The 57221-nt window shown below is 70.3% G+C and carries 50 protein-coding genes, 1 tRNA gene and 2 pseudogenes (1 of these 53 running past the window's edge); 21 read left to right on the forward strand and 32 right to left on the reverse strand.

Going from position 1 to position 57221, the window contains the following annotated elements:
* From ABT004_RS11410 to ABT004_RS11425, 4 genes are all read right to left on the reverse strand, one after another.
* Window positions 1–974 (reverse strand): hypothetical protein (locus ABT004_RS11410; protein WP_351334293.1); only part of this gene is annotated, 974 nt, incomplete at its 3' end.
* A 159-nt stretch (window positions 975–1133) separates the two neighbouring features.
* Window positions 1134–2099: an ABC transporter substrate-binding protein gene (locus tag ABT004_RS11415; protein ID WP_351334295.1), complete on the reverse strand. Its 966-nt coding sequence runs from the start codon at window positions 2097–2099 to the stop codon at window positions 1134–1136.
* 89 nt (window positions 2100–2188) lie between these two features.
* Entirely contained in the window at window positions 2189–2857 is a 669-nt protein-coding gene (locus ABT004_RS11420; RefSeq protein ID WP_351334298.1) for an ABC transporter permease, read from the reverse strand.
* Window positions 2854–3603 (reverse strand): ABC transporter permease, encoded by a 750-nt coding sequence (locus tag ABT004_RS11425; protein ID WP_351334301.1) that lies wholly within the window; start codon window positions 3601–3603, stop codon window positions 2854–2856. Before ABT004_RS11425 ends, ABT004_RS11420 begins: the two co-directional genes overlap by 4 nt.
* Window positions 3604–3799: 196 nt before the next feature.
* Between ABT004_RS11425 and ABT004_RS11430 the strand changes: the two genes are divergently transcribed.
* The 7 genes and pseudogenes from ABT004_RS11430 (at window position 3800) to ABT004_RS11460 (ending at window position 9188) form a co-directional block, all read left to right on the forward strand.
* On the forward strand, window positions 3800–4954 hold the full coding sequence (locus tag ABT004_RS11430) for an ABC transporter ATP-binding protein (protein WP_351334303.1): 1155 nt from the start codon (window positions 3800–3802) through the stop codon (window positions 4952–4954).
* Between the two features lie 150 nt (window positions 4955–5104).
* Window positions 5105–5971, forward strand: a pseudogene (locus tag ABT004_RS11435) (phosphatidylglycerol lysyltransferase domain-containing protein); the annotation flags it as partial.
* An 86-nt stretch (window positions 5972–6057) separates the two neighbouring features.
* A complete protein-coding gene (gene folP, locus ABT004_RS11440; RefSeq protein ID WP_351334306.1) occupies window positions 6058–6921 on the forward strand; it encodes a dihydropteroate synthase in 864 nt (287 codons plus the stop codon).
* Window positions 6918–7439, forward strand: coding sequence for a nuclear transport factor 2 family protein (locus ABT004_RS11445; RefSeq protein WP_351334309.1), 522 nt, complete (start codon window positions 6918–6920; stop codon window positions 7437–7439). Before folP ends, ABT004_RS11445 begins: the two co-directional genes overlap by 4 nt.
* Window positions 7440–7675: 236 nt before the next feature.
* Window positions 7676–8035 carry a dihydroneopterin aldolase gene (folB, locus tag ABT004_RS11450; protein WP_267070060.1) on the forward strand — a complete coding sequence of 120 codons (360 nt, stop codon included), beginning with the start codon at window positions 7676–7678 and terminating at the stop codon, window positions 8033–8035.
* Complete coding sequence (folK, locus tag ABT004_RS11455; protein ID WP_351334313.1) at window positions 8032–8631, forward strand: 2-amino-4-hydroxy-6-hydroxymethyldihydropteridine diphosphokinase; 600 nt, start codon at window positions 8032–8034, stop codon at window positions 8629–8631. Before folB ends, folK begins: the two co-directional genes overlap by 4 nt.
* A 74-nt stretch (window positions 8632–8705) precedes the next feature.
* Window positions 8706–9188 carry a DUF3180 domain-containing protein gene (locus tag ABT004_RS11460; RefSeq protein WP_351334316.1) on the forward strand — a complete coding sequence of 161 codons (483 nt, stop codon included), beginning with the start codon at window positions 8706–8708 and terminating at the stop codon, window positions 9186–9188.
* A 51-nt stretch (window positions 9189–9239) separates the two neighbouring features.
* Here the strand turns inward: ABT004_RS11460 and folE are convergent, their stop codons facing one another.
* From folE to dacB, 6 genes are all read right to left on the reverse strand, one after another.
* Window positions 9240–9845: a GTP cyclohydrolase I FolE gene (gene folE, locus ABT004_RS11465; protein ID WP_351334317.1), complete on the reverse strand. Its 606-nt coding sequence runs from the start codon at window positions 9843–9845 to the stop codon at window positions 9240–9242.
* Between the two features lie 120 nt (window positions 9846–9965).
* Window positions 9966–11981, reverse strand: coding sequence for an ATP-dependent zinc metalloprotease FtsH (gene ftsH / locus ABT004_RS11470; RefSeq protein ID WP_351334474.1), 2016 nt, complete (start codon window positions 11979–11981; stop codon window positions 9966–9968).
* Between the two features lie 223 nt (window positions 11982–12204).
* Window positions 12205–12765, reverse strand: a complete 561-nt coding sequence (gene hpt, locus ABT004_RS11475) for a hypoxanthine phosphoribosyltransferase (RefSeq protein ID WP_351334320.1) — start codon at window positions 12763–12765, stop codon at window positions 12205–12207.
* Between the two features lie 43 nt (window positions 12766–12808).
* Window positions 12809–13807, reverse strand: coding sequence for a tRNA lysidine(34) synthetase TilS (gene tilS / locus ABT004_RS11480; RefSeq protein WP_351334322.1), 999 nt, complete (start codon window positions 13805–13807; stop codon window positions 12809–12811).
* A gap of 224 nt (window positions 13808–14031) precedes the next feature.
* Window positions 14032–15180: an Rv3626c family coenzyme F420 biosynthesis-associated protein gene (locus tag ABT004_RS11485; protein WP_351334325.1), complete on the reverse strand. Its 1149-nt coding sequence runs from the start codon at window positions 15178–15180 to the stop codon at window positions 14032–14034.
* 89 nt (window positions 15181–15269) lie between these two features.
* Window positions 15270–16766 (reverse strand): D-alanyl-D-alanine carboxypeptidase/D-alanyl-D-alanine endopeptidase, encoded by a 1497-nt coding sequence (gene dacB / locus ABT004_RS11490; RefSeq protein ID WP_451192128.1) that lies wholly within the window; start codon window positions 16764–16766, stop codon window positions 15270–15272.
* Window positions 16767–16822: 56 nt separating this feature from the next.
* On the opposite strand from dacB, the gene ABT004_RS11495 reads away from it, so the two are divergent.
* Entirely contained in the window at window positions 16823–17314 is a 492-nt protein-coding gene (locus ABT004_RS11495; RefSeq protein ID WP_351334330.1) for an inorganic diphosphatase, read from the forward strand.
* A 122-nt stretch (window positions 17315–17436) separates the two neighbouring features.
* Entirely contained in the window at window positions 17437–19104 is a 1668-nt protein-coding gene (locus ABT004_RS11500) for a threonine/serine exporter family protein (RefSeq protein WP_351334332.1), read from the forward strand.
* A gap of 18 nt (window positions 19105–19122) precedes the next feature.
* On the opposite strand, the gene ABT004_RS11505 is transcribed toward ABT004_RS11500, so the two are convergent.
* Entirely contained in the window at window positions 19123–19836 is a 714-nt protein-coding gene (locus ABT004_RS11505; protein WP_351334334.1) for a DedA family protein, read from the reverse strand.
* A 141-nt stretch (window positions 19837–19977) separates the two neighbouring features.
* A complete protein-coding gene (locus ABT004_RS11510; protein WP_351334336.1) occupies window positions 19978–20736 on the reverse strand; it encodes a MerR family transcriptional regulator in 759 nt (252 codons plus the stop codon).
* 223 nt (window positions 20737–20959) lie between these two features.
* On the opposite strand from ABT004_RS11510, the gene gad reads away from it, so the two are divergent.
* The gene (gad, locus tag ABT004_RS11515; RefSeq protein WP_351334338.1) at window positions 20960–22387 is read left to right on the forward strand and encodes a glutamate decarboxylase; all 1428 of its coding nucleotides are present in this window, start codon (window positions 20960–20962) and stop codon (window positions 22385–22387) included.
* Between the two features lie 52 nt (window positions 22388–22439).
* Here the strand turns inward: gad and ABT004_RS11520 are convergent, their stop codons facing one another.
* On the reverse strand, window positions 22440–23030 hold the full coding sequence (locus ABT004_RS11520; RefSeq protein WP_351334341.1) for a PadR family transcriptional regulator: 591 nt from the start codon (window positions 23028–23030) through the stop codon (window positions 22440–22442).
* 365 nt (window positions 23031–23395) lie between these two features.
* On the opposite strand from ABT004_RS11520, the gene ABT004_RS11525 reads away from it, so the two are divergent.
* A complete protein-coding gene (locus ABT004_RS11525; RefSeq protein ID WP_351334344.1) occupies window positions 23396–23638 on the forward strand; it encodes a DUF397 domain-containing protein in 243 nt (80 codons plus the stop codon).
* Between the two features lie 59 nt (window positions 23639–23697).
* Here ABT004_RS11525 and ABT004_RS11530 read toward each other — a convergent pair whose 3' ends face one another.
* The gene (locus ABT004_RS11530; protein ID WP_351334346.1) at window positions 23698–24207 is read right to left on the reverse strand and encodes an ATP-binding protein; all 510 of its coding nucleotides are present in this window, start codon (window positions 24205–24207) and stop codon (window positions 23698–23700) included.
* 256 nt (window positions 24208–24463) lie between these two features.
* Between ABT004_RS11530 and ABT004_RS11535 the strand changes: the two genes are divergently transcribed.
* The 3 genes from ABT004_RS11535 to ABT004_RS11545 all read left to right on the forward strand — a co-directional run bounded on the left by ABT004_RS11535 (window position 24464) and on the right by ABT004_RS11545 (window position 27454).
* Entirely contained in the window at window positions 24464–25360 is an 897-nt protein-coding gene (locus ABT004_RS11535) for a Sco1979 family transcriptional regulator (protein WP_451192135.1), read from the forward strand.
* Window positions 25361–25456: 96 nt separating this feature from the next.
* Window positions 25457–26914, forward strand: coding sequence for an aldehyde dehydrogenase family protein (locus ABT004_RS11540; protein WP_351334349.1), 1458 nt, complete (start codon window positions 25457–25459; stop codon window positions 26912–26914).
* Between the two features lie 12 nt (window positions 26915–26926).
* Window positions 26927–27454: a hypothetical protein gene (locus tag ABT004_RS11545; protein ID WP_351334352.1), complete on the forward strand. Its 528-nt coding sequence runs from the start codon at window positions 26927–26929 to the stop codon at window positions 27452–27454.
* Between the two features lie 11 nt (window positions 27455–27465).
* On the opposite strand, the gene ABT004_RS11550 is transcribed toward ABT004_RS11545, so the two are convergent.
* Both ABT004_RS11550 and ABT004_RS11555 read right to left on the reverse strand, forming a co-directional pair.
* Window positions 27466–29844: an FUSC family protein gene (locus ABT004_RS11550; RefSeq protein WP_351334354.1), complete on the reverse strand. Its 2379-nt coding sequence runs from the start codon at window positions 29842–29844 to the stop codon at window positions 27466–27468.
* A gap of 42 nt (window positions 29845–29886) precedes the next feature.
* Complete coding sequence (locus ABT004_RS11555; protein WP_351334357.1) at window positions 29887–30228, reverse strand: ArsR/SmtB family transcription factor; 342 nt, start codon at window positions 30226–30228, stop codon at window positions 29887–29889.
* A 143-nt stretch (window positions 30229–30371) separates the two neighbouring features.
* Here ABT004_RS11555 and ABT004_RS11560 point away from each other — a divergent pair, with 143 nt between their 5' ends.
* Window positions 30372–31484, forward strand: coding sequence for a Gfo/Idh/MocA family protein (locus tag ABT004_RS11560; RefSeq protein WP_351334360.1), 1113 nt, complete (start codon window positions 30372–30374; stop codon window positions 31482–31484).
* A gap of 22 nt (window positions 31485–31506) precedes the next feature.
* Here ABT004_RS11560 and ABT004_RS11565 read toward each other — a convergent pair whose 3' ends face one another.
* Both ABT004_RS11565 and bla read right to left on the reverse strand, forming a co-directional pair.
* A complete protein-coding gene (locus ABT004_RS11565; RefSeq protein ID WP_351334362.1) occupies window positions 31507–32655 on the reverse strand; it encodes a DUF2786 domain-containing protein in 1149 nt (382 codons plus the stop codon).
* A gap of 39 nt (window positions 32656–32694) precedes the next feature.
* Window positions 32695–33603, reverse strand: coding sequence for a class A beta-lactamase (bla, locus tag ABT004_RS11570; protein WP_351334365.1), 909 nt, complete (start codon window positions 33601–33603; stop codon window positions 32695–32697).
* Window positions 33604–33812: 209 nt separating this feature from the next.
* Between bla and ABT004_RS11575 the strand changes: the two genes are divergently transcribed.
* Together ABT004_RS11575 and ABT004_RS11580 are read left to right on the forward strand one after the other, a co-directional pair.
* Window positions 33813–34655 (forward strand): nitrilase-related carbon-nitrogen hydrolase, encoded by an 843-nt coding sequence (locus ABT004_RS11575; RefSeq protein WP_351334368.1) that lies wholly within the window; start codon window positions 33813–33815, stop codon window positions 34653–34655.
* Window positions 34656–34929: 274 nt separating this feature from the next.
* The gene (locus tag ABT004_RS11580; RefSeq protein WP_351334370.1) at window positions 34930–36624 is read left to right on the forward strand and encodes a bifunctional 3'-5' exonuclease/DNA polymerase; all 1695 of its coding nucleotides are present in this window, start codon (window positions 34930–34932) and stop codon (window positions 36622–36624) included.
* 34 nt (window positions 36625–36658) lie between these two features.
* Here the strand turns inward: ABT004_RS11580 and ABT004_RS11585 are convergent.
* Window positions 36659–36727: pseudogene (locus ABT004_RS11585) on the reverse strand (Uma2 family endonuclease); the annotation flags it as partial.
* A 137-nt stretch (window positions 36728–36864) separates the two neighbouring features.
* Window positions 36865–37287, reverse strand: coding sequence for an ATP-binding protein (locus ABT004_RS11590; protein ID WP_451192142.1), 423 nt, complete (start codon window positions 37285–37287; stop codon window positions 36865–36867).
* A gap of 127 nt (window positions 37288–37414) precedes the next feature.
* Between ABT004_RS11590 and ABT004_RS11595 the strand changes: the two genes are divergently transcribed.
* On the forward strand, window positions 37415–38527 hold the full coding sequence (locus tag ABT004_RS11595; protein WP_451192180.1) for a PP2C family protein-serine/threonine phosphatase: 1113 nt from the start codon (window positions 37415–37417) through the stop codon (window positions 38525–38527).
* Window positions 38528–38615: 88 nt separating this feature from the next.
* Here ABT004_RS11595 and ABT004_RS11600 read toward each other — a convergent pair whose 3' ends face one another.
* The 6 genes from ABT004_RS11600 to topA form a co-directional block, all read right to left on the reverse strand.
* The gene (locus ABT004_RS11600) at window positions 38616–39284 is read right to left on the reverse strand and encodes a VanZ family protein (protein WP_351334376.1); all 669 of its coding nucleotides are present in this window, start codon (window positions 39282–39284) and stop codon (window positions 38616–38618) included.
* 330 nt (window positions 39285–39614) lie between these two features.
* Window positions 39615–39688: transfer RNA gene (locus ABT004_RS11605), tRNA-Thr, on the reverse strand.
* Between the two features lie 94 nt (window positions 39689–39782).
* Window positions 39783–41360, reverse strand: coding sequence for an alpha/beta hydrolase (locus tag ABT004_RS11610; RefSeq protein WP_351334378.1), 1578 nt, complete (start codon window positions 41358–41360; stop codon window positions 39783–39785).
* A gap of 142 nt (window positions 41361–41502) precedes the next feature.
* Complete coding sequence (locus tag ABT004_RS11615; protein ID WP_351334380.1) at window positions 41503–42708, reverse strand: DNA polymerase III subunit delta'; 1206 nt, start codon at window positions 42706–42708, stop codon at window positions 41503–41505.
* Window positions 42709–42860: 152 nt separating this feature from the next.
* A complete protein-coding gene (gene tmk / locus ABT004_RS11620) occupies window positions 42861–46049 on the reverse strand; it encodes a dTMP kinase (RefSeq protein ID WP_351334382.1) in 3189 nt (1062 codons plus the stop codon).
* A gap of 104 nt (window positions 46050–46153) precedes the next feature.
* A complete protein-coding gene (topA, locus tag ABT004_RS11625; RefSeq protein ID WP_351334385.1) occupies window positions 46154–48994 on the reverse strand; it encodes a type I DNA topoisomerase in 2841 nt (946 codons plus the stop codon).
* A 387-nt stretch (window positions 48995–49381) separates the two neighbouring features.
* Here topA and ABT004_RS11630 point away from each other — a divergent pair, with 387 nt between their 5' ends.
* Complete coding sequence (locus tag ABT004_RS11630) at window positions 49382–49990, forward strand: TM2 domain-containing protein (RefSeq protein WP_351334387.1); 609 nt, start codon at window positions 49382–49384, stop codon at window positions 49988–49990.
* A gap of 4 nt (window positions 49991–49994) precedes the next feature.
* The gene (locus tag ABT004_RS11635; protein WP_351334389.1) at window positions 49995–50411 is read left to right on the forward strand and encodes a DUF2752 domain-containing protein; all 417 of its coding nucleotides are present in this window, start codon (window positions 49995–49997) and stop codon (window positions 50409–50411) included.
* A gap of 22 nt (window positions 50412–50433) precedes the next feature.
* Here ABT004_RS11635 and ABT004_RS11640 read toward each other — a convergent pair whose 3' ends face one another.
* The 6 genes from ABT004_RS11640 to bldG all read right to left on the reverse strand — a co-directional run bounded on the left by ABT004_RS11640 (window position 50434) and on the right by bldG (window position 56903).
* Window positions 50434–50631: a hypothetical protein gene (locus tag ABT004_RS11640; RefSeq protein WP_351334392.1), complete on the reverse strand. Its 198-nt coding sequence runs from the start codon at window positions 50629–50631 to the stop codon at window positions 50434–50436.
* Between the two features lie 118 nt (window positions 50632–50749).
* A complete protein-coding gene (locus tag ABT004_RS11645) occupies window positions 50750–52276 on the reverse strand; it encodes a DUF7059 domain-containing protein (protein ID WP_351334395.1) in 1527 nt (508 codons plus the stop codon).
* 194 nt (window positions 52277–52470) lie between these two features.
* Window positions 52471–53052 carry a small secreted protein gene (locus ABT004_RS11650; RefSeq protein ID WP_351334398.1) on the reverse strand — a complete coding sequence of 194 codons (582 nt, stop codon included), beginning with the start codon at window positions 53050–53052 and terminating at the stop codon, window positions 52471–52473.
* A gap of 270 nt (window positions 53053–53322) precedes the next feature.
* A complete protein-coding gene (locus ABT004_RS11655) occupies window positions 53323–55734 on the reverse strand; it encodes a sodium-translocating pyrophosphatase (RefSeq protein ID WP_351334400.1) in 2412 nt (803 codons plus the stop codon).
* Window positions 55735–56014: 280 nt separating this feature from the next.
* Window positions 56015–56446 carry an ATP-binding protein gene (locus ABT004_RS11660; RefSeq protein WP_351334402.1) on the reverse strand — a complete coding sequence of 144 codons (432 nt, stop codon included), beginning with the start codon at window positions 56444–56446 and terminating at the stop codon, window positions 56015–56017.
* Window positions 56447–56561: 115 nt separating this feature from the next.
* Window positions 56562–56903, reverse strand: coding sequence for an anti-sigma factor antagonist BldG (gene bldG, locus ABT004_RS11665; RefSeq protein WP_125514212.1), 342 nt, complete (start codon window positions 56901–56903; stop codon window positions 56562–56564).
* A gap of 84 nt (window positions 56904–56987) precedes the next feature.
* Here bldG and ABT004_RS11670 point away from each other — a divergent pair, with 84 nt between their 5' ends.
* Window positions 56988–57221, forward strand: partial view of a DEAD/DEAH box helicase gene (locus tag ABT004_RS11670; RefSeq protein ID WP_351334405.1) — the 5' end (the start) only. 2223 nt of this gene lie beyond the right edge of the window; only the first 234 of its 2457 coding nucleotides appear in the window; its start codon is at window positions 56988–56990; its stop codon lies beyond the right edge, outside the window.

The following is a 57221-nucleotide window of genomic DNA, read 5'->3' on the forward strand; positions in this document are numbered from 1 at the left end:
TGAAGCGCCGACCTCAGCTCGCCCATGTCGATCTGCTCCGTCTCGTCATGCGCGGTCAGGTCGATGACCTGCTGCTCGCGCTCGGCGTCTTCGGGAGCCTCGGAGGCCTCGGTGTCGTCGGCGCTGCCACTGTCCTCGGCCTCGACCCGGGGCTGCGACCCGGCCTCCGGTTCGTCCGCCTGGTCGACCTCGGCCGCGACCTCCGCCGCCAGCTCCTCCCCCACGACATCCGCCAGGTCTTCCTGGCCGTGCACGGAGCGCCCCGCGCCGAAGAAGTCGAAACCGCCCTGGGGGACCTTTCGCACGGGTGCCGCGGGTACGACCATCGCGGCGGCAGGCACGGTGTAGTGGCCGGCCGCCGCCTCGGACTTCCCCCGCGAATCGGCCTCCTCCGTGGTGGGCGCCGCCGGTTCGGGCCGCGCGAGATGCTTGAGCGCGGCATTGGCCCGCCGGTACATCTCCGGGGTCGGCGGGCCCGGCACGGCCGGGGACACGGGCGGCAGCGCCTTCGCCGGGGCGGCGGCCTCTATCGCGAGCCGGCGCCGTCCCTCGAGCGCGCTGGCCCGCTCCGTCTCCGCGTTCGCATACCGCCGCAGCAGCGCCGCGTGCTCGCCCCGCAGCGCGGCGAGTTCGGCCCGCTTGGCCCGCAGCTTGCCCTCCAGGCGGGTGCGCAGCTCACGCGACTCGTCGAGATCGCCCTCCAGCTCCGCCACGGCCTCCTCGTGCCGCCACCGCTCGCTCGCGGCACCGCGCGTCAGCTCGGCGACCCGCTTGCCGGCGAGCCGGTCCCAGCGGCGCATCACCACGGCACCGACCACCGCCGCCGCGGCGGCCGCCGCGGCGACGCCCCTCAGGACGAGCGGATCCTCGGACAGCCAGGCGGCCCCCGCACAGACGAGAGGCACACCGGCGATCACCGTCGGAGGCAGAAGGCGGTGCAGGGGCGGAGAATGGCGGTGGCGTCCACGTGGCATGGCCAGAAACTTACCGCGCGTAGGCAAATCGCGAAGCCCCGCCCGGCAAAATTCGGACACACCTGTCACAGAAACCACCTAACTCTCGTGCCCACAAGGTCACTTAGCGCCCTGAGGCCCTCTCGGCAGGAGCCAATCGGCGGAGCCCAAGTTTCAAGATCATTTCGCGACGAGACCCTTGGCTTCCAGATACTCCTTCGCGACATCGCCTTCCTTCTGCCGCTCGGCGTCGACCTTCCGGTTCAGCTCGACGAGATCATCGGTCGTGAGCGTCTTCGTCAACTTCCCGAGGGCATCGGCAATCTTCTTGTCGCCCGCATCCTTGGTGTTCACGACCGGAACGATGTTGTCCGCGTTCTGCAGCTTCTTGTCGTCCTTCAGAAGAACGAGCCCGAAGTTCTCCAGCGTCGCGTCCGTCGTGGTCGTCAGGACCAGCTGGTCCGTGCCGTTCTTCACCGCCTGCTTCGACTGCGTGGTACCGACGCCCTTGGGGTCGATTCCCGTGACATCGATCCCGTACGACTTCTTGAGTCCCGGCGCGCAGAACGGCCGGGTCTCGCATTCGTCACCGGCCGCGATCTTCACCTTCTGGCCCGACTTGCCAAGATCCGAAAGAGTCTTCAACTTGTGCTTCTGGGCGAAATCCTTGCTCACCGCGAACGCGTTCTGATCAACGGCCTCTCCCGCGTCCAGAACCTTCAGCCCCTGCGGCTCGGCCAGCTTGCGCAGCGCGGTCACCGTGGCGTCGACATCGCTCGACGCGACCGGCTTCGCCTTCGGCCCGTTCTCCTTCAGGTTGAGGAATTCGGCGAGCGTCGCCGCGTATTCGGGCACCACGTCGATGGCGCCCTTGGCGAGCTGCGGTTCGTAGATCTCGCGGTTCTCCACCGTCTTGACCGACGCGTCGTACCCGGCGTCGGCCAATATCTGCCGGTACAGCTCACCGAGCACCTTGGCCTCGGTGAAACGGGCGGCGCCAATGACGACCTTGCCCTTCCCGCCACCACCCGACGCGCCCGCATCGTCCTTGCCCTCGAGGCTGTCGCCACCGCACGCGGTGAGCCCCGCGGTCAGCGCACCCACGGTCACGGCCGCCAGGGCCACTCGACGCGTTCTGCTGTTCATCGCTCTCCTCGTCGCACTGCCGGAACTGACAACAAACACAAGTCCTCGGGCCCATGGCCCAGTCCCGCGGCCCGGTCCCGGACCATGGGTCACGCCCGCCTCCGCATGGGGTCGAAGGCCCACCCCACCGCGACGAACAGGCCCTCCGCGGCCAGCGCGAGCGCGGCCACGAGCACCGCCCCGGCGACCACCTGCGGCGTGTCCTGAAGGTTGAACCCCGCCGTGATGATCCGGCCGAGCCCGCCCTCACCGGCCATCGCCGCCAGCGTCGCCGTCGCGATCACCTGCACCCCCGCGGACCGCAGCCCGGTCATCACCAGCGGGTACGCCAGCGGAAGTTCGACGCGGGCGAAGACCTGGCGGCCGCTCATGCCCATACCGCGCGCGGCCTCCACCACCGACCGGTCGACCTCGCGCATCCCCACGTACGCGTTGGTGAGCAGCGGCGGCACCGCGAACAGCACCAGCGCGATCAGCGTCGGCACATCGCCGTGCCGGCCGAGCGGGGTGAGCGTGAGCAGTACGAGGACGGCCAGCGTCGGAACCGCCCGCCCCACGTTCGAGATGTTGATGGCGAGCGCGCCGCCCCTGCCCTTGTGTCCGAGCCACAGGGCCAGCGGCAGGGCGATCAGGCAGGAGACGGCGAGCGCGACACCGCAGAAGTACAGGTGCTCGGCGAGGCGGTGCCACACCCCCTTCTCCCCTTGCCAGTTGGCGCTCGTGGCCAGCCAGTCCCAGGCCCCCGATATCGCGTTCATGCCACCTTCTCCGGCTCGGCGCGCGCCACGTCGTCGCGGCCGCGGAGCCCCCGTATTCGGAACCCGCCCCGCACCGGCGCCCCCACCCTCGTCCACGGCGTCAGCCACCGCTGCACGCCGAGCAGCAGCAGGTCCGCCAGGACCGCGAGCAGCACGCACAGCACGGACGCGGTGAGCACCTGCGCCTTGAAGTCGCTCTGCAGGCCACCCACGATCAGCGTGCCGAGCCCGCCGTAGTCCACGATCGAGCCGACCGTCGTCATCGCCACCGTGGAGACCGTCGCGATCCGCACTCCGGCGAGCATCGCCGGGAGCGCCAGCGGAAGTTCGACCTCCCACAGCAGCCGCAGCGGGCCGTACCCCATCCCGCGCGCGGCCTCTCTCGCCTCCTGCGGGACCGCCTGCAGGCCCGCCAGCATGTTCCGCACGAGGATCGTCAGGGAGTAGAGCACGAGCCCCGTGATCACCAGCGCGACCGAGAGCCCGAACAGGGGCAGCAGCAGCGAGAACATCGCGAGCGAGGGGACCGAGTAGAGCACCGTAGTCACGCCGAGCACCGGCCCCGCGAAGGCGCGTGCGCGCCGGGCGAGCAGCGCGAGCGGGAAGGAGATAAGGACGCCGATGACCACCGACGCCGCCGTGATGCCCAGATGCTGGACGGTCGCGTCGACCAACTCCTGACCGCGGGTGCGCACATACTCCCCGCACACCCAGTCATTGGCCACGAGACAGCTCTGCTCGCTCACGCCGGCCACCTCCCCCGATTCCCCGAACGTATGTCAGCCGGCCGCACAGCCGCACGCACGTTTTCCAACTGCCGACGACCCTAGCCCGGCCCACTGACAATGGCCGAGGCCCGGGGGAGGGACGCAACACGGCCTTCACATGACTGCCTCACCGGGGCATCCACAACCGGGCCGTGTCCCGGCAGAATGGGGTCCCATGATCCGGTTCGAGCACGTCAGCAAGCGGTACGCGGACGGCACCACCGCCGTCGACGATCTGTCCTTCGAGGTGAACGAGGGCGAACTGGTCACGCTCGTCGGCCCGTCGGGCTGCGGCAAGACCACGACGATGAAGATGGTGAACCGGCTCATCGAACCCACCGCGGGCCGGATACTCCTCGACGGCGACGACATATCCGGGGTCGACCCGGTCCAACTGCGCCGCCGCATCGGCTACGTGATCCAGCAGGTCGGCCTGTTCCCGCACAAGTCGGTCCTCGACAACACCGCGACCGTGCCGCACCTGCTGGGCGTGAAGCGCGCCAAGGCCAGGGAACGGGCGGCGGAGTTGCTCGACCTGGTGGGCCTGGACCCGAAGGTGTTCGGCGAGCGCTACCCCGAGCAGCTCTCCGGCGGGCAGCGCCAGCGGGTGGGCGTGGCACGGGCCCTGGCGGCCGACCCGCCCGTCCTGCTGATGGACGAGCCGTTCGGCGCGGTCGACCCCGTGGTGCGCGAGCACCTGCAGACCGAGTTCCTGCGCCTGCAGCAGACGCTCGGCAAGACCGTCCTGTTCGTCACGCACGACATGGAGGAGGCCGTCCGCCTCGGCGACCGTATCGCCGTCTACGGAGATGGCCGTATCGAGCAGTACGACACCCCGTCGGCGGTCCTGGGCACACCCGCCACCGACTACGTGGCCGACTTCGTGGGCGCCGACCGCGGCCTCAAGCGCCTCTCCGTGACGCCCATCGAGGAGGGCGACCTGGAGCAGCCGCCCGTCGTGCACCTCGACGACCCGCTGCCCAAGGAGCTCGACGCCCGCTGGGCCGTCGTCCTGGACCACGACAACAACCTGCACGGCTGGATCTCCGCCGAGCACGCACGCGTGGGCACCGGCTCCGTGCGGGAGCACGCGCGCCGCATGGAGGCCTGGCTGCCCGTGGGCGCCCCGCTCAAGCAGGCGTTCGCGACGATGCTCCAGCACGACGCGGGCTGGATCGCGGTCATCGACGAACAGAGCCAGGGCCGCTTCCTCGGCGTACTCACCCCGGCCCGCCTACACGAGGCCCTGCGCCGCTCCACGGCCGCGGACTCCCGCGACATCACGCGCGCGGAGGTCGACCTGGAGACGGTGGAGCAACTCCTCCCCTGAGTCCGCTGAATCCTATGAGTCCGCCATGTCCGCCGTTCACGAGTGAACCCGGGTCGCTCCGCTTCCGTCCTACAGGTCGTACGTCACGGATGCGGCATTCGCACCGTGTTCACATGCCTCGCGGAGCGAGCGGCAGGAGGAGACGTGGGGATGCGTCGGATCGCGGACGCCTGTCTCCTGGCCGGTGGCGCGGACATCGCGGCCGGTGTCCTGCCACGGCTCACGCGCAGCCGCACGGGCGCCGTCACGGAGGCGCTGCCGGGTCCGCTCGGCCCGTACGCCGCCGCCCTCACGCTCGGCAGCGGCGTTCTGCTCGTCCTGCTCGCGCGCATGCTGCGGCGGCGCGAGCGGCGGGCCTGGTGGGCGGTGACGGCACTGCTGCCGCTCGGCGCTGCCGGGCAACTCGCGTACCGGGACTCGCTCGTGGGGGCCGTCGGCGTCGCCCTGTCCCTGGTTCCGCTGTGGCTCCTGATACGCGACCGGAAGCGGTTCGACGCGCCGCCCGACCCCCGCGGCCGATGGCGCGCCCTGGCCAACTTCGTGCTCCTGGGCGCCGGTTCACTGCTGATCGGCCTCGCCGTGGTCAGCGCGCACCCGGAGCGGCTCGTCGGCGGCCCGAGCATCGTGGACCGCCTGGAGCACGTCCTGTGCGGTCTGCTCGGCATGGAGGGGCCGCTCGTCTACGTAGGCGGCGCGGCGCACACGGTCGCCCTCTCGCTCGGCGCCCTCGGCCTGATCACCGCACTGACCACGCTCTACCTCGCGTTCCGCCCCGAGGACCCGGCCGCCCGAGGCAAGGGGATCGTGTTCTCGCCCAGCGGCAAGGCGGCGGTCCACTACCGGGTCGTCTCGGGCGTGATGCTGGCCAAGGGCGACCCCCTGGGTGACGTAGAGGCCTGGCCGGGAGCCATGGAGCGCTTCATGGACGAGGCGCGGACCCGCTCCTGGACGCCGGCCGTCACGGACTGCTCCGAGACGGGGTGCGCGGTCTGGACCCGCGAGACCGGACTCACCGCGCGGCCCCGCCACGAAAGCGGCGGCACCTTCCAGGGCCGCCGAAGCCGCGAGATCCGGCCCGCCGCGAAGGGCCTAGGCTTGAGGCCATGAGCACGTCGCAGGTCCGCCGTGGCCACGTAGCCAACCTCCCCGTTTGGGACCGCTGCGCGGTCATGGGCGTCGTCAATGTGACGCCGGACTCGTTCTCGGACGGCGGCCGCTGGTTCGACACGACCGCCGCGATCAAGCACGGCCTCGACCTGGTCGCCGAGGGCGCCGACCTCGTGGACGTCGGCGGCGAGTCCACCCGCCCGGGCGCCAGCCGTGTCGACGAGGACGAGGAGCTCAGGCGCGTCATCCCCGTCGTACGAGGACTGGCCTCCGAAGGCGTGACGATCTCGGTCGACACCATGCGGGCCTCCGTCGCCGAGCAGTCCCTCGCCGCGGGCGCCTCCCTGGTCAACGATGTGAGCGGCGGCCTCTCCGACCCGGAGATGGTCCCGGTCGTCGCCGCCACGGGTGCGCCCTTCGTGGTGATGCACTGGCGCGGCCTCCTGGCGGGCACCAATGTGCCCGGTACGTACGAGGACGTCGTCTCCGAAGTCGTGAACGAGCTCCACGCGCGCGTGCGGGCCGCCATCGAGGGCGGCATCGCCCCCGACCGCATCGTCGTCGACCCGGGCCTCGGCTTCTCCAAGAACGCCGAGCACGACCTCTCCCTGCTCGCCCACCTCGACCGGCTGCACGCGCTCGGCCACCCGGTCCTCGTCGCGGCCTCCCGCAAGCGGTTCCTCGGCCATGTACTGGCCGGCGAGCAGGGCGCGCCGCCGCCCGCCCGCGAGCGCGACGCCGCCACCGCCGCCGTCTCCGCGCTCGCCGCGCAGGCGGGCGCCTGGGCCGTGCGCGTCCACGAAGTGCGGGCCACCGCCGACGCCGTCCGCGTGGCACGCGCGGTCGAAGGAGCCCAGTGACCGAGGCCGACGTCCTAGCCGTCGACACCGCCAACCGCACCTACTACGAAGCCGTCGAACGCGGCGCCTTCGAGGAACTCACCGCCCTGTGGCTCGCCCCCGAGGACGTCGACTACGACGAGGACGCCGACCCGGACGAGGCCGAGGACACCTCCGTCAGCTGCGTGCACCCCGGCTGGCCGGTGCTCACGGGCCGGGGCGAGGTGCTGCGCTCGTACGCGCTGATCATGGCGAACACCGAGTACATCCAGTTCTTCCTGACCGACGTGCACATCAGCGTCGTCGCCGACACCGCCCTGGTGACCTGCACGGAGAACATCCTCAGCGGCGGCCCCGCCCCCAAGGAGGGCGACGAACTCGGCCCGCTCGTCGGCCAGCGCGTCGTCGCCACCAATGTGTTCCGGCGCACCCGCGACGGCTGGAAGATCTGGTCGCACCACGCCTCCCCCGTGCTCGCCGAATCGGATGCCGAATCCGACGAGATGGGCGACGCGGAGGACGGCGACTCACCCGCCTGAGCGGGTAGGCGTCCCCACGGAGCCCGTGATCCTCATGTGGGGTTGGGCTCTCGACCGCCTGGGTATGGGCGGCTACCAGCCGAGAGCGCAGGCTGCGGCGGGTGTGCCGGGTGGGATCAGTCATAGCCCCCGCGGACCGGTGCTGTCAGTGCTCGCGGGTAGATTCGATCGAGGCCGGGACATCGACCGCACATCGATGTGACCGGCCTTCAACGACGACAGCAGGAGTGATTCGCGTGGATCGTGTCGCGCTGCGCGGCCTCAAGGCCCGTGGGCACCATGGCGTTTTCCCCAAGGAACGCGAGGAAGGCCAGACCTTCATCGTGGACCTGGTGCTCGGCCTGGACACACGAGCGGCCGCGGCCGACGACGACCTGGCGAAGACCGTGCACTACGGCATCGTGGCGGAGGAGGTCGTGGCCGTCGTCGCGGGCGACCCGGTGGATCTCATCGAGACCCTCGCCGAGCGCATCGCCCAGACATGCCTGAAACACGAAGGCGTCCAGGAGGTCGAGGTCTGCGTCCACAAGCCGGACGCGCCGATCACCGTGCCCTTCGACGACGTGACCGTCACCATCACCCGGAGCCGAGTATGAACAAAACTCCGTTCGACCCGACCGTCCAGCCGGTCCCGACCGCCGTGGTGGAGCAGGTCGACGCAGCCGACACCACGCTCTCCAACCCCAAGCGCGCCGTGATCTCCCTCGGCGCGAACCTGGGCAACCGCCTGGAGACCCTCCAGGGCGCCGTCGACGCCCTGGAGGACACCCCCGGAGTCCGCGTCAAGGCCGTCTCGCCCGTGTACGAGACGGATCCCTGGGGCGTCGCCCCGGACAGCCAGCCCTCGTACTTCAACGCCGTCGTCGTCCTGAAGACGACGCTGCCGCCCGCCTCGCTCCTGGAGCGCGCGCACGCCGTCGAGGAAGCCTTCCACCGGGTGCGGGACGAGCGCTGGGGCGCCCGCACCATCGACGTGGACATCGTCGCGTACGCCGATGTGGTCTCGGACGATCCTTACCTCACGCTCCCCCACCCGCGCGCCCACGAGCGGGCCTTCGTGCTCGTCCCCTGGCACGACGTGGAGCCGGAGGCCCAGCTTCCGGGGCACGGCGCGGTCACCGAACTGCTCGACTCCGTGACCCGCGCGGGCGTCGCGCCGCGCGTCGACCTGGAACTCCGCCTGCCCGAGTAATCGTTAGGGTCTACCGGACACGATTAACGGCCACGGGCAGCTGGGCCAAGACGGACGAGGGGCGACCAACCGGGATGAAGCAACTGCGCATCAGGACACTGGTCGGCCTCTTCGCCGTCGCCGGAGTGCTGTCCTGGGCGGGCGCCCGCCTGTGGGACTCGCTGGGCACACTGCCGAAGGTCCCGCTGGCCGCGCCCATCGTGCTCGCCGTGATCGCCGTCGTGCTGCTCGCGACGGCCCTGTCCCTGCGCTCCCGGCTGCGCGCGCAGCGGGAGCGCCGCCCCGAGGCCAAGGGCGTCGACCCCATGATGGCGGCGCGCGCCCTGGTCTTCGGTCAGGCCAGCGCCCTCGTCGCGGCCCTCGTGACCGGCATGTACGGCGGCACCGGCGTCTTCCTCCTGGAGTCCCTGGACGTCCCGGCCCACCGCGACCAGGCGATCTACGCCGGACTCTCGGTACTGACCGGGGTCGCCGTCGTCGCGGCGGCCATCTTCCTGGAGCGCGTCTGCAAACTCCCGGAGGACGAGGACCCCGAGCAGGCGGCACCGGCCGCCTAGGCGCTGCCGCTCGCCCCGAACCGCGCATCAGCGCATCAGCGCATCAGCGCATCAGCGCCCGATGATCAGGCTCATCGCCTCGCTGCGGGTCGCGGGGTCGCGCAGCTGGCCACGCACCGCGGACGTGATCGTCTTCGCGCCGGGCTTGCGCACCCCGCGCATCGACATGCACATGTGCTCGCACTCCACGACGACGATGACGCCGCGCGGCTCGAGGATCTCCATCAGGGAGTCCGCGATCTGCGTCGTCAGCCGCTCCTGCACCTGCGGGCGGCGGGCGTACACGTCGACCAGCCGGGCCAGCTTCGACAGGCCCGTGATCTTGCCGTCGGCGGACGGAATATAGCCGACGTGCGCGACGCCCACGAATGGGACCAGATGGTGCTCACAGCTCGACTGCACCTCGATGTCCTTCACCAGGACCATCTCGTCGTGCCCCAGGTCGAACGTCGTCGTCAGGACGTCCTCGGGCTGCTGCCACAGGCCCGCGAATATCTCCTTGTACGCGCGGGCGACCCGCCCCGGAGTCTCCCGGAGGCCCTCGCGGTCCGGGTCCTCGCCGACCGCGATGAGCAGTTCACGCACGGCGTTCTCGGCCCGCTTCTCGTCGAACTCGCCGATCGAGCCCTCACCGTCCAGCGTCACCGGGTCGGTCATCTGGTGCCTCTTTCTCTACTCACATCGCCGCGCGGCAGCGCAAAGGCCGCGTCCCCCACACCGTAAAGCGTGGGGGACGCGGCCTGCATTCCGGGTCTGGCCTGCCCAATGAGGGCCGGTTCAGCTCTCGGGGCGCTCTTCCTTCACCGTGTCCACCGGGGTGGTGGTCTCGATGGCGGGCGCCGTTCCGTTCGCACCGTTCGTCAGTGAGAGCTCCTTGGGGGAGAGCACCGGCGGGCGGGTCGAGGGGGTACGGCGGTTGGAGCCGGTCCACGCGGGGCGGGCCGGGCGCTTCACGATCGGAGTGAAGATCTCGGCGATCTGCTCCTTGTTCAGCGTCTCCTTCTCGAGCAGCGCGAGGACCAGGTTGTCGAGAACGTCGCGGTTCTCGACGAGGATCTCCCAGGCCTCGTTGTGCGCGGTCTCGATGAGCTTCTTGACCTCTTCGTCGACGAGCGCGGCGACCTCTTCCGAGTAGTCGCGCTGGTGACCCATCTCGCGGCCCACGAAGGGCTCGGAGTTGTCACCGCCGAACTTGATCGCGCCGAGCCGCTCGGTCATGCCGTACTGCGTGACCATCGCGCGGGCCGTGCTGGTGGCCTTCTCGATGTCGTTCGCAGCGCCCGTGGTCGGGTCGTGGAAGACGAGCTCCTCGGCCGCGCGCCCGCCCAGCATGTACGCGAGCTGGTCGAGCATCTCGTTGCGCGTGGTCGAGTACTTGTCCTCTTCCGGAAGCACCATCGTGTACCCGAGCGCGCGGCCACGGGACAGGATCGTGATCTTGTGGACCGGGTCGGAGTTCGGCGAGGCCGCCGCGACCAGGGCGTGACCGCCCTCGTGGTACGCGGTGATCTTCTTTTCCTTGTCCGACATGATCCGGGTCCGCTTCTGCGGGCCCGCGACCACACGGTCGATCGCCTCGTCGAGCATCTGGTTGTCGACCAGCTTCCGGTCCGAGCGGGCCGTGAGCAGCGCGGCCTCGTTCAGCACGTTGGAGAGATCGGCACCGGTGAAGCCCGGCGTACGGCGGGCGACGGCCGACAGGTCGACGTCCGGAGCGACCGGCTTGCCCTTCTGGTGAACCTTGAGGATCTCCAGACGGCCCTGCATGTCCGGACGGTCGACCGCGATCTGGCGGTCGAAACGGCCGGGACGCAGCAGCGCCGGGTCGAGGATGTCGGGCCGGTTCGTGGCGGCGATCAGGATGACGCCGCCCTTCACGTCGAAGCCGTCCATCTCGACGAGCAGCTGGTTGAGCGTCTGCTCGCGCTCGTCGTGCCCACCGCCGAGTCCGGCACCACGGTGCCGGCCGACCGCGTCGATCTCGTCGACGAAGACGATCGCCGGAGCGTTCGCCTTGGCCTGCTCGAAGAGGTCGCGGACACGGGAGGCACCGACACCGACGAACATCTCGACGAAGTCGGAACCGGAGATCGAGTAGAACGGGACGCCGGCCTCACCCGCGACAGCACGCGCGAGCAGCGTCTTGCCCGTTCCGGGCGGGCCGTACAGGAGTACGCCCTTGGGGATCTTGGCGCCGACCGCCTGGAACTTGGCCGGCTCCTGGAGGAACTCCTTGATCTCGTAGAGCTCCTCGACGGCCTCGTCGCTGCCGGCGACGTCGGAGAACGTCGTCTTGGGGGTGTCCTTGGTGATGAGCTTGGCCTTGGACTTGCCAAACTGCATGACCTTGGAGCCGCCGCCCTGCATCTGGTTCATCAGAAACAGGAACACGACGACGATGAGCACGAAGGGCAGCAGCGAGAGCAGGATGCCCACGAAGGGGTTCTGCTTCGACGGGGAGACGGTGTACCCGTCAGGGATCTGCTTGTCCTCGAACTTGGCCTGGAGACTCTTGGCCACGTCGACGCCCTGGTCGCCGATGTAGCTGGCCTGGATCTTGTTCGAGCCGTCGACCTTCTGGTCGCCCTTCAGCTCGACCTTGATGGTGTCTTCATCGCCGGTGGTCAGCTTGGCCGATTCCACCTTGTTGTCGTTGATGGCCTGAATTACCTGGCCGGTGTCCACTGTCTTGTAGCCGCCGGACGAACCGACGACCTGCATCAACACGACCACGGCAAGGACGGCCAGCACGATCCACATGACCGGCCCACGGAAGTATCGCTTCACGTCCATCCATACGGAGCGGAGCCGCCCCGTCCCTCCTGCCATAGTGAGTTTGATAAGGCTGTTTGCAGCTGTTGGTGCTGTTGTAGCTATTTGAAGAACTGTTCTTCGGACGGTACCCCAGCATTGTCACCCGAAGCCGCAGGGGATGACCGGGAATCTGCCCTTCGCATGCTCCAACGGCGGGGACCCCGTGAGGGTTCCCGTCCCCGCGATCAGGACTGACGACTCCTCAGCCGCCATAGACGTGCGGCGCGAGGGTGCCGACGAACGGCAGGTTCCGGTACTTCTCCGCGTAGTCCAGGCCGTAACCGACCACGAACTCGTTCGGGATGTCGAAGCCGACCCACTTCACGTCGATGTCGACCTTGGCCGCCTCCGGCTTGCGCAGCAGCGTGCACACCTCGAGGGAGGCGGGCTCGCGCGAGCCGAGGTTGGTGAGCAGCCAGGACAGCGTCAGACCGGAGTCGATGATGTCCTCGACGATCAGGACGTGCTTGTCCTTGATGTCGGTGTCGAGGTCCTTGAGGATCCGCACCACGCCGGAGGACTGGGTGCCCGAGCCGTACGAGGACACCGCCATCCAGTCCATGGTGAGCGGGGTGGACAGGGCACGAGCCAGATCGGCCATGACCATGACGGCGCCCTTGAGGACCCCGACGATCAGCAGGTCCTTGCCCGCGTACTCCGCGTCGACCTTCGCGGCCAGCTCCGCCAGCTTCGCGTCGATCTCTTCCTTGGTGATGAGCACCGACTCTAGGTCGGTGCCCATGTCTTTCGCGTCCACCCGCATCACTTTCGGTCGTCCCACCGGCCGCCGCGACGTGACCGTCGAGTCAGCCTTGCCGGATGACCAGTCTGCCACCCTGCCGCTGAGCGAGAACTTTGCCCGGCAGATTGATCTCTCCCTGGCCCCGCCACCCCGTGATCAGGCGGTCGACCTCCTCGATGTGCCGGGCGAACAGCGCACCGGCCGGGGCGCCGGCCTCGATGGCCGTCCTGCGCAGGATTCTGCGACGTACGGCGGGCGGCAGCGCGTACAACTTGGCGCATTCGAGGAGCCCCGCCGCGTCCCGTACGGACTCGGCGGCGTCCCTGGCCCAGGTGTCGAGCGCGTCGGCGTCGTCACGCGACAGCTGGGCCGTACGGGCGAGAGCCTCGACGACGCCCTTGCCGAGCGCCTTCTCCAGGGCGGGCAGCCCCTCGTGCCGGAGTCTGGACCTGGTGTAGGCCGGATCAACGTTGTGCGGGTCGTCCCAGACAGGCAGGTGCTGGACGAGGCAGGCCTTGCGGGCGGTCTGCCGGTCGAGCGTGAGGAAGGGCCGTCGGTAGCGGCCGCCGGTGCCCGACATCGCGGCCATCCCGGACAGGGAGCGGATGCCGGAGCCGCGGGCGAGGCCGAGCAGGACCGTCTCGGCCTGGTCGTCGCGGGTGTGGCCGAGCAGGACGGCGGCGGCGCCGTGGCTGTCGGCGGCGGCGTCGAGGGCGGCGTAGCGGGCGTCGCGGGCGGCGGCTTCGGGGCCACCGCCGCGGCCCACGTCGACGGCGACGGACTCGACGGGCTTCAGGCCGAGGGCACCCAGGCGCAGGACGACGTCCTCGGCCCGGGCGTCGGAGCCGGGCTGCAGGCCGTGGTCGACGGTGATGCCACCGGCGCGGATGCCGAGTTTGGGGGCCTCGAAGGCGAGGGCGGAGGCGAGGGCCATGGAGTCGGCTCCGCCGGAGCAGGCGACGAGCACCACGGGCTCGGCGTCCGGCTTGGAGTCGTTCAGGATGTCGTGGAGGACGCGGCGGACCGCCAGGCGTATCGCCGCGACCGCAGGATGGGGACCCATGTCCGGTTCCCTTCATTCCGTTGTCTGGGGGGTGGGCGCTGCTGGACAACTCGAACCGGACCAGCGCCGGCTGACCCGGCTCAATCGCTCAACGGTGACCGGGTGAGATCGGTCACGCAGAGTGTGTCGATGGTGACAGAGCCGAGCGGTTCCCCGAGCATTGCACGCCAGCCCACGGCCTACGGTCCCTCGGATGGGTGATCCTGGGCAATTATGGGCGTGCCTTACGGGGCTTCGTGAGCGCCGTCCGACTTGTTGTGCACCCGCGCGACCCAGTCCGCCGGTTTGGCGATCTCCGCCTTCGTCGGCAGCGTGTTGGGAGATGTCCACACGCGGTTGAAGCCGTCCATGCCGACCTCGTCGACGACGGCCCGTACGAACTTCTCGCCGTCGCGGTACTGACGCAGCTTGGCGTCGAGACCGAGCAGCTTGCGCAGGGCCAGGTCGAGCCGTGAGGCGCCCTTCTGCCTGCGCTGTTGGAACTTCTCGCGGATCTCCTCGACGGACGGCACGACGGCCGGGCCCACGCCGTCCATCACGTAGTCCGCGTGCCCTTCGAGCAGCGACATCACGGCGGTGAGGCGGGCCAGGATGTCGCGCTGCGCCGGGGTCTGCACGAGCTCGACGAGTGAGCGCCCACCGTCGTCCTCCTCGCCCTCGGGGCGCCCTCCCGCGAGGGATTGAGCCGCTTCCCGTACGCGCTCCAGGAACGTCGTCGGGTCGACCTCGGTCTCCTCGAGGAATGACTGGATCTCGCCCTCCAGGTGGTCGCGCAGCCAGGGCACGGCCGTGAACTGGGTGCGGTGCGTCTCCTCGTGGAGGCAGACCCAGAGCCTGAAGTCGTGTGGTTCCACGTCGAGTTCGCGCTCCACGTGCACGATGTTCGGCGCTACGAGCAGGAGCCTGCCGCCGCCGTTCGGCGCGGCGGGCAGCTCGCGCGTGGCGGGGGCGAAGGTCTCGTACTGGCCGAGGACGCGGGAGGACAGGAACGAGAGCAGCATGCCGAGTTCGACGCCCGTGACCTTGCCGCCGACCGCGCCGAGCACCGCGGGCCCGGGACCGGAACCGCGCCGCTCGTTCATCTTGTCGAGCAGGGGCCGCAGGACCTCGCGGAAGCCCGCGACGTTGGCCCTCACCCAGCCGGGCCGGTCGACCACGAGCACCGGGGTGTCGTGGTCGGGGTCGGTCGCCATGCGCGTGTACGCGCGTACGTGCTCCTCAGAGGCCTTGGCGTGCCGCCGCAGTTCCGCGACCACCGCCCGGGCCTCGTCCCGACTGACCTCGGGGCCTGGTCGCACAAGTCGCGTCGCCGTCGCGACCGCCAGGTTCCAGTCGACCATTCCCGAAGATGCAGCACCGCCGAGGCTCGTCATGCGTCAACGGTACGTGACCCCTCGCGTACCGGTAGAGGGGTTGAGCCCGGAGTGGCGCCCCACTTCGGCCCCTCGGAACCCTTAAGGGTTCATCTGCAGCCGCAGTTGGCGACCGATGAGGCCAGGCGGTCGAGGCCGCCCTGGGCGGCCTTGGGGTCCGTGGCGCCCTCCGTCATGAAGGCGAAGACGAGGAGGCGGCCGTCGGCGTCGACGACCGTGCCCGCGAGCGTGTTCACGCCGGTGAGGGTGCCGGTCTTGGCGCGGACCAGGCCCGTTCCCGAGGCGTCGGCCGCGTCCTCGTAGCGGCTCGCGAGGGTTCCGGTGAAGCCGGCGACCGGCAGGCCCGTGAGGACGGAGCGCAGCTCGGGGCGGGACGGGTCGGCGGCCTTGGCGAGCAGGCCGGTGAGCAGGTCGGCGGAGACCTTGTCGGCGCGGTCGAGGCCGCTGCCGTCGGCGAAGTGGGTGTCATCGAGCGGCAGCCGGAGCTTTCCGAGCTGCTTCTTGACGGCCTTGCCCGCGCCGTCGAAGTCGTGGCTCGTGCCCACGGCGATCGCGGTCTGCCGGGCGAGCGCCTCGGCGATGTCGTTGTCGCTGTGCGTCAGCATCCGCTCGACGAGCGCGGAGAGCGGCGGCGAGGACACCTTCGCGAGCTTCTTCGCCGTGCCGGACGCCTTGCCGGAGGCCGGGTCGCCCTTGATCTTGATGCCGCGGTCGCCGAGCAGGTCCGCGAACTTCTTCGCCGCGGCCGCCGCCGGATCGCCCTCGCGCGTGGCCGGTCCGCTGTCGGAGTCGTCGGTGCGGGCCTCGTCGGCCATCAGCGAGGTGACCCGGGCGAGGTTCTCGTTGGGGCCGATGGGGTGGATGTCGGGGCCCGCGTACAGCGAGGTGTCGTACGTGAGGGTCACCTCGGTGGTGTCCCGCTTCTTCAACGACTTGGCGGTCTCGTCGGCGAGCGTGCCCAGGTCGGCGGCGCCGTAAGGGTTCTTCGCGCGGGCGGTCAGGGTCGGATCGCCGCCGCCCACCAGGATCAGCTTCTTGGAGTCCTTCTCCAGGGCCGTACGGGTGGCGATGCGGTGGTCGGGGCCCGCGGCCGAGAGGGCGGCCACCGCCGTGGCCAGCTTCGTCGTGGACGCCGGGGTGAGGGTGTCGCCCGATGCCCTCCCGTAGAGCCGCTTTCCGGTGACGGCGTCGACGACCGCGGCCGTGCGCCGGCCGCCGAGCGCGGGGCCCTTCAGGAGTGGGTCGAGCACGTCGGCCAGGGCACTCTTCGTGGGGCCCGGCACGGCCGCGCCGGGGGCCGCGAGCACCACGGGCGCGCTCGGCGCCGCCTCGGCCGCACCTCCGTGATCTGCGCCACCTCCGGCCTCCGAGGAGGCGGCCCGGTCGGCCTCGGCCTTACGCTGACCCGAAGCGTCCCAGGGACCGGCCGCGACCGCCACGACGGCCGCGAGGGCAAGCCCCACCGCCGTCGCGCCCACCGTGACGTGCTTGGTCTTGGATCCGGCAACAGTCTTCGCCGCACTCTTCACGAGCTGCGAAGCCTTCGGCTCCGGCACCGCGGACCAGCCCCTTTCGCGATCACACATCTGCGTAGGGGACACTTAACCACCAGACGTTTGTGTTGATCATTGAGGAGCCACCGGTGGAGTTCGACGTCCTGATCGAGATCCCGAAGGGATCGCGGAACAAGTACGAGGTCGACCACGAGTCCGGTCGTATCCGCCTCGACCGTCGTCTGTTCACGTCGACCGCCTACCCCGCGGACTACGGCTACGTCGAGGACACCCTCGGTGAGGACGGCGACCCGCTGGACGCCCTGGTCATCCTGGACGAGCCGACGTTCCCCGGCTGCCTCATCAAGTGCCGCGTGATCGGCATGTTCCGGATGACGGACGAGGCCGGCGGCGACGACAAGCTGCTGTGCGTCCCGGCGACGGACCCGCGGATGGAGCACCTGCGCGACATCCAGCACGTCTCGGAGTTCGACCGCCTGGAGATCCAGCACTTCTTCGAGGTCTACAAGGACCTGGAGCCCGGCAAGTCCGTCGAGGGCGCCGACTGGGTCGGCCGCACCGAGGCCGAGGCCGAGATCGAGCGTTCCTACAAGCGCGCGCAGGACAACGGCGGCCACTGAGCCCCCAGCGTTCACATCCGGGCCGCCCCCCTGGGGCGGCCCGTTCGCGTATCTGTGCGCATACTGAAGCGTACGTACGGTGCAGGGATACGCAGCGATGTGAAGGGCGAGGAACGACAGAGGTGACGGAGCGGGAGTCCGAGGCCCCCGAGGACCGCAAGCCGCAGTCCGACGAGGCGCGCAGCGCGTTCACGCAGCCGATCGGGATCATCACGCCGCCCCCGGTGGTCGACGAGGAGTCGTCGACCACTTCGGAGTTCGCGGTGCCCAATGGGCTGAACGTGCAGGCGCCGGAGCCGGTGGACACGGAGAGCTCGGCGTTCACGCGGCCGCGGACGTACAGCGTCCGTGAGTCGTCCCCCGCGTTCACCCCGCCGCACGGCATCCCCGTGGTCAGACTGACCAAGGAGGCGCCCTGGCAGGACCGGATGCGCACCATGCTGCGGATGCCGGTCGCCGAGCGGCCCGCCCCCGAGCTGGTCCAGAAGCACGACGAGGAGTCGGGGCCCGCCGTTCCGCGCGTGCTCGACCTGACCCTGCGTATCGGGGAGCTGCTGCTCGCGGGTGGTGAGGGCGCCGAGGACGTGGAGGCGGCGATGTTCGCCGTGTGCCGGTCCTACGGGCTCGACCGCTGCGAGCCGACAGTAACGTTCACTCTGCTGTCGATCAGCTTCCAGCCGTCCCTGGTGGACGACCCGGTGACGGCCTCGCGCACCGTGCGGCGCCGCGGCAGCGACTACACACGCCTCGCGGCCGTGTACCGGCTCGTCGACGACATGAGCGACGAGGAGACCGACGTCTCCCTGGAGGAGGCCTACCGGCGCCTCGCCGAGATCCGCAGGAACCGGCACCCCTACCCGGGCTGGGCGCTCACCGTGGCGAGCGGCCTGCTCGCCGGGTCCGCGTCGATCCTGGTCGGCGGTGACGTGCTGGTGTTCGTCGTGGCCGCGATCGGCGCGATGCTCGGCGACCGGCTCGCGTGGCTCTGCGCGGGGCGCGGGTTCCCGGAGTTCTACCAGTTCACGGTGGCCGCGATGCCGCCCGCCGCGATCGGCATCGCGCTGACGCTCGCGCACGACTACGTAGACGTGCGGGCGTCCGCGGTGATCACCGGTGGGCTCTTCGCGCTGCTCCCCGGGCGGGCGCTCGTCGCCGGTGTGCAGGACGGCCTGACCGGCTTCTACATCACGGCCGCCGCACGCCTCCTGGAAGTCATGTACTTCTTCGTGGGCATCGTCATCGGCGTCCTGATCATGCTCTACGTAGGCGTGCAGCTGAACGCGCAGCTCGACCCGGAGGAGGCGTTGCAGAGCCCCGACCGGCCGGTCTGGCAGATCCTCGCGTCGATGTCGCTGTCGCTCGCGTTCGCCGTGCTGTTGCAGCAGGAGCGGGCGACGGTGATCGCCGTGACGCTCAACGGCGGGGTCGCGGGCGCGATCTTCGGGGCGCTGCACTACCAGGGCGGGATCTCGCCGGTGGCCGCCACGGCCGCGGCGGCGGGGCTCGTGGGCCTGTTCGGGCAGCTCTTCTCGCGGTACCAGTTCGCTTCGGCGCTGCCGTACGTCACGGCCGCGATCGGCCCGCTGCTGCCCGGTTCGGCGACGTACTTCGGGCTGCTGGCGATCGCGCACAGCGATGTGAACTCCGGGCTCACGTTCCTGTCCAAGGCGGCCGCGCTCGCCCTCGCCATCGCGATCGGCGTGAACCTCGGTGGCGAGATCTCCCGCCTGTTCCTGCAGGGGCCGGGCGCCGCGGGACGGCGCGCGGCCAAGCGCACGAGGGGCTTCTAGCGTTTCCCGGGTGTGGTTCTAGCGCTTCGCGTGCCGGCGGCGCGGCGGGGCGGGCGGGGCCTCGCCGGGTCCGCCGCCTACCCCGGTCTCGTCGGCCTGCGCGGCCGTCTTCTTCGACTTGCCGCGGGCCCGCAGGAACTCGATCGCGATCGGCACCACCGAGAGCAGGACGATCAGGATCAGGATCGCCTCGATGTTCTTGTGCACGAACTCGATGTTGCCGAGCCACGAGCCGAGCAGCGTCACACCCGCGCCCCACAGCACGCCGCCGATCACGTTGAACGTGAGGAACGAGCGGTACTTCATGCCCGAGACGCCCGCGATGATCGGCGTGAACGTACGGACGACGGGCACGAAGCGGGCCAGGACCAGGGACTTCGGGCCGTACTTCTCGAAGAACTCGTGCGCCTTGGTGACGTTCTCCTGCTTGAAGATCCGGGAGTCCGGGCGCCTGAAGAGGGACGGGCCGACCTTCCTGCCGAACATGTAGCCCGCCTGGTCGCCCAGGATCGCGGCGAGACAGATCAGCCCGACCGCCCCCCACAGCGGAAAGTCCAGCTGCTTCGACGTGATCAGCAGGCCCGTGGTGAAGAGCAGCGAGTCGCCCGGCAGGAAGAAGCCGATCAGCAGACCCGACTCGGCGAACACGATCAGCAGCAGACCCCAGATGCCGAACGTGTTCAGCAGATAGTCCGGGTCCAGCCAGCTTGGTCCTAGAGCAAGCGTCATCACGGGTCCGGACTCCTGAGGGGCTTCGGTGGCAAAGGCAGGGCAAGGCAATGGCGGTGCAAAGTTATCAACGCCGGTTGACCCTGCCAGGTTCCAGTGGCCCCCTCAGGATGCACTGTGCGGAAACTGTGGCAAACCTGTGGTTCAGCCGTTCCGTACGGAGTTGGCCTGGATCGCGGTGCTCAGGTGGTCGGCGACGCCCTCGCCCAGGGCGTCGTAGTACGCCTTGAAGCGCTCGTCGGCCACGTACATGGCGCCGAGGCAGGCGTGCATCTCGTGCGGGCAGTCGTAGAACCAGCGCGAGATCTGGTCGCGGTGCTCCTCGGCCAGATCCATGGCGCGCTCGCCGTCCGCCGGCTCGCCGGCCGTGACGAGGGCCACGTAGCGCGCGAGCCAGTCGTCGTTCTCGGCCTTCATGCGCAGCCAGTCCTCCTTGGAGTACGTCGCGGCCCGCCGCTGCGACTCGGCGTACGCCGCCGTGTTGCCCCAGCGCTGCTCGGTCTCCTCGTCGTACTCCACGGGGTCCTTGTCCCCGAAGACCTCGAAGCGCTCTTCCGGTGTGAGCTGGATGCCCATCTGCTGTGCCTCCATGGCGTGTTCGACGGCCTCTGCCATCTTCTGCAGCTTCTCGATGCGGACGGTCAGCAGTTCGTGCTGGCGCCGCAGGTGTTCGCGCGGGTCGGTCTCCGGGTCGTCCAGCAGGGCCTGGATCTCGTCGAGCGGGAAGCCGAGCTCCCGGTAGAAGAGGACCTGCTGGAGCCGGTCGAGGTCGGCCTCGCCGTACCGGCGGTGTCCGGCCGCGCTGCGCTCACTCGGGGCGAGCAGGCCGATCTCGTCGTAGTGGTGCAGGGTGCGCACCGTGGTCCCGGCGAAGCGGGCGACCTGACCCACGGAGTAGCTCATCCGCGGAACCTCCCTTCTCGTACGTGATTCGGCTACGTGATTCAGCTTGGGGCCTCACGTGACGTGAGGTGCAAGTCGATTCCTTCGGCCGATTCTCGGGGTGTTATGCCTTTTATGTCCCTCTAGAGTGGTTCCGTGGCTGGCCGTGACGCCTGATGCGCCTCGCGTCATGGCTCGGGTCACCGATCGCGTCAACTGCCCTTTTGCGTAAAGGAGTTGCCCCATGTCACCGCTGCACCAGAGCCCCGCCGACCGGTACGGCAAGCCCGACGAGCGTCCGCTCTCCGTCAACCCCTTCTACGGGGAGGCGAATCCGACGGCCGTCATGACGGACGCCCCTCCCAAGCACCGGCTGCCGCAGGGGCCGCTCGCGCCCATGACCGCGTATCAGTTGGTCCGTGACGAGTTGATGCTGGACGGGAACGCGCGGCTCAACCTCGCCACCTTCGTCACCACGTGGATGGAGCCGCAGGCAGGCGTCCTCATGGGCGAGTGCCGGGACAAGAACATGATCGACAAGGACGAGTACCCGCGGACGGCGGAGCTGGAGCGACGCTGCGTCGCCATGCTCGCCGATCTGTGGAACGCGCCCGATCCGTCCACCGCCGTGGGGTGCTCGACCACCGGGTCGAGCGAGGCGTGCATGCTCGCCGGGATGGCGCTCAAGCGGCGCTGGGCACTGCGGAACGCGGACCGCTACCCGTCGCGCGAGGCCCGCCCCAACCTCGTCATGGGCGTGAACGTGCAGGTCTGCTGGGAGAAGTTCTGCAATTTCTGGGAGGTGGAGGCGCGCCAGGTGCCGATGGAGGGCGAGCGGTTCCACCTCGACCCGGCCGCGGCCGCCGAGCTGTGCGACGAGAACACGATCGGTGTCGTCGGGATTCTGGGGTCCACCTTCGACGGTTCGTACGAGCCGATCGCCGACCTGTGCGCGGCCCTCGACGAGCTGCAGGCGCATACGGGTCTCGACATCCCCGTGCATGTGGACGGGGCGTCGGGAGCGATGGTGGCGCCGTTCCTCGACCCGGATCTGGCCTGGGACTTCCGGCTGCCGCGGGTGGCGTCGATCAACACGTCCGGGCACAAGTACGGGCTCGTCTACCCGGGCGTCGGGTGGGCACTGTGGCGCGACGCGGAGGCCCTGCCGGAGGAACTCGTCTTCCGGGTCAACTACTTGGGCGGGGACATGCCGACGTTCGCGCTGAACTTCTCGCGTCCCGGGGCGCAGGTGGTCGCCCAGTACTACACGTTCCTACGTCTCGGGCGGGAGGGCTACCGGGCCGTTCAGCAGGCGACACGGGAGGTGGCGCGCGGGCTCGCGGAGCGGATCGAGGCGCTCGGCGACTTCCAGCTCCTCACGCGGGGCGACGAGTTGCCGGTCTTCGCGTTCACCACAGCGCCCGACGTGAAGGCGTACGACGTGTTCGACGTGTCGCGGCGGCTGCGGGAGCGGGGGTGGCTGGTGCCGGCGTACACGTTCCCCGCGCACCGGGAGGATCTGGCGGTGCTGCGGGTGGTGTGCCGCAACGGGTTCTCGTCCGACCTGGCGGAGTTGCTGGTGGAGGACCTGGGCCGGCTCCTGCCGGAGCTGCGGCAACAGGCGCATCCGGTGACGCGGGACCGGGGGGCGGCCACGGGGTTCCATCACTGAACGTCGCGGGGCGCTGCCCCGGACCCCGCGGGCTCTCGTCCAAGAGCGGGGCTTATTTGGCGAGCACCCCCACGAACGGTTCGCCCTCGCCTGCGAAGGTGTAGGCGCCGGCCTCGATGCGGGCGATCAGGCCCCTGGTCCACTGCGCGCCGGTTTCGGCCGAGAAGACCCAGTGGTTCATGATCTCGCCGATGTGGCCGAGCTGTTCGGGGCCGTCCTCGGGTGTGTAGTACTCCGTGACGGACCGGCGCCACTCCTCCATGCTCCGCACCCGCTCCTCGAGCAGGCCCACCACCTCGCCGCGCGGCAGGTCGACCATGCAGCCGAGCGCCGCCGTGAGGATGTCGGGCCGCTGGTCGTACGAGGTGAGCGAGGAGCGGACCAGGGCGAGGTACTCCTGGCGCCCCTGATCCGTGAGCTCGTACTCGGTGCGCGGCGGGCCGCCTGCCGTGGAGGGCGCGATCTCGTGGGCGCGCAGCAGTCCCTGCTTCGCCATCTGCTTGAGCGCGTGGTAGATCGAGCCGGGCTTGGCGTTCGACCACTCGTGGGCGCCCCAGTACTCCAGGTCGTTGCGGACTTGGTAGCCGTGCGCGCGGCCGTGCTGCCGTACGGCCCCGAGAACCAGCAGGCGGATCGCTGACATGCGGTCCAGCCTAGACGTCGGGGCACATGCAGCCGTCGCCGGTCAAGTTTCCCCGCGTGCGGCGCGGGTGCGGTGAGCGGATCGAATTCCGGCCAATTTCCGGCGCCCGGGGCGCGCGGGCGATGGCTCGAAAGATCGGTGCCGGTGGATGGCGCTCGCATGCAATGCGGGTACTGGGGCAGGCGCTTTCCGAACTGTAACTGCGAGAACACCCCGCGTGCACGTGCATCTGCCCATGCAACGGCATATGAACGCAGCTATGATCCTGGACAGTTGGGGCAGTTGATCACTGCTGTTCCGGCTATCACTTCGGCCACAGAATCATTCACTGTTACAGCACTGACAGCACCACCGGGGAGCGAACCGTGCACCACGTGTACAACGGCATGGCGGCCACGGAGTTGCACGGAGTGGTCTGGCAGAAGAGCAGGCACAGCAACTCGCAGGGCTCCTGCGTGGAGTTCGCGAAGTTGCCCGGCGGAAGGGTCGCTGTACGCAACTCGAACTTTCCAGAGGGACCCGCGCTCGTCTATACGCCCGCGGAGATAGAGGCGATGCTCCTCGGCGTGAAGGACGGTGAATTCGACCACTTGACGGCCGATGCCTGACGCAGCGTCAAGAGCCTTTTCCATAGCGTGACTTCACTGCACGACTTCACTGCACGACTTCACAACCTGAAGAGCGCCCAGACGACCTTTCCGCTCAGCGCTCCGGCCAAGGGGTGCCAACCCCAGCTGTCGGCGAAGGAGTCGACGAGGAACAGGCCGCGCCCGGACTCCGCCGAGAAGTCGGCGTCGATGTCGATGTCGATGTCCACTTCCTGGGCCACCGGACTCTCGTGGCTGGGATCGCGGACCGCGCACACTACGCGCGAAGACCAATGCATCAAGTGGAGCCGCACGGGCGGGTCCTGGCCGTGCGGGGTGTCCGCCGGGAGGCCGTGTCGCAGGGCATTGGTGACAAGTTCGGAGACGACGAGACAGATGTCGTCGAAACGCTCCAGCGCTCCCCAGTCGGCCAGCGTCCTGCGGCTGAACTCCCTTGCGCTGCGCACCGCTTCGTAGCGTGCGGGAAGAGCGCAGGACGCGGTACTGGAGACGGCCGAGGGGTCGACCGGCGGCAAGCCCTGCCGTAACGACTCCAACGGCCCGAGCATGGTCGATCCATTCGTCCCCATGCGAGGTACTCCCCATTTTCGCAGTACGCAGCGAGCGGTGGTGGCGCCATCGTTCCGAATGCGTACAGCGGATGCAAGGGCAGATGCACGTGCACGCGCCCGACTTGAGCGAGCCCGTACCAGTTCTCGCGTATTTCTTCCTACGACTTCTTGCGCATGTAGTTCGCGATCTTTCCATTTCTGTAACCGAACGAGTACAGGCTGGAGCGTTTTGATGGCAGACTTCGGCCGTGGACCAAGGGGAGGATGAAGAGACGTGACCGCTGGGGAGGCATGGGGGTCGCCCCAGGCGCTGAACTCTGGTGGGGGCTCGGTGGTGCGACGCATCCTGCTGGGCTCACAGCTGAGGCGCCTGCGGGAATCGCACGGGATCACCCGCGAGGCCGCCGGCTACTCGATTCGCGCCTCCGAATCGAAGATCAGCCGCATGGAGTTGGGACGGGTGAGCTTCAAGCCGCGCGATGTCGCCGACCTGCTGACGCTGTACGGAGTGGATGACGAGACGGAGCGCTCCGCGCTGCTCTCGCTCGCCAAGGAGGCCAACGTCGCGGGCTGGTGGCACAGTTACAGCGACGTGCTGCCCGGCTGGTTCCCGACGTACCTCGGGCTCGAGGGCGCGGCGACCCAGATCCGTGGCTACGAGGCCCAGTTCGTGCACGGCCTGCTCCAGACCGAGGACTACGCGCACGCGGTCGTCGAGCAGGGCATGCGGGGGGCCGCGCGCGAGGACATCGAGCGGCGGGTCGCGCTGCGCATCGAGCGGCAGAAGCTGCTGGTCGACGAGCGGTCGCCCCAGGTGCACATCGTGCTCGACGAGGCCGCGGTGCGGCGCGTGCAGGGCGGACGCAAGGTGATGCGCGGGCAGCTGGAACACCTCATCGAACTGGCCTCGCTCCCCCAACTGACGTTGCAGATCATGCCGTTCGGCCATGGCTGGCACCCCGGCGAGTCCGGCACGTTCACCATTCTCACGTTCCCCGAATCCGACCTTTCGGATGTCGTCTTCCTCGAACAGCTCACCAGCGCCCTGTATTTGGACAAGCGCGAGGACGTGACGCAGTACGAGAAGGCGATGACGGAACTCTCGGCCCAGTGCCCCTCTCCCGAGAACAGTGTGCAACTGCTCCGTGACGCGTTGTCCGAATTGACTTGAGTCTGCTGTGAGTTGACGGATCTTCTGCTGTAACTGCCGTTACCCGCCCGTACGATGGCGTGCATCAGAGTGCCCGGCGCTGCAGCAAGGGATTACATGTCCTACTTCACGGAACTGGACCGGCAATACATCGACGGCTCGTGGCGTCCCGGACACGGGGCGTGGGACATTATCGACTTCAATCCCTATGACGGGGACAAGCTCGCCTCGATCACCGTCGCCTCCGTGGAAGAGGTCGACGAGGCGTATCGCGCGGCCGAGCGGGCTCAGAAGGACTGGGCGAGGACCAACGCGTATGCGCGCCGCGCCGTCTTCGAGCGCGCCCTGCGCCTCCTGGAGGAGCGCGAGGAGGAGATCACCGAGGCGATCATCGACGAGCTCGGTGGCACGCGGGTCAAGGCCGGCTTCGAGCTGCACCTCGCCAAGGAGTTCCTGCGCGAGTCGGCCCAGCTGGCGCTGCGCCCGCAGTGCAGCGTGATCCCCTCCCCCGTGGACGGCAAGGAGAACCGGCTCTACCGGGTGCCGGTCGGGGTGGTGGGCGTGATCTCGCCGTTCAACTTCCCGTTCCTGCTGTCCCTGAAGTCCGTCGCGCCCGCGCTCGCGCTCGGCAACGGCGTGGTCCTCAAGCCGCATCAGAACACCCCGGTCACCGGCGGTTCGCTGATCGCGAAGCTCTTCGAGGACGCGGGACTGCCGGCCGGTCTGCTCAACGTCGTGATCACCGACATCGCCGAGATCGGCGACGCGTTCCTGACCCACCCCGTGCCCAAGGTCATCTCCTTCACCGGCTCCGACCAGGTCGGCCGGCACGTCGGGACGGTCTGCGCCGCGCACTTCAAGCAGGTGATCCTCGAACTCGGCGGCAACAGCGCGCTGACCGTGCTCGACGACGCGGACATCGACTACGCGGTGGATGCCGCGGTCTTCAGCCGGTACGTCCATCAGGGCCAGGTCTGCATGGCGGCGAACCGGATCCTCGTGGACCGCAAGGTGGAGAAGGAGTTCACGGAGAAGTTCGTGGCGAAGGTCTCCACCCTCAAGTCGGGCGACCCGCGCGACCCGAAGACCGTCATCGGCCCTGTCATCAACTCCACGCAGGCGGAGGCGATTTCGAGCGTCGTCGCCACCGCGGTCGCGGAGGGCGCCACGGCGCTCGTACGCGGAGGTGTGGACGGGAACGTGGTCGAGCCGGTCGTCCTCACCGGGCTGCCCGCCGACTCCCCCGTCCTGCGGCAGGAGATCTTCGGCCCGGTCGCCCTGCTCATCCCGTTCGACGGGGACGAGGAGGCGGTGCGGATCGCGAACGACACCCCGTACGGGCTGAGCGGCGCCGTGCACACGGGCGACGTGGAGCGCGGGGTGGACTTCGCGCAGCGGATCGACACCGGCATGTTCCATGTGAACGACGGAACCGTGCACGACGAGCCGCTCGTCGCCTTCGGCGGGCAGAAGCAGTCCGGGATCGGGCGGCTCAACGGCGAGGCGACACTGGAGGCGTTCACCACGCAGAAGTGGATATCCGTGCAGCGGGGGCGCTCTCAGTTCCCGTTCTAGTTGGGGGAAGTTGTGCACATCAGGAACGTACGGGTCGCCGCGGGCGCTCTGGCCGTCGTGGCGGTGCTCGCCGTGGGCGGGTGCAGTGGCGGCGGGGACGACGACAGCGGCGGCAGCAGCGACGCGGCCAAGGATCAGAGCAAGGGCTCGGGCTCGGGCGAGAGCGATGGGGCGGGCAAGAGCACGCCTTCCAGCGGGAGTTCGTCCGCCGGCCCCGGTTCTTTGAAGGACACCGAGGGCGTCTGGAAGGCGTCCGCCGGTGGAAAGCCCGTCGTCCTGGTCGTCGGCGAGAACCAGGCCGCGCTGACCACCGCCGACGGGCATCTGTGCACCGGGACCCTGGCGGGCGCCGACAAGCCGACGCTCGCGCTCAGGTGCGCGGACGGGAACACCGACCGCACGAAGGGCGCGGTCGAGTCCAACGACGGCAGCACGATGCGGATCTCGTGGGACGCGGGTCAGAAGGACACGTTCAAGAAGTCCACGTCCAAGGGCGGCGAGCTGCCGACCTCCCTGCCCAGCGGCCTCCCGACGAACTGAGTCGCCGCCCGTCACCTCTGGTCGGTCGACTCCCGGGTCATCGGCGGTGCGTCGGTGTCGAGGGCGTAGGAGAGTTCCTCCAGCGTTTCGAGGAACAGCGCCGCCCCGCGACGCACCACCCGGTCCGGGACGCCCTCGCCGTCCCACGCGTCGAGGGCCTCGCGGACCGGCTTCCAGCGCGGGATCCGGCGCTCGCGGATGGCCTGCGCGCCGTCGCGGGTCGCGGCGCGCAGCGCGTCGGCGAGCGCGTCGGCGGCGGGCACCGGGGTCGCGCCGCGCTCCGGCAGGTGCGCCTCCATCAGCATCACGACGCGGCCGATGTGGTGCAGGGCGTGCGCGGCCTCGTCGGCGGCGGCGTTGGAGAGGCCGCGGTGGCGTACGGGTTCCGTCTTGGCGCGGGCCGCGGCCTGCTCCCAGGCGATGTGCGCGTCACGGGCCTTCAGCAGGGCCTCGCGCACGTCCGGGCAGCTCTTGCCCGCGGGGCTCGCGTAGTGGGCGACGACCGCGGCGGCGTACTCGCCGAGCGCGGCCAGCCAGTCGGCGAGCCGGGTGCGCAGGCGCGGGGTCTCCCAGGCCGGGTACAGGGCGTACGACAGCATCGCGAGTACGCCGCCGACGAGTGTCAGCACGACGCGTTCGGGGACCGTCTGGCTCCACTCCTCGCCGCCCATGCCGAGCAGGAACACCACGTACATGGCGATGCAGCACTGGGAGGCGAGCTGTCCCGTGCGCATCAGCAGGTACATCAGCCCCGCGAACACCACGGCGAGTGCGGCGGAGAGATATGTGCCGGGGTGCGCGGCCTGGAGGATCCCGGTCGCCAGGGTGACGCCGACGAGCGTGCCGCAGAAGCGGGCCACCGCCCGTGAGTACGTCTGCGAGAAGTCGGGGCGCATGACCATCACGGCCGACATCGGCGCCCAGTAGCCGTGTCCGAACGGGAGTACGTCGCCGATGAGATACCCGGCGACGGCGACCGCGGCCACGCGATTCGCATGCCGCAGCACCGGGGACCCTGGCCGGGCCTCGCGGCGGATGGCGCGGACGGCGACGGGCAGCAACTGAAAGATACTGGGCCGCCGCAAGGGCTGAGCGGGTACCGGGGCGGGGGCCGGGGCGGGTACCGGGGCGGGTACCGGGGCGGGCGGCACCGGTACCGGCGGCTCCGGGGCGGGGGCCACATCATCGGCGCGCGGCACCGGGGGCCGCCTTGCCCACCCTGCCGCCCCAGGCGGCAGATTGCCCAAGGCGGGGGCGGCGGCATCGCCCCCTTCGACGTCGGCGGGGTCGGGCAAATCAAGCCCCTGCGGCGATTGAGCAGCGGGACCCGGGGCGGAGCCCCGGCTTTCCAGCCCCGCCGGCGATTGAGGCGCGGGGCCCGGGGCGGAGCCCCGTGGCGTGGGGGCGGCGCCGCCTGCCGTTTCCACCACGTCGCGGAGGAGAGAGCCCAGACGGGTGGCCGCCCGTTGCGGAGGCCCGGACAGAATCACCCCGGTATCCGGGGACCGGAACGCTGCCACCGCCCCCGGCGGAATCCTCACCGGCGCCCCCCGCCGAATCGCCCTCGCCGCAGCATCAAGAATCTCCCCCGCCGCGGCCAGCAACTCCCGCACACGATCCCGCTCCACCCCCTCCTCCGGCACCCCCACCGCCGGATCCGCGAGCGACGCCAGCACCGGCCGGATGCGCTCCGCGAGCCCCCGCGTACCGTGCAATTGCGCGGGCCGCGTCCGCGCCTGCCTCGGCGTGAGCGCCGCCGCGTTCCGCGCCAGCATCAGCGGCTCCGGATCGAACGCGGCGACCGGATCGTGCCGCAGCCGCCGCGCGTAATCCGCCTCCGCCGCGAGCGCGTCCGCGAGGGCGTCGCGGTGCGCTCCCCATCTGCGTACGGGGAAGAGGATCACCAGCGAGGCCTGAACCAGGCCGCCGAAGGCCATCATCGCCGCGTGCCCCGCGGCCTCCGCGAGCGTCGTCGGCAGGGTGATGGTCACGAGCATCATCGCGACGTTCGACGAGGCCATGATGCCGATGGTCGGCCCCGCCGCCCAGGCGAGTCCGGCGAGATACGTCCACAGCGCGAGCAGCGGCAGGAAGAAGACGAGGTGGGAGCCGGTGAGGTAGCCGACGAACGTCGAGATGCCGAGGCTCGCGCCGGAGGCGAGCGCGAGTTCGGGACGTGGCCGCCAGCTGCGCTGGAACGTGGCGATCGCCGCCTGGAACGCGCCGAAGGCGGAACCCGCCGCCACCGCGGGACCGAACAGCGACAGGCTCACCGCGAGCACGATCGCGAGCCCCACGGCGCCGCGCAGGGCGATCAGCGGTTCGAGGCGCTTGCGCTCCACGGTCAGGCCCGAGCGCGTGGTCACCTGCAACGCCCGGAACCAGCTCATTCCGCCAGAATACGGGCATCAGCCACTTCGGACGCCAGGGCCCTACTTCCCTTCGCGGAGCACCAGATCCAGGAGCCCGGGAAACCGGGCGTCGAACTCGGCGCGGCGCAACCGGTTGAGGCGCCTGGGCCCGGCGTCCCGCTGCTCCAGCAGGCCCGCCTCGCGGAGTACGGAGAAGTGCCGGCTCAGCGTCGCCTTGGTGACCGGCACGTCGAAGGTGCCGCAGGTGCGCTCCCAGTCGACGGCCCCGGCCAGCTCGCGGACGAGCGTGCGGCGCACCGGGTCGGCGAGCGCGACGAGCGCCGCCTCCAGGGAGACATCCGCCGGTGCGACATGCACCGGCGCCGCCCGGTGCCCACTCGCCGTACCTTCCGCCGCGGCCATGCCGTCCTCCCTGAAGACTCTTCCAAGACTCTTTGAACACCCTTGCCGAGTGTTCGATGCCGTACGTACACTCCGAATGTTCGTAGATCATCAAACACTCTAGTGCCCCGTCAATGCCCCGCCGCCCAGTGGAGGAGCCCGTCATGCCCCTGCCCCCGCCCGCGTCCCAGCAGTCTCCCGTCCGTGTGGGCATCGTCGGCCTCTCCGCCAAGCGCGGCTGGGCCGCCAGGGCCCATCTGCCCGCGCTGCGCCGGCTGAACGGCTTCGAGGTGCGCGCGCTCTCCGCGAGCAGCGCCGACTCCGCGCGGGCCGCCGCCGAGAAGTACGGCATCGCCCACTCCTTCGGTACGGCCGCGGAGCTCGCCGCGTCCGACGAGGTCGACCTCGTCGTGGTCACCGTCAAGGTTCCCGACCACCGGGAGATCATCGAGTCCGCCCTCGCCGCGGGGAAGGCGGTGTTCTCCGAGTGGCCGCTGGGCGTCGGAGTCGCGGAGGCCGAGAAGCTGGCCGCACTCGCCGCCGAGCGCGACCTTCGCACCTTCACCGGGCTCCAGGCACGGTCCGCCCCGCTCGTGCGGCACCTGCGCGACCTGATCGCGGACGGCTACGTAGGCGAGGTGCTGTCCACCAGCATGGTGGCGTCCGCGCGCGGCTGGGGAGCGGAGGTGCCGGAGGGCTCCGCGTATCTCCTGGACCGGTCCACCGGGGCGAACATGCTGACCATCCCGTTCGGCCACACGCTGGACGGGCTGACCTCGGTACTCGGCGACTTCGACAGCGCGACTCAGGTCAGCGCCGTCACCGCCATCCGGCGCAGCGAACTCACGGACTCCCACGGCACCGTCCACCGGCCCGACGTCCCCGACCAGGTGGTGCTCGGCGGGGTGCTCGCCTCCGGCGCGGTGGCGTCCGTGCACTTCCGGGGCGGCACGTCGCGGGGCACGAACTTCCACTGGGAGATCAACGGAACCGAGGGCGACCTGGTCGTGACCGGCGACACCGGGCATCTGCAAATGGGCGAGTACACGATCGCGGGAGCGCGCGGTTCGGACGCCGAGCTCGCTCAACTCGCCGTCCCCGAACGCTACTTCGATCCCGAGCTCGCGGAGCTGCGCGGCACCGACGCGTACAACGTCGGCGCCGCCTACACCCAGCTCCGCCGCGACCTGGCCGACGGCACGTCCGTCGTCCCCGACTTCGCGCACGCCGTCCGCCACCACCGGCTGCTCGACCGCATCGAACGCGCGGCACGCTGAGGCTGCCGCCTGGAGTCCGGCCCTAGGGAAGGCGCGGCTGCCCGTCCAGGCGGGCCCGCTGCGCCGCCTCGGTGCCCTCGGCCCAGCCCGCCCCGTCGGTGACGCCCCTCACCCGCGTCGTCACGGTCTCGGGGAACATCTCCTCGGCCCGCCCCGCGACCGCAACGTCCCGCGCGGCGAGCACCGGCAGGACCTCGTCCGCCTCATCCACCTCACCCGTCACCCGCTCGGCGACGGCGGCGAGCCGGTCCCCGATCCGGTGCGCGTACGCGGCGAGGAACGACTGCCGGAAGGTCTTCGTACGCTTCCTGCCGCCCGCCCGCTGCTCGGCCTCGGCGCGCGTCATCGCGGCGGTGGCCTGCACGAGCAGCGACGTATGAAGCACCTCCACAGCCTCCAGATCCGCCTCGAATCCGACCACCGTCGAGAACCCGAACGCCGAGTTCCACACCGCGCGACAGCGATTGGCGCCCGCCACCGCGTCGAGGAGAACCGCCTTCGCCGTCTCGTAGGGGGCGTCGACGCCGATCCGGCAGGCGGCGGGCGCGTCCTTCGTGTGCGTACGGGAGGCGAGCAGCGCCTCGTCGACCGAGTGCCGGGCCATCAGCTCCTGCGCCTTCGCCGACAGCGCCTCCGCCTCCGGCGGGTACCCGGTCCGCTCCGCCTTGGCGAGCAGCGCGCGGATCCTCGCCAGGGCGCGCGGCTCACCCGCCACCGGCACGGTGATCGACTCACCGGGTACCGGGCCGACCGGCTCGATCGCGGGCAGTCGCGCCAGCAGCCGGTACAGCTCCAGGGCGGTGGTGGCGCCCGAGAACCGGTCCACGCGCGCGTACTCCTCCACCGACAGCTCGGCAAGGTCGGCGAGCTGGGCGGCCCAGCGCGGCGGCAGGTTCTCGTACCGCTCGGTCTCGGTGCGGATCAGACGGGCCGCGAGCCGTTCGTGGGCGGCATCAAGGCCCTCCTCCCGTACGACCATCCGCAGCACGTCGGCCGGCTGCCAGCCGCGCTCCCAGGCCCGCCGCATGAACTCCCGCCCCCGCAGGGCGAGTTCGGTGTCCGCGGACGGGTCGGCGGCGAGCAGCGAAGCACCGGTGTCGAGGTCGCCGCCGTCGTGGAGGGCGGCGGCGAAGGCCCGCTCGACCGTGCTGTCACTGCTCGTACCACTCATACGGCCATGATCTCAGCCGTGGCGGGAGGCGGGAGAGAGCTAACGGCTCAGCGACTCGACGATCAGCTCGGCGGCCCGCTTCACCAGCGGGCTGTCGCCCTCGGCGTCCTCGTCCGGCTTGGTCGACAGGACCGAGAGGATCACCGGCGCCCCGTCCGGCGTCCAGGCGATGCCGACGTCGTTGGCGGTGCCGTACGAGCCCGTGCCGGTCTTGTCGCCGAGCACCCAGTCGGCGGGCAGGGCCGCGCGGAACCGTTCACCACTGGTGGTGTTGGCGAGCAGCCAGCGGGTCAGCCGGTCGCGGTCGGCGGGGGCGAGGGCGTCGCCGAGGACCAGCCGCGCGTACGTCGTGCCGATCGCGCGGGGCGTGCTGGTGTCGGTGACGCGGCCCGGTTCGGCCGAGTTCAGCTCGGGCTCCCAGCGGTCGAGGCGGGTCGTGCGGTCACCGGTCGAGCGGGCGAAGCGGGTGACGGCGGTTGGGCCACCGAGGTACTTCATAAGGAGGTTGGCCGCCGTGTTGTCGCTGTACGAGATCGCGGCGCCGCACAGCTCCGAGACGGTCATGCCGTGCGCGAGGTTCTCCGGCTTCCCGGTGACGGGGGCGCCGCCCGCGCGGTCGATGTCTGCCTGCGTGTAGTGGACGCGACGAGCCAGGAACTCGCCGTCCTTGTCGAGGTCGCGCAGCACGGCGGCGACGGCGAGCGTCTTGAACGTGGAGCACATCGGGAAGCGTTGGTCGGCGCGGTGCCGGATGGTGCGCCCGGTACCGATGTCGTGCGCGAACACGCCGAGTCGGGCGCCGTGCCGGCGCTCAAGTGCGGTGAAGCGGCCATCGGCCGACTCGGCGTGCGCACCACCGGTCGCCGCTCGGGCGGTGGCGGTACCGGCGAACGCGGTGGCGCCGATGGCGGTCGCTGTGGTGAGGATGGCGCGGCGGGTGGTGGACACGGTGTGGGGTGGCCCTTTCTTCGCGACGACGATCTTTCGACCGGTACGAGCACGGATACGCGTACGAGTCCGAATACGAGGACAGTCCTGCCCACCCGATCGGTTGCGACCCACCGGGACAGCAGGGGCCACCGGGATACCAGGGGCCACCGACATCCCAGAGGTCACCGAGGTGCCAGAGGCCTCCGCGACATGCGAGGCTCGGGGGCATGAGAGTGGCACTGGCGCAGACCGACTGCGAACTCGGCGAAGTGGACGCCAACCTGGAGACGGCCCGCGAACAGATCGCGCAGGCCGGCGACCAAGGCGCGGACCTGGTCGTCTTCCCCGAACTGAGCCTGCACGGCTACCACCTGGGCGGCCTGAAGTCGGACACGTCGATCGCCACGAACGATCCGCGACTGCTCGGCCTCACGTCCCCGGACGGCCCGGACGTCATGGTGGGCCTGCACGAACACACCAGCCTGCGCGCGTACAACACCTCCGCCTACTACGCGGGCGGCGCCCTGCTGCACGCCCACCGCAAGCTGTACCTCCCGAACTACCTGGCCTGGGAGGAGCGCAAGCACGTCAGCCCCGGCCAGCACTCCCGCGCGTACGACCTGCCCGGCGACCACGGCAGAGCGGCGACGCTGGTCTGCAACGACGCGTGGCAGCCGGTGCTTCCGTGGCTGGCGGTGCAGGACGGCGCGGAGATCCTGTTCGTCCCCGCGAACAGCGCGGCGACGCTCGACCCGGAGGCCATGGACACCACCCTCTACTGGGACACCCTCCTCTCCTACACGGCCAAGATGCTCCAGTGCTGGGTCGTCTTCGTGAACCGCGTCGGCAACGAGAACGGGGCGTCCTTCTGGGGCGGCTCCCGCGTCGTCGACCCGCGCGGCACGGTGGTGGCGCAGGCGCCACAGTGGGAACCGGGCCTCGTAACGGTCGACATCGACGTCCACGAGGCCCGCCGCCAACGCAGAGCGGTCCCTCTGGTGGCGGAAGCCCGCCTGGGCTTGATCGACCGCGAGGTCCGCCGCCTGATCGACGAGGGCGGCGACAGCTAGTCAACGACCGGGCCAATCAAGCCCTGCGGGGGTTGAGCAGCATCTTTCAATCCCCCGCGACGATCGAGCAGCCCTTTTTTCCCGCAGGGGCTTGAGCCAACCAAGCAGGCCTTTCAAGCCCCCGCGGGGGTCGAGCCAATCAAGCCCCTGCGGCGTTTGAGCAGGCTTTTCAAGCCCTTGCGGCGATTGAGCAGCGGGGTCCGGGGCAGAGCCCCGAGGCCGCAACGCCGTCGCAGCACACACGTTGTCAGTGCCTGATGTGACACTCGGCTACGTGACCGAACGATGGGCCCTCGCCCCCACCGAGCACGGCGGAACGCACCTCGTTCCGCTACGCCCGGACGGCCTCCCCGCCGGACCGATCACCCACGAACCGAACCTCGCGGCAGCACTCCGCTCCCACCCGGAGGTCACCCGCTGGGTCTGGCGCGACACCCACGCCGTATACCCCCACCTGCTCGCCGCCGGCATCCGTATCGACCGCTGCTACGACATCGAGGCCGCCGAAAACCTCCTCCTCGCCCACGAGGGCCGGCACGGCGACCCCCACTCCGCCGCGGCGGCCCTCGCCAGACTCAAGGGCGCCCCGGTCCCACCCGACCCGCCACCCCGCGTCGCCGCCCCCGGCTCCCAGTCGTCCCTCTTCGAACCCCGCCCACCCGTGGACGTACCGCTCACGGACCTCATCGACGTGTACGCGGATCAGCAGCGCCGCCACGAGGCCACCGGGCAGCCCGGTCGCATGCGCCTGCTCACCGCCTCCGAGTCGGCAGGCATGCTGGTGGCCGCCGAAATGCACGCGGCGGGCCTGCCGTGGCGGGCGGACGTGCACCGCGCGGTCCTCGCCGAACTCCTCGGCGAGCGCTACGGAGGCGGCGGCGAGCCGCGCCGCCTGGCCGAGCTGGCGGACGAGGTGTCGGAGGCGTTCGGCAGACCGGTGCGCCCCGACCTCCCCGCCGACGTCATCAAGGCCTTCGCCCACGCCGGCATCAAGCTCACCTCCACGCGCCGCTGGGAGATCGAGACCATCGACCACCCCGCCGTAGCACCGCTCATCGAGTACAAGAAGCTCTACCGGATTTACACGGCGCACGGCTGGTCCTGGCTGCAGGACTGGGTCAGGGACGGCCGTTTCAGACCCGAGTACCTGCCGGGCGGCACGGTCTCGGGCCGGTGGACGACGAACGGCGGCGGCGCCCTGCAGATCCCCAAGGTCATCCGCCGCGCGGTGGTCGCCGACCCGGGCTGGCGACTCGTCGTGGCGGACGCCGACCAAATGGAGCCCAGGGTCCTCGCCGCGATCTCCCGCGACCCCGCGTTCATGGACGTCTCGGGCCAGGCCGCCGACCTCTACCAGGCGGTCTCCGACCGGGCGTTCGCCGGTGACCGCACCCAGGCCAAGCTCGCGGTCCTCGGCGCCATATACGGCCAGACCTCGGGCGACGGCCTGAAGAACCTGGCCCTGCTGCGACGCCGCTTCCCGAAGGCGGTCGCGTACGTCGACGAGGCGGCACGCGCGGGCGAAGAGGGCCGCCTCGTCCGCACCTGGCTCGGCCGCACCTGCCCACCCGCCGCCGGCTCCGCCGAGCCCGACGAAGCCGGCATCCCCCAGGACGATCCCGGCCAGCCCACGGACACCACCGGCCCGACGCCCGGATACGGGTACTCCTCATCGAACTCCCGCGCCCGCGGCCGCTTCACCCGCAACTTCGTCGTACAGGGCAGCGCCGCCGACTGGACCCTCCTCGTCCTCGCCGCACTGCGCCGCGAACTCACGTACATGGCAGCCGAGTTGGTCTTCTTCCAACACGACGAGGTGATCGTGCACTGCCCGGCCGAGGAGACAGACCGCGTGACCGAGGCGATCCACGAAGCAGCCGACCTGGCAGCCCGCCTCACCTTCGGCGAAACCCCGGTCCGCTTCCCGTTCACGGTGGCGGTGGTGGAGTGCTACGCGGACGCCAAGTGACGCACACCGGCATGAGTTCGCCGACACCTTGCCGCGCGGCCTGCTCGACCCGCCAGTAGAAGGCGATACCGGCCTTGGCGTACTGGTCCGTCTTCACGATCCGTCCGCGCGGCCCTTCCGTGGCAAGGGGAGTTCCTGCCACTTCGATCACCGGCCGGGCGCCATGACGGTTGGTGGAGCGTCGGGCCGGCACGTGGCATCCACGGAGCCGGAAGCCCGAAGCCGGGCCGATCCCGGAGGCTAGCGGGTGAGGACGGCGCGTACGTCTTTTCCCCCCTGGCGGGAGGGATTGACGGTGACGGTGCGGGCGAGAAATCGCACCAGGGGCCACCCCAACCCGCCCCCGGCCCCGTTCAGATCCGCCGGGCGCTCCCGCGGTGTTGCGTGGCTGGGGTCCCGGACGGTGATCTCCAGGGTGGTGCGGTCCGCGGCCAGGCGCAGGGCGGTGAGACCTCCTGCGTGCCGCAGTGCGTTGCTGACCAGTTCGGAGACCACGAGTACCGCATTGTCGATGGACTCGGGGGTCGGGGCGGGCGAGAGTTCCGCGGAGAATCTGCGCATGTCGTGGCGCGCCTGAGTCGCCGTGGCCGGGCACGTCGTGTGCTGAACACGCTCGGTTCGCCGGCCCATGATCTGTGACTGGCCCATGTGCTGAACCTCCATAGCGGGGAAGCCTGGTCTCGTGAACCATCCTTCTGCCCCGATCGGCCGGTCCAACTCCGTTCCCGGGCGCCCGTGTGAGGCGAACGTTGCGGGTGGTGCGGCGCCGACCGTGTACTGACACGGCCGCCTGGAAAGTGGCAGAGTGGGTGAATGCGCCCACGCTCTATTACGGACCCCCAGGAGCTGGCGGACATCGCCACCGAGGTCACAGGGCTGCTCGGCGCACTTCGGGGCAGGGCGCCTGTCCCTTCACGACAGTGCTGAGGGGCGGGCCTTCGGCAGCCAGGAACCGTACGGGCAGTACGCGGCGTTGGACGGTGCGGTGCACCTCCACCTGCCCGTGACCGTACGCGGCGACAGACTGGGCATCCTCACCGTTCGACTCCCCAAGCACAGATGCACGCCCCAGGCCGTCGACGAGCTAACGGACCTCGCCGCGTTCCTGGGGCACGAAATCGTCGTGGCCGAACGCGACACCGACCTCTACCTCCAGGCCCGCCGCGTCAACCGGCTCACCCTCGCCGCCGAGATGCAGTGGCAGCTTCTCCCCGGACGCTCCTGCTCCCGCGAGGAGTACGCCATCGGCGCCCAGTGGGAGCCGGCCTATGCCATCTACGGTGACAACTTCGACTGGGCCACGACCGAGGACACCCTCACCCTGTCCATCACCAACGGCATGGGCGAGGGCATCCAGGCCTCCCTCCTGACCAACCTCGCGGTCAACGCCCCGCGCAACGCACGCCGCGCGGGCATCGACATCGCCGACCAGGCAGCCCTCGCCGACCAGGCCCTCTACGCCCAGCACCAAGGCCGACAGCACGTCTCGACCCTGCTGCTCTCCTTCGACCTCGCGACCGGCAGAGCCCAGGTGGTCGACGCGGGCTCTCCGCAACTGTGGCGTCAGCGCGGCAAGGTCATAGAACGGGTCCCCTTCGACGCGCAGCTCCCGCTCGGCATGTTCGAGGACACTCCCTATGTGCCCCAGGACTTCGAGGCGCGCCCCGGCGACCGGCTGATCATCGTGAGCGACGGTGTGTACGCCACCGCCGGTCGGGACGCCGAGGCGTACGGCGAACGTGCACTCGCGCGCGCCATCCAGGCCGCCGGCCTGCTGCCGGCCGCAGCCGTTCCCCGCGCTGTCCTGCGCGAACCGGCCGAACACCGGGGCGACACCGCGACCGACGACGAACTGGCCGTCTGCCTCGACTGGTTGGGCCGCAGCAGCCCCACCGCACATTGAGGACCGGCGGCATACGGCTCCGTGTACGCGCTGAGCCGACTCCGGCCTGACGACAAGGTCCCTCCCGGGCAAGGGACTCCCCGCACTGCTACGGGCCAAGCGCCCCTGATCCGCGGTCTCCGGCCGGCCCGCCCGCAGGAGGAGCAGTCTTCGTGACCTTGGCACCGGAGCGAACGCCGCCCGTGAACCGGGCCCAACTCCAGCCCTCTCGGCCCTTGTTGTGGGTGCCGGCCGGAGCCCGCTTCTCCGTCCCCTCGGCGCGTGGGCGCCACCAGTGGGCGCGGCGCGGATGCAGGGCCCGGCCGAGCCCGCGGCCGAGAACGAGATATCCGAGGAAGGCGCCGGCCGCGTTGAGGATCACGTCATCGATGTCGAACGCCCGGCCGGTGACCATCAGGCCCTGGGCGATCTCGACGGTGAGCATCAAGAACGCCGTCATGAGCACCACCCGGACGAAGCCCCGGGTACGAGGGAAGAGCACCGGCAGCAGCAAACCGAACGGCACCCCGAGGAGAACGTTCCCGCCGACCTGCTTGATCGTGTCCCGCCAGTCGGGCTGCTCGAAGTACAGACGAATCGAACTACCGGGATGCAGGTTGGTGTGTGTCAACGTCACTGACGAGGCTGACGGGACGAGAGTGACCTTCGCCAGCGCGACGGCAAACGCCACCATGCAGACGAAGCCGATCGCCATGACGAGACCACGGATCAGCCGCCAACCCCAAGTGCGCTGCCGCAGGCGCGGTTCAGTGTCCATGCGGAGCCGGATACCCCGGAGTTGATCCCACACACGCCGAGGGACCGAACACCGACTCCCGGTGCCGACGCCCAACATGCCGAAAATATCGGCGAGTTACCGCCGAGGGCGTCCCCGGGTCGGCTGCTGCGAGCGCCGCAGCTTTGCGCCGAAAGACCGACTCAAGAGAGTCCGGTTGACACATCGGGCGACCTGGCCGTCACCCAGCGCCGCGCAGAAGTGTCAGTGCCTCGCGGCCGGCGAACGTCGCCGCCTCCGGCCTCCCGCACAAGAAGCCCCGGGCATGAAAAAACCCCAGGTCACGGCGAGTGAGTCCTGGGGCTTCTCCGGAGCCGCCTTCGGGATTCGAACCCGAGACCTACGCATTACGAGTGCGTTGCTCTGGCCATCTGAGCTAAGGCGGCGCCGCCGCGCGCACCGGAGTGCGTCAGCAACGGGGTCAATCCTACACGCTCCAAAGGCGTGCTCCGCACAGCCTTTATGGCCGGGGCACATGCACTACGAGCAGCGCTTTCCGTCGGCCGGAGGGGTGCCGGTCAGGAGGTAGTCGTCGATCGCTCCGTCCACGCAGTCGCTGCCGCGGCCGTACGCGGTGTGGCCGTCGCCGTCGTACGTGAGGAGGTGGCCGGAGGAGAGCTGGGCGGCTAGGGACTTCGCCCAGCGGTAGGGGGTCGCCGGGTCGCGGGTGGTGCCGGCCACGACGATGGGGGCGGCGCCGTCGGCAGTGATGCGGTGGGCTTCGCCGGTCGCCTTCACCGGCCAGTAGCCGCAGTTCAAGGAGGACCAGGCTAGGCCCTTGCCGAAGACCGGGGAGGCCTTCTCGAAGTCGGGGAGCGCCTTCTCGACCTCCGCGGGCGAGGCGAAGGACGGCGGCTGGTCCAGACAGTTCACCGCGGCGTTGGCGAACATCATGTTCGAGTACGTGCCGTCCGGCTCGCGCTCGTAGTAGCTGTCGGAGAGCGCGAGCAGGCCCGCGCCGTCCTTGTGCTTCATGGCCGCGGTGAGGGCCTCGCGCAGCTGCGGCCAGGCCCCCTCGTCGTACATCGCCGCGATCACGCCGGTCGTGGCGAGGGCCTCGCCGAGTTTGCGGCCCTTCTCGTCGCCGGTGCCGATCGGTGCGCGGTCGAGGGTCGTGAAGAACTTCTTGAGGCGCTTGCCCGACTGGTCGGGGGTGCCGGTGCCGAGGGGGCAGCCGGAGCGCTTCGCACAGTCCTTCGCGAAGGACTTGAACGCCGTCTCGAAGCCCGCGGTCTGCTGCTCGTTCATGTCGCGCGCGGACAGGGACGGGTCCATCGCGCCGTCGAGCACGAACCGGCCGACCCGCTCCGGGTACAGGCCCGCGTACGTCGCCCCCAGGAACGTCCCGTACGACGCGCCTACGTAGTTCAGCTTCTTGTCGTCGAGCGCCTCACGTACGAGGTCCATGTCGCGGGCCGCCTCGACCGTGGAGACGTGCGGCAGAACCCGCCCCGACGTGCGGTTCGACGTCTCGCAGCCGGCGCCGAACCCCTTGTAGGCGGCGCTCAGGCGGGCCCGCTCGGCCTTGTCGTCCGGGGTGACGTCGGTCTGTGTGTACGTGTCCATCCGCTTGCCGTCGAGGCAGGTGACCGGCTCGCTGCGGGCGACGCCGCGCGGGTCGACGGCGACCATGTCGTAGCGGGCGCGGACCTTCTCCGGGTAGCCGATGCCCGCGTACGACTGGAGGTAGCCGATCGCCGAGCCGCCGGGGCCGCCCGGGTTGACCAGGAGCGAGCCGAGGCGCTTGCCGGGGCCCGTGGCCTTCTTCCGGGAGACGGCGAGGTCGATGTCGCCGGCGGACGGCTTGTCGTAGTCGAGCGGCGCCTTGAAGGTGGCGCATTCGAACCCGGGCACGCCGCACTCGTGCCACTTCGGGGCCTGGTCGTAATACGGGGCCAGATCGGCCGGCGTGGCGCGGGGCAGCGCGGCGAGCGAGGAATCCGGGGCACCCGAACTGCCCGAAGCGCAGGCGGAGATGGCAGCGAGCAGCAGCCCACCGGCGACGGCGAACACCGCGGGTCGGCGGCGTGGGGCGAGGGGGTGACGCCTGAAGTCCATCGGCCGAGCGTAACGCTCCGCGTCGAACTGGTCACCTTGCGTGCCTTCTTTAAGCCCCTGCGGCGATTGAACAGGCATTTCGCGCCCCGCCGGCGTTTGAGGCGCGGGGTCCGGGGCGGAGCCCCGTGGCGTAGGAGGACGCCTAGCCCGCGCGCAGCGCCACCGTCATCGCCTCCACCGCCAGGAGCGGCGCCACATTCCCGTCCAGCGCGACCCGGCACGCCCCGATCGCCTCGATCCGCCGCAGCGTCGACTCCGGCGACGTACTACGGGCGACCCGCTCCAACGTGTCCTGGATCTCCACGTTGGCGAGGTCCACGCGCGAGCCGAGCTGCATCGCGAGCACATCCCGGTAGACGACCGTCAACTCGGTGAGCGCCAGGTCGAGGCTGTCGCGCTGCGAGCGCGTGCGGCGCCGCTTCTGCATGTCCTCGAGGTCCTTCATCGCTCCGGCGGTGCCGCGCGGCATCCGCCCGCCGCTCTGCGCGCCGAGCGCCGCCTTCAGCTCGTCCGTCTCCTTGGTGTCGACCTCTTCCGCGAGCTGCTTGGAGTCCTCGGCGGCCGCGTCCACCAGCTCCTGTGCCGACTTGAGGCAGCCGCCGATCTCCTCGACGCGCAGCGGCACCTTCAGGACGGCGGCCCGGCGCTCCCGCGCGCGCGGGTCCGTGGCCAGGCGGCGGGCCCGCTCAATGTGGCCCTGCGTGGCGCGGGAGACGGCAGCCGCGACGTCCGGCTCGATACCGTCACGCCGCACGAGCATGTCGGCGACCGCGGAGACGGCGGGCGTACTCAGGGTGAGCAGGCGGCAGCGGGAGCGGATCGTCGGCAGTACGTCCTCCACCGAAGGTGCGCACAGCAGCCACACGGTGCGCGGGGCCGGCTCCTCCACCGCCTTCAGGACCGCGTTCGCCGACTTCTCGTTGAGCCGCTCGGCGTCCTCCACGAGGATCACCTGCCAGCGGCCGACCGCCGGTGACGTGTACGACTTGCGGACCGTGTCACGCATGTCGTCGACGCGGATCTGGGTGCCGACCGCCGCCACCGTCGACACGTCCGCGTGCGTGCCGAGGAGTGCGGTGTGGCAGCCGTCGCAGAACCCGCAGCCGGGGGCTCCGCCGAGGGCGCGGTCCGGGCTGACGCACTGGAGGGCCGCCGCGAACGCGCGGGCCGCGGTCTCCCGCCCGGCGCCCGGAGGGCCGGTGAACAGCCAGGCGTGGGTCATCTTCGACGCGGTCGGTGGCGGGGTCTTGGCCGTTGTCGCCGTCACCAGGGCGTCCGCGTCCCGCGCGGCCGCGGCCAGCTCCGCGATCACGCGGTCCTGACCGACCAGGTCGTCCCATACGGCCATGCGGTCACCGTCCCTTTCGCCACCCGAACCCGACTCCAGCCATTGTGCCGGGCTCCACTGACATCCCGTTACGGCCGACCGCCCCACACCACGGGGCTCCGCCCCGGACCCCGCGGGCTCACGTCCGAAAGGCGGGCTTGATTGGCCCACCTTTACCGGCGTCGACGACCCCGGCTGTCGTCCTCGTCCTGCCCGCCGAGAAGCTCGTCCGCCAGCGACGGCAGGTCGTCCAGCGGCGTCTCCTCCGCCCAGTCGGGCCGGGGCCGCCGCGGCTTGCCGTTCTCGTCGACCTGGGGCAGCTCCGCCGTGCGCTCGTTGGGGCTGTCCGGGCCGGGAGCGGTGGGCCGCTCGTCGCGGAAGTAGCCGCTCGGCACCCGGTCCGCCGGCTCGGACACCTGCGGAAGGACCGCCGTCTCGTCCGCCGGGCCGGGCGCGGGCGGCTGCGGCAGCTGCGTCGTCTCCTCGGCGTCCTCCGCGTCCTCCGCGTCCCGCACCTTCGGCAGCACGGTGGTCTCGTCGGTGTCCTGCACCTTCGGCAACACCGTGGTCTCGTCGGCGTCGGGCCGCACGATCGGCGTCGGCACGGTCGTCTCGCTGTCCACCACCCCGGCGCCCGACACCCTGTCATCCGACGCCCTGCCGCCCGACGCCCCGGCACCGCGCGCCCCGCCGCCCGGCTCCCCGTCGCCCGGCGCCTCGCTCGGCAGCTCGACCTTGCGGAGGTTCGCGGTCGGCGCGCCCGCGCTGCGCTGCGCCTGCTCCGCGGCCTGGGCCGCGAGCCGCCGCGCCTCTTCAGCACGCAGCAGCGCCTCTTCGGCCTTGCGCTGCTTCTCCAGGCGCCGCTCCTCGGCCTCGGCCCGCAGCCGCGCCTCGTCCTCCGCCTGCTTACGAAGTCGCTCCTGCTCGGCGGCGCGGACCTCTTCCTCGGCCTTGCGGCGGGCCCGCTCCTCCTCGGCCTTGCGGCGCTCCTCCTCGGCGCGCTGCCGCGCCTCCTCGGCCTTCCGTTCGGCCTCCAGGCGCTGCGCCTCCTCCAGCTCGCGGCGCTTGCGCTCCTCCTCCTCGGCGCGCAGCTTGGCGAGCTGTTCCTGGCGCTCGCGCTCCAGGCGCTCCTCCTCCGCCTTGCGGGCGGCCTCCTCCTCGGCCTTGCGGCGCGCCTCTTCCTCGGCGGCCTTGCGGGCCTCCTCCTGCGCCTTGACCTCGGCCTCGGAGAGCGGGAGAAGTACGTCGAGCCGGTGCCGGATGACGGTCGTGACGGACTCCGGCTCCTGCCCGGCGTCGACCACCAGGTAGCGACCGGGGTCGCTCGCCGCCAGCGTCAGGAAACCGGATCGCACGCGCGTGTGGAACTCCATCGGCTCCGACTCGAGCCGGTCGGGCGCCTCGGTGAACCGCTCGCGCGCGGCCTCCGGGTCGACGTCGAGCAGCACGGTCAGGTTCGGTACGAGACCGCTCGTGGCCCACCGGTTGATGCGGGCGACCTCGGTCGGCGACAGGTCGCGGCCGGCGCCCTGGTAGGCGACGGACGAGTCGATGTACCGGTCGGAGACGACGACGGCGCCGCGCTCCAGGGCGGGCCGGACGACCGTGTCGACGTGCTCCGCGCGGTCGGCGGCGTAGAGCAGCGCCTCCGCGCGGTGCGAGAGACCGGCGGACGACACGTCCAGCAGGATCGACCGGAGCCGCTTGCCGACCGGCGTCGCACCCGGCTCGCGCGTGACGACGACCTCGTGGCCCTTGCCGCGGATCCACTCCGCGAGCGCCTCGGCCTGCGTCGACTTGCCGGCGCCGTCCCCGCCCTCCAGGGCGATGAAGAAGCCCGTCGCGGCCGGGGCCTGCACCGGGTCATTCCCGCCGCGCAGCGCGTCCCGCAGGTCGTGCCGCAGCGGCACCCCGCTGCGGTCGTCGGCCTTGGCGAGCACGAGCGCGGCGACGGGCAGCAGCAGCGCGCCCACGAGCATCAGCGTGAACGCGGCGCCCCCGTGCGCGAAGACGAACTTTCCGCTCTCCAGGTGGTGCGGCCCGATCAGCGCGGCAAGGACCGGCGCGAGCAGCGCGCCGAGCGCGACGGACACGCGTACGACGGCCTGCAGGTGCTCGGTCGTGCGCGCCCGCCGGCCGTCCTCGCTCTCCTGGTCGAGCAACGCGTGCCCGGTGTTCGCCGCGATGCCCGCGGTGACCCCGGAGAGCGTCACGAGGAGGATCACGCTCGTCACGTCGGGCACCAGGCCCGCCGCGAGAAGTCCGATGCCCGTGAGCGCGATGGCGAGGGCGAAGAGGCGGCGCCGCGAAAGCGCCTGCAGCACCTTGGGCGCCGTGCGGATGCCGACGACGGTGCCGCCGGTCAGGCCGAGCACGAACAGGCCGAACGTGACCGGGCCACCGCCCAGGTCCTTGGCATGCAGCACGGACACGGCGACGGCCGCCGAGATCGCCCCGGCGACGCAGGAGCAGGCGAGCACGAGCAGCCGGATCGCGCCCGTGCGGCCCTTGTCCACGCCTGTGCCGGTGCTGGGCCTGCGCAGCCCCTCCAGCGGCGACCGCGCGCGCGGGGTCTGCGTGGCGGGCAGCTCCAGGAAGAACACGACCGACAGTGAAGCGGCGAAAAGACCCGCTCCCACGTAGGACGACAGCGCCACCTGGTGCGAGGCGAACCAGTCCAAGCCCGCGCCGAGCAGGTTCTGTACGAGGGTCACGACGACGAGGCCGGCCGCGCCCAGCGGCACGGCGACGAAACCGGTGCGCAGCGAGAGCCGCCGCAGCGCGTCCGTGTGGTCGGGCAACGGCCGGACGGCCGCGCCCTCCAGCGGCGGCGGGGGCAGCAGCGCGGGCGCCGCGCTCGCCTTGGCGACGGTCCAGAAACGCTCGGCGACCCCGCCGACGAACGCCGTCACAAGGAGCATCGCCAGCGCGTTGTCCGGCACCCAGTCGATCCACAGGGGGGCGACGATGAGCAGCGCGGCCCGCACTCCGTCGGCGCCGACCATGGTCCAGCGCCGGTCGAGCGGCCCGCCGGGCGTCGTCAGCGAGGTCAGCGGCCCGAGCAGGACGGCGCCGAACAGCAGCGTCGACAGGATCCGCGCCCCGAACACGGCGGCGACGGCGAAGGCCACGCCCCGGTATCCGCCGCCGAACGACTCCTCGGGGATGGCTGTCTGGACGGCCAGCACCACGAGTACGAGCAGCCCGATCACGTCGCCGACTCCGCCGACGAGCTGCGCCGACCACAGTCGCTTCAACTGCGGTACGCGCAGCAATGCGCGCACCGCACGCTCTCGCGAGTCCGCTACCAGGGCGTCGTCGGGGGCCGTGTTGTGGTCCGTTGGCTGCTCGGCACTGGTCATTCGTCCAGCCTATAGGGCCCCGCTGACACACCGAAGGTGTGTTCCCCACGCGAACGCCTCCCCGCATGCATCACGGGGAGGCGTTGGTTCCGCTGAGCCGCCGACTACTCCGCCGGAGCCGTCTTCTTGGCGGCCGTCTTCGCGGTCGTCGTCTTCTTGGCCGCGGTCTTCTTCGCCGTGGTCGTCTTCTTGGCGGCCGTCTTCTTTGCCGCTGTCTTCTTCGCGGCGGTCTTCTTGGCGGGCGCCTTCTTGGCCGCAGTCTTCTTCTTGGCCGGCCCCTTCGCCCGCTTCTCCGCGAGCAGTTCGAACCCGCGCTCCGCCGTGATCTCCTCCACGGAGTCCTCCGAGCGCAGCGTCGCGTTGGTCTCGCCATCGGTGACGTACGCGCCGAAGCGGCCGTCCTTCACCACGACGGGCTTCTCGCTGACCGGGTCGGTGCCGAGCTCCTTCAGCGGCGGCTTGGCGGCCGCGCGACCGCGCTGCTTCGGCTTGGAGTAGATCTCCAGCGCCTCTTCCAGCGTGATGTTGAAGAGCTGCTCCTCGGTCTCCAGGGAGCGCGAGTCCGTGCCCTTCTTCAGGTACGGGCCGTACCGGCCGTTCTGCGCGGTGATGTCGACGCCCTCGGCGTCCTGGCCGACGACGCGCGGCAGCGACATCAGCTTCAGGGCGTCGGCCAGGGTCACCGTGTCGAGCGCCATGGACTTGAAGAGCGAGGCGGTCCGCGGCTTCACCGCGTTCTTGCCCGTCTTCGGGGTGCCCTCGGGGAGCACCTCGGTGACGTACGGGCCGTAGCGTCCGTCCTTGGCGATGATCTGGCGGCCGGTCTGCGGGTCGGCGCCCAGCTCGAAGTCGCCGCTCGGCTTGGCGAGCAGCTCCTCGGCGTACTCCACCGACAGCTCGTCGGGCGCGAGGTCCTCGGGGACGTCGGCGCGCTGGTGGTTCTCGGAGTCGCGCTCGCCGCGCTCGATGTACGGGCCGTAGCGGCCGACGCGCAGCACGATGTCGTTGCCCACGGGGAAGGACGAGACCTCGCGGGCGTCGATCGCGCCCAGGTCGGTCACGAGCTCCTTGAGGCCGCCGAGGTGGTCCCCGTCACCGTTCCCGGCGTCCGCCGCGCCGCCCTGGCCGGCCCCGCTCCCGTCGACCGCACCGAAGTAGAAGCGCCGCAGCCACGGCACGGCCTGCGCCTCGCCACGCGCGATGCGGTCGAGGTCGTCCTCCATGGAGGCGGTGAAGCTGTAGTCGACCAGTCGGCCGAAGTGCTTCTCCAGCAGGTTGACGACAGCGAACGACAAGAAGGAGGGCACAAGCGCCGTCCCCTTCTTGAAGACGTAACCGCGATCCAGGATGGTCCCGATGATGGACGCATACGTAGACGGGCGTCCGATCTCGCGCTCTTCGAGCTCCTTGACGAGCGAGGCCTCGGTGTAGCGCGCGGGCGGCTTGGTGGCGTGCCCGTCGACCGAGATCTCCTCGGCGGACAGGCCGTCGCCCTCGGCGACCTGCGGCAGCCGGCGCTCGCGGTCGTCCAGCTCCGCGTTCGGGTCGTCGGCGCCCTCCACGTAGGCCTTCAGGAAGCCGTGGAAGGTGATCGTCTTGCCGGACGCGCTGAACTCGGCGTCGCGGCCGTCGGCGGACGCGCCACCGATCTTGACCGTGACGCTGTTCCCGACCGCGTCCTTCATCTGGGAGGCGACGGTGCGCTTCCAGATCAGCTCGTACAGCTTGAACTGGTCGCCGGTCAGGCCGGTCTCGGCGGGCGTGCGGAAGCGGTCGCCGGAGGGGCGGATCGCCTCGTGCGCCTCCTGCGCGTTCTTGACCTTGCCGGCGTACGTACGCGGCTTGTCCGGCAGGTAGTCGCTGCCGTACAGCTGCGTGACCTGCGCACGGGCGGCCGCGACGGCCGTGTCCGACAGGGTCGTGGAGTCCGTACGCATGTAGGTGATGAAGCCGTTCTCGTACAGCTTCTGGGCGACCTGCATGGTCGCCTTCGCGCCGAAGCCCAGCTTGCGCGAGGCCTCCTGCTGGAGCGTCGTCGTACGGAACGGGGCGTACGGCGAGCGGCGGTAGGGCTTGGACTCGACGGAGCGCACGGAGAACCGCGTCTGCTCCAGAGCGGCGGCGAGCGCACGGGCGTTCGCCTCGTCCAGTTGCAGCGTGTTCGCCGAACCGGCCTTCAGCTGACCCAGCGAGTCGAAGTCACGGCCCTGCGCGATGCGCTTGCCGTCGACCGCGCTGAGGCGGGCGACCAGCTGCGACGGGTCGGAGGAATCTCCCGCGCGGCCCGTCGCGAACGTGCCCGTCAGGTCCCAGTACTCGGCCGAGCGGAAGGCGATGCGGTCGCGCTCGCGCTCGACGACGAGGCGGGTGGCGACGGACTGCACGCGGCCCGCCGACAGGCGCGGCATGACCTTCTTCCACAGGACCGGCGAGACCTCGTAGCCGTAGAGGCGGTCGAGGATGCGGCGGGTCTCCTGGGCGTCGACCAGCTTCTTGTTCAGCTCGCGGGGGTTCGCGACGGCGGCCCGGATCGCGTCCTTGGTGATCTCGTGGAAGACCATCCGGTGGACCGGGATCTTCGGCTTGAGGACTTCCTGGAGGTGCCACGCGATGGCCTCGCCCTCGCGGTCCTCATCTGTGGCGAGGAAGAGCTCGTCGGAGTCCTTCATGAGGTCCTTGAGCTTCTTGACCTGCGCCTTCTTGTCGCTGTTCACGACATAGATGGGCTGGAAGTCGTGCTCGACGTCCACACCGAGGCGGCGCACCTCGCCGGTGTACTTGTCCGGCACTTCGGCCGCGCCGTTCGGGAGGTCGCGGATGTGCCCGACGCTCGCTTCGACGACGTATCCGGGGCCGAGATAGCCCTTGATCGTCTTCGCCTTGGCGGGCGACTCGACGATGACGAGTCGGCGGCCGCCCTGTGCGGTCTCGCTGGTCGGGGACAACTTCGCTCTTCTCTCCGGTCGGCGGTTCGGGGCCGTATCGATGGCTCTCTCCCGCGGGATCGTGCCGTTTCCACGGCACTGCTGCGGAGTGTGACGGTACCTCCCGCCGGTGTGTCAAACGGGAAAAGCACGCAGCAGCCACTCGGAACGGTAACCCGACTCCTCGTGATCCTGCCCCCGGACCGGTGAGAGGACGCCTGGGCTCCGGGTCCCGGTGTCGGCGTCGCGGGTGTCGGGTTCCTGTGGCAAACGTCCCCATTGCGTAGCGGTCCCGTGCCCTCCGGGTCCCTTGTTTATCCCTCCCTGACAAGATGGCGGACGGCTGGGGGAGCCCGCGGGGAGCCTCCGGCTCGTCCCCAAGGCATCACTATCCAGGAGCTTCCCGACATGTCCGACAGCAATCCGTACGGCCAGCCCCCCAAGGACCAGTCGGGCGGGAACCCGTACAACCAGCCCCCGGCGGACCAGCCGGGCCAGCAGTACGGATACCCGCAGCAGGGCTCGCAGCCCGGCTACGGCACGCCGCCTCCCGGCCAGCCCGGCCAGCCCCAGGGCCAGCCCGGCTACGGCACGCCGCCGCCCCCTCCCGGCCAGCCCGGTCAGCCCGGTCAGCCCAGCTACGGCTACCCCTACCCCGGCTCCGCCCCGGCCGGCGGCGGCGCGTACCCGCCCCCGCCGGGACCCGGCATGGGCGCCCCGAACATGGGCCCCGGCATGGGCATGCCCTACGACCCGGCCGCGCCCTACGGCTACGACCCGTACGGCCGTCCGTACTCGGACAAGACGAAGCTCGCCGCGGGTCTCCTCGGCATCTTCCTCGGCTCGTTCGGCGCGGGCCGCTTCTACACCGGGCACACCGGGATGGCCGTCACGATGCTCATCGTGTCCATCGTGACCTGCGGACTCGGCGGCATCTGGGGCCTGATCGACGGCATCATGATGCTCGCCGGCGGCAACGCCACCGACTCCCAGGGCCGCCTGCTGCGGGACAACTGACCCCGTGCCCCGCGCCGCGTCCCCCACGGTTCGCCTCAGGAGCGCGCTGAGCGCCCCTGCGGCGGCCCCGCTCGGGGTGCTCGCGGTGGGGTCCTTCGCCGCGCTGTATCTGTACGGCACGGACCCGCACGAGCCGGGCCACTTCCTGCCCGGCTGCCCCTTCCGGTTCGCCACGGGGCTGCTCTGCCCGGCGTGCGGCGGGACGCGGATGGTCTACGACCTGATGCACGGTCAGTACGCCATGGCCTGGCACGACAACGGCGCGCTGCTGCTCGCCGCCCCCTTCGCCCTTGCCCTGCTGGGGCGTTGGGCGTACGAGGGGCTGCGCGGCCGCCGCTGGTCGCCACCGATCGGGGGTCGCGGCGGGGCCGTGATCCTGGTCGGGGCGGCGGCCTGGGCGGTACTGCGCAACGCGCTCTGAGCGGCGCCCGGTTGGACGCGCCCTAGACCTGAGCGAAACACCACACGGCGAGCGCCAGGGCCACAGCGCCGGCCGCCCCCGCGAGCACCACCGACGTCACAGGGCGCACCCCGTACGCCACCGGCTCACGGTGCGCCGCGCGCGCCCCGGTCCACGCCAACAGGCCCGCCCCGAACAATCCGAACACCGCGCCTGCGAACACCGCGGGAACACTCTCCATCGCCCTGCCTCCCCCACCTACGGACCGATTCCGGTACCCAGGCGGGCGACGCTGGCACGGGCAGCGGAACCCGGGGTGAACTCCCGGGCGCCATAAGGGAAAGCGCGGCCGACGGGTTTCAGTCGACCGGCGTGAACGGCTCCAGGAACCCCTGCTCGACCAGCGTGCGGATCTGCGCGGGCGTGCGGTCACGCAGCGACACCGGGTCCTCGCCCATGAGTTGGGCGATGGCGTCCAGGATCGTCCCGGCGCTCAGCGACCCGTCGCACACACCCGCGAACCCGGCGCCGACCGTGTCCACCTTCGTCGCGCGGCGCATCCCTCGCCCCTGCCGCAGCACGACGTGCTCCGGGTCCTCGGCGCCCGGCAGCCCGACCTGCTCCTGCACGACCTCCCCGGCCAGCTTGAAGTGCGCGCCGAGCAGCGCCGCGTCGTCGTGCGCCCGCAGCCAGTCGACCCGCTCGAAGTGCGCGCGCACGGTGTCGCCGAGCGGCTGCTCGACGGGGTGCGGCCACTCCTCGATGAGGATCGAGGGCTCGTCCGCACCGCTCTTCCTCAGCGTGATCCAACCGAAGCCGACGGCCCGCACCTTTCGCGCCTCGAACTCGTCGAGCCAGGCGTCGTACCGCGCCGCGTACTCGGCCGGGTCGCCGCGGTGGTCACCGGCGTCCCGCAGCCACAACTCGGCGTACTGCGCTACGTCCTGCACCTCGCGCTGCACGATCCAGGCGTCACAGCCGCGCGGCACCCAGGAGCGCAACCGCTCGGTCCACTCCTCCCCCTCCACGTGCTGCCAGTTGGCCAGGAACTGCGCGTATCCCCCGTCGTTCAGGTGCTCCCCTGCCCCCTGAACGACGGAGCGGCACAGATCGTCCCCGCTCATGCCGCCGTCGCGGTACGTGAGGCGGGCACCGGGCGAGATCACGAAGGGCGGATTGGACACGACCAGGTCGTACCCCGCATCGCCCACAGGCTCGTACAACGAGCCCTCGCACAGCTCGGCGTCCTGCGCGCCCGACAGCGCGAGGGTCAGCGCGGTCATGTGCAGCGCGCGCGGGTTGAGGTCGGTCGCGGTGACCCGCGTGGCGTGCCGCGCCGCGTGCAGCGCCTGGATCCCGGATCCGGTGCCGAGGTCGAGGGCCGATCCGACGGGCGTACGCACGGTGACCCCGGCGAGCGTGGTGGACGCCCCGCCGACCCCGAGCACGACGCCTTCCTCGCTGCTTCCGATGCCTCCGGCGCCACCGACCGCGCACCCGAGGTCGGACACGATGAACCAGTCCTCGCCCTCGGGGCCGCCATACGGGCGTACGTCGACGCCCGCCGCGACCTCGTCGCCCCCGACGGCCCGAAGCCAGCCGCTCTCCAGGCACGCGTCGAGCGGCAGCACCTCGGCCACGCGCTCGCGCGGCGCGGGCTGCTGCAACAGGAAGAGCCGAACGAGCGTCTCCAGGGGCCGCTCGCCCCGGGTGGCCCGCAGAGCGGGCACGGTCTCACTGCGCGCGAGCGCCGCGTAGGCGGACGCCCCGAGCAGCTCAAGCAGCCCGTCGGCAGTGAACTCGGCGGAAACCAACGCGTCCCGCAGGGACTGAGCGACATCGGAACGGTCGACGGAGGGCAGCGATACAAAAACGGAAGAACTCACCCCACCATTGTGACGGTCCGCACCACTGTGGGCAGGCGTTCCGCACGGCGAATGGGGCCTCCCCTGCTCGAGCGCAGCCGAGAGCTTGGGGAAGGGTGGGCACGGCCCCCGGTGCGGCGGCCACGCAAACACGACAACGCCCCCGGTGCCGCGCAAAGAGCGCAACCCCGAGGGCGCAGAAGAAAACGCGGGACCTAGGACCCGGAGGGCGTAGCGGAAGCGCTCTTGCAGCTCTCCTGCTTCGCCATCGCCTTGCCCACGTCCCCCTCCTCAAGGTTCTTGAGCGCATCGCTGCCGTCCTGGCTCAGCGTGTCCAGCTGGCCGGCGATGTCCTTGAGCCCGTCGGCGAACTTCGCCTGGTCGCCGGTGTCGAGCTTGTCGACCTTCTTCCTCAGGTCGGCGTACGACGTCGAGATCTTGTCCAGTTCCTTGACGGCGTTCTGCTGCTTCTTGTCACCGCCGTCGACCGGCGGAGACCCGGCCTTGTCGACCGCGTCACCGATCGCCTTGTACGCGTCGGACATGTCCTGGAACGCCTTCGAGTCGGTCTTCTGGACCTGCTCGGGTTCGCTGTTGTCCGAGGTCTCCTTCTGGATCGCGGTGTTCGCGGCCTCGATCTTCTTGGCCTGCGGCTGGACCTTGTCGCAGACCTGCTTGGCCCAGGAGTCCAGCTTTTCGTTGCTGTCGTCGCTGCAGCCCGACAACGCCAGTACCAGTACCGCACCGCCGGACAGTGCGGCAGCAAGCTTCTTGTTCACCGGATTGGTCCCTTCCATGGCTCTCGGCCCCGGAACTTACACGCCACGCACACGACAATCGCACGCCGGGTGTCCTATACGACCACTTTATTGACCTTTAGCAGCCATTTGCACCAAGAGAGATAAGGCTCACTGAAACCGGAAGGGCCCGCCCCGCAGACGTAAGGAAACTACGCCAGAACAGACCGATGGGCGGACAGCCCGTCAAAAGACGCTGTCCGCCCACCTGTTGTCACCCTGACGTGTACTCAGGTCACGTACGCATGTTCGTCACGTTCCCTACGTACCTCACGTACGTGTCGTGGAGACCACGGCAGGATCCGACTGTTCCGGCACCCGTCCGGCCCCCTCGCCGTCCCCGTCCTCGTCCCCGCCGACCGCGATGCCACGCCGCTTGGACATGTACACGGCGCCGATGATCACGGCGAACGAGACGACAGCGGCCGCGACCCGCACACCCACACTCGCGTCGTCCCCATAACTGAACTTGACGACCGCGGGCGCGATGAGCAGCGCCACCAGGTTCATCACCTTCAGCAACGGGTTGATGGCGGGGCCCGCGGTGTCCTTGAAGGGGTCGCCGACCGTGTCGCCGATGATCGTCGCCTCGTGTGCCTCGCTGCCCTTGCCGCCGTGGTGCCCGTCCTCGACGAGCTTCTTGGCGTTGTCCCACGCACCGCCGGAGTTGGCGAGGAAGACGGCCATCAGCGTGCCCGTCCCGATCGCCCCCGCGAGGTACGCCCCGAGCGCGCCGACGCCGAGCGTGAAGCCGACCGCGATCGGCGCCATGACGGCGAGCAGCCCGGGCGTGGCGAGCTCCCGCAGCGCGTCCTTCGTACAGATGTCGACGACGCGCCCGTACTCCGGCTTCTCCGTGTAGTCCATGATCCCGGGGTGCTCGCGGAACTGCCTGCGCACCTCGTAGACCACCGAACCCGCCGACCGCGAGACGGCGTTGATGGCGAGCCCGGAGAAGAGGAACACGACCGCGGCGCCCGCGATCAGCCCGACCAGGTTGTTGGGCTGCGAGATGTCCATGACCAGGTTCATGGGCCCGCCGTCGCCGACCTTCTCCCCGACGTCTCTGGCCGCCGTGAGGATCGCGTCCCGGTACGAGCCGAACAGCGCGGCGGCCGCGAGCACGGCGGTCGCGATGGCGATGCCCTTCGTGATCGCCTTCGTCGTGTTGCCGACGGCGTCCAGGTCGGTGAGGACCTGCGCGCCCGCGCCCTCGACGTCACCGGACATCTCGGCGATGCCCTGCGCGTTGTCGGAGACCGGACCGAAGGTGTCCATGGCGACGATGACGCCGACCGTGGTCAGCAGCCCCGTACCGGCCAGGGCGACCGCGAACAGAGCGAGCATGATCGACGTACCGCCGAGCAGGAATGCCCCGTACACGCCGAGCCCGATCAGCATCGCCGTGTAGACGGCCGACTCGAGGCCGATAGAGATGCCGGCGAGCACGACGGTCGCGGCCCCGGTCAGCGACGACTTGCCGATGTCCTTGACCGGTCGCCTGCTCGTCTCGGTGAAGTACCCGGTGAGCTGCTGGATGAGGGCCGCGAGCACGATGCCGATCGCGACGGCGACGACCGCGAGGATCCGCGGGTCGCCCGCCTTGCCGCTGATCGCCGTGTCCGTCACACCGTCCAGGTCGGCGTACGACCCCGGCAGATAGACGAAGACGGCGACGGCCACGAGCACGACCGAGATCACCGCGGAGATGAAGAACCCGCGGGTGATGGCGCTCATTCCGGAGCGGTCGGTGCGGCGCGGCGCGACGGCGAAGATGCCGATCATCGCCGTGAGGACCCCGATCGCGGGCACGATCAGCGGGAACGCCAGGCCCGCGTCGCCGAAGGCGGCCTTGCCGAGGATCAGCGCGGCGACCAGCGTGACGGCGTACGACTCGAACAGGTCGGCGGCCATTCCCGCGCAGTCTCCGACGTTGTCGCCCACGTTGTCGGCGATGGTCGCGGCATTGCGCGGATCGTCCTCCGGAATGCCCTGCTCGACCTTGCCGACCAGGTCGGCGCCGACGTCGGCGGCCTTGGTGAAGATGCCGCCTCCGACACGCATGAACATCGCGATCAGCGCGGCGCCGAGCCCGAAGCCCTCCAGGACCTTGGGCGCGTCGGCCGCGTAGACCAGCACGACGCAGGAAGCGCCGAGCAGTCCGAGTCCCACCGTGAACATGCCGACGACGCCGCCCGTACGGAAAGCGATCTTCATAGCTTTGTGCGCGACGGCAGTGAGATCTTTTTCCGGCTCGCCTTCCGCCGGGGTCGCTTCTCTCGCGGCTGCGGCGACGCGCACATTCGTGCGCACCGCGAGCCACATTCCGATATAGCCGGTGACGGCCGAGAACACCGCGCCGACCAAGAAGAAGATCGACCGGCCCGCGCGCTGATTCCAGTCGTCCGCCGGAAGCAGCATGAGCAGGAAGAACACCACGACGGCGAATACGGCGAGGGTTCGCAGCTGCCGGCCCAGATAGGCTTTCGCGCCTTCCTGGACCGCGCCCGCGATCTCCTTCATCGAGTCCGTGCCCTCGCCGGCCGCGAGTACCTGGCGCACCAGGACTCCGGCGACGGCGAGCGCCGCGAGCGCGACGACGGCGATGACGACGACGATCAATCTGTTGTCGTCGGTCAGAACTGCGGCTGCGAACGTAGCAGGGGTAGAGGGCTCCGCCATTCGTCCTCCTTGACGCTTGGACTGAGCTCAAGATGTGGACGGATTGTAGGGAGCGGGCCCTGATCAAAACAGGGCGCGGCAAACGGAATTGTTTCCTACCCAGCAAATGTTCGGTGAACCTCGACCGGCGGACCGAGGCGGAATTACTAACCCCCTCAAGGCATTAGCGAAGATCCTTTATTGGCCGATTGACTGATCGACCTCAGGAAACACCGAAGAGGCCCGGTTCACCGTCAGGTGAACCGGGCCTCTTCGAAAGATCTCCGGGTACCGCGCGGAGCTAGGGAAGCGTCGCCGGCAGGGTCGGCCAACTCATCCGAATGAGTCCGCCGTCCGCCTCCGCCGTGACCTCCACGTCGTCCACGAGGCCGCTGATGACGGCGAGACCCATCTCGTCCTCACCCTCCGCCTCCAGATCGTCCGCGGAGCCCGCACCGGCCGCGGCCGACGGGATCACCGTGCGCGGCGCCTCGTCCCCGACCTCGATGGAGAACTGCTTCTCCTCCTCGATCAGGGCCACCAGCACCGGCGCCGAAATGCCGCTGCTCTGGTGCAGTCCGACAGCGCGGCTGCAGGCCTCACCGACGGCGAGCCTGACCTCGTCGAGCACGGCCTCGTCCACGCCCGCCCTGCGCGCCACGGCGGCCGCCACCAGGCGGGCCGTCCTGACGTGCTCGGGCAGAGGACTGAAGCGGAGTTCGACAGTGGCCATGCATCCCCCTCGGACAGACGGGCCCACAGTTGTACGAGTGTGCTCCCGGGGATCGGCCGGCCTCGGCCGCCCGATCCCCTTGTCTCCACCGGTGTCGCCACCGGCATCGACCGGATCAGTCGGTCGCCGAGACGGCTTCCTCGACGGAGGTGTGGATCGGGAACACCTTGGTCAGTCCGGTGATACGGAAAATCTTGAGAATGCGCTCCTGGTTGCACACCAGGCGCAGCGAGCCCTCGTGGGCACGCACGCGCTTCAGGCCGCCGACCAGCACGCCGAGCCCGGTGGAGTCGAGGAAGTCCACGCCCTCCATGTCGACGACAAGGTGGAAACTGCCGTCGTTCACCAGCTCGACCAGCTGCTCGCGCAGCTTGGGCGCGGTATATACATCAATTTCGCCACCGACCTCGACGACCGTACGATCGCCGACGGTACGGGTCGACAGGGACAGGTCCACGGATCCTCCAGCACCTTGCTAAATCGAGCGGTCGCCCCTCGGGGACACCTCGGCTTGATCCCCCGGGACGGTTCGCCAGCCGCGATGGCATTCAATCACTTACCGGCAGGCGTGCACGACGCCTTGGAAGCATTGTCCGTCACGCCAGTGACACACTCGGTGCCGATGGCCAAGAATCTCCGATCCGAACGACCCTCGGCATCCGCCCCAGACCGCCCCTCTCCCGGTGCGGTCCTGGACCGGCTCGCCTCGGGTCCGAGCAGGGCTGCGCGCGTCACCCATACGGAGCACTTGCCCCCTCGTCCCGGTCGTCATGCC

The sequence above is a fragment of the Streptomyces sp. NPDC002790 genome (genome assembly GCF_040295505.1).
In the GTDB taxonomy this organism is placed as follows: domain Bacteria; phylum Actinomycetota; class Actinomycetes; order Streptomycetales; family Streptomycetaceae; genus Streptomyces.

Bases quoted from the DNA above. Each gene is read 5' to 3' on its own strand.
- ABT004_RS11540 (WP_351334349.1), top strand. From the start codon at position 25,457: ATGTCCTACTTCACGGAACTGGACCGGCAATACATCGACGGCTCGTGG.
- tmk (WP_351334382.1), bottom strand. From the start codon at position 46,049: ATGACCAGTGCCGAGCAGCCAACGGACCACAACACGGCCCCCGACGAC.
- ABT004_RS11615 (WP_351334380.1), bottom strand. From the start codon at position 42,708: ATGGCCGTATGGGACGACCTGGTCGGTCAGGACCGCGTGATCGCGGAG.
- ABT004_RS11560 (WP_351334360.1), top strand. From the start codon at position 30,372: ATGCCCCTGCCCCCGCCCGCGTCCCAGCAGTCTCCCGTCCGTGTGGGC.
- ABT004_RS11610 (WP_351334378.1), bottom strand. From the start codon at position 41,360: ATGGACTTCAGGCGTCACCCCCTCGCCCCACGCCGCCGACCCGCGGTG.
- dacB (WP_451192128.1), bottom strand. From the start codon at position 16,766: ATGTGTGATCGCGAAAGGGGCTGGTCCGCGGTGCCGGAGCCGAAGGCT.
- tilS (WP_351334322.1), bottom strand. From the start codon at position 13,807: ATGGGTCCCCATCCTGCGGTCGCGGCGATACGCCTGGCGGTCCGCCGC.
- ABT004_RS11520 (WP_351334341.1), bottom strand. From the start codon at position 23,030: ATGTCAGCGATCCGCCTGCTGGTTCTCGGGGCCGTACGGCAGCACGGC.
- ABT004_RS11630 (WP_351334387.1), top strand. From the start codon at position 49,382: ATGTCCGACAGCAATCCGTACGGCCAGCCCCCCAAGGACCAGTCGGGC.
- ABT004_RS11485 (WP_351334325.1), bottom strand. From the start codon at position 15,180: ATGACGAGCCTCGGCGGTGCTGCATCTTCGGGAATGGTCGACTGGAAC.
- ABT004_RS11640 (WP_351334392.1), bottom strand. From the start codon at position 50,631: ATGGAGAGTGTTCCCGCGGTGTTCGCAGGCGCGGTGTTCGGATTGTTC.
- ABT004_RS11510 (WP_351334336.1), bottom strand. From the start codon at position 20,736: ATGAGCTACTCCGTGGGTCAGGTCGCCCGCTTCGCCGGGACCACGGTG.
- ABT004_RS11555 (WP_351334357.1), bottom strand. From the start codon at position 30,228: ATGGCCGCGGCGGAAGGTACGGCGAGTGGGCACCGGGCGGCGCCGGTG.
- ABT004_RS11430 (WP_351334303.1), top strand. From the start codon at position 3,800: ATGATCCGGTTCGAGCACGTCAGCAAGCGGTACGCGGACGGCACCACC.
- folE (WP_351334317.1), bottom strand. From the start codon at position 9,845: ATGACCGACCCGGTGACGCTGGACGGTGAGGGCTCGATCGGCGAGTTC.
- ABT004_RS11655 (WP_351334400.1), bottom strand. From the start codon at position 55,734: ATGGCGGAGCCCTCTACCCCTGCTACGTTCGCAGCCGCAGTTCTGACC.
- ABT004_RS11650 (WP_351334398.1), bottom strand. From the start codon at position 53,052: ATGGAAGGGACCAATCCGGTGAACAAGAAGCTTGCTGCCGCACTGTCC.
- ABT004_RS11415 (WP_351334295.1), bottom strand. From the start codon at position 2,099: ATGAACAGCAGAACGCGTCGAGTGGCCCTGGCGGCCGTGACCGTGGGT.
- ABT004_RS11550 (WP_351334354.1), bottom strand. From the start codon at position 29,844: ATGAGCTGGTTCCGGGCGTTGCAGGTGACCACGCGCTCGGGCCTGACC.
- ABT004_RS11530 (WP_351334346.1), bottom strand. From the start codon at position 24,207: ATGGGGACGAATGGATCGACCATGCTCGGGCCGTTGGAGTCGTTACGG.
- gad (WP_351334338.1), top strand. From the start codon at position 20,960: ATGTCACCGCTGCACCAGAGCCCCGCCGACCGGTACGGCAAGCCCGAC.
- ABT004_RS11600 (WP_351334376.1), bottom strand. From the start codon at position 39,284: ATGGACACTGAACCGCGCCTGCGGCAGCGCACTTGGGGTTGGCGGCTG.
- ABT004_RS11590 (WP_451192142.1), bottom strand. From the start codon at position 37,287: ATGGAGGTTCAGCACATGGGCCAGTCACAGATCATGGGCCGGCGAACC.
- ABT004_RS11575 (WP_351334368.1), top strand. From the start codon at position 33,813: ATGAGAGTGGCACTGGCGCAGACCGACTGCGAACTCGGCGAAGTGGAC.
- hpt (WP_351334320.1), bottom strand. From the start codon at position 12,765: ATGCGGGTGGACGCGAAAGACATGGGCACCGACCTAGAGTCGGTGCTC.
- ABT004_RS11460 (WP_351334316.1), top strand. From the start codon at position 8,706: ATGAAGCAACTGCGCATCAGGACACTGGTCGGCCTCTTCGCCGTCGCC.
- folP (WP_351334306.1), top strand. From the start codon at position 6,058: ATGAGCACGTCGCAGGTCCGCCGTGGCCACGTAGCCAACCTCCCCGTT.
- ftsH (WP_351334474.1), bottom strand. From the start codon at position 11,981: ATGGACGTGAAGCGATACTTCCGTGGGCCGGTCATGTGGATCGTGCTG.
- ABT004_RS11420 (WP_351334298.1), bottom strand. From the start codon at position 2,857: ATGAACGCGATATCGGGGGCCTGGGACTGGCTGGCCACGAGCGCCAAC.
- folK (WP_351334313.1), top strand. From the start codon at position 8,032: ATGAACAAAACTCCGTTCGACCCGACCGTCCAGCCGGTCCCGACCGCC.
- ABT004_RS11565 (WP_351334362.1), bottom strand. From the start codon at position 32,655: ATGAGTGGTACGAGCAGTGACAGCACGGTCGAGCGGGCCTTCGCCGCC.
- ABT004_RS11660 (WP_351334402.1), bottom strand. From the start codon at position 56,446: ATGGCCACTGTCGAACTCCGCTTCAGTCCTCTGCCCGAGCACGTCAGG.